43 protein-coding genes (2 of these 43 cut by a window edge) are annotated in these 57,671 nt (G+C 42.7%); 22 read left to right on the top strand and 21 right to left on the bottom strand.

The window, feature by feature from the left end; all coding sequences use genetic code 11:
- A protein-coding gene (locus tag CH373_RS15375) for a PAS domain-containing sensor histidine kinase (protein ID WP_100714037.1) crosses the window boundary here: on the bottom strand, window positions 1-692 show its start. The gene continues 1,180 nt to the left of window position 1, outside the view; the window shows 692 of its 1,872 coding nt (coding positions 1-692); it begins with the start codon at window positions 690-692; the stop codon falls past the left edge of the window.
- A gap of 970 nt (window positions 693-1,662) precedes the next feature.
- Between CH373_RS15375 and CH373_RS15365 the strand changes: the two genes are divergently transcribed.
- Entirely contained in the window at window positions 1,663-3,045 is a 1,383-nt protein-coding gene (locus CH373_RS15365) for an FG-GAP repeat protein (protein WP_100714035.1), read from the top strand.
- A gap of 116 nt (window positions 3,046-3,161) precedes the next feature.
- On the opposite strand, the gene CH373_RS15360 is transcribed toward CH373_RS15365, so the two are convergent.
- Window positions 3,162-3,812, bottom strand: coding sequence for an LA_2219 family laminin/E-cadherin/plasminogen-binding protein (locus tag CH373_RS15360; RefSeq protein WP_423789786.1), 651 nt, complete (start codon window positions 3,810-3,812; stop codon window positions 3,162-3,164).
- A gap of 83 nt (window positions 3,813-3,895) precedes the next feature.
- A complete protein-coding gene (gene mgtE / locus CH373_RS15355; protein ID WP_100714034.1) occupies window positions 3,896-5,287 on the bottom strand; it encodes a magnesium transporter in 1,392 nt (463 codons plus the stop codon).
- A gap of 203 nt (window positions 5,288-5,490) precedes the next feature.
- Here mgtE and CH373_RS15350 point away from each other — a divergent pair, with 203 nt between their 5' ends.
- Both CH373_RS15350 and CH373_RS15345 read left to right on the top strand, forming a co-directional pair.
- Entirely contained in the window at window positions 5,491-6,510 is a 1,020-nt protein-coding gene (locus tag CH373_RS15350) for an OmpA/MotB family protein (protein WP_100714033.1), read from the top strand.
- 16 nt (window positions 6,511-6,526) lie between these two features.
- The gene (locus tag CH373_RS15345) at window positions 6,527-7,630 is read left to right on the top strand and encodes a cation diffusion facilitator family transporter (RefSeq protein ID WP_100714032.1); all 1,104 of its coding nucleotides are present in this window, start codon (window positions 6,527-6,529) and stop codon (window positions 7,628-7,630) included.
- Window positions 7,631-7,659: 29 nt separating this feature from the next.
- Here CH373_RS15345 and CH373_RS15340 read toward each other — a convergent pair whose 3' ends face one another.
- Both CH373_RS15340 and uvrA read right to left on the bottom strand, forming a co-directional pair.
- Window positions 7,660-8,721, bottom strand: coding sequence for an acyl-CoA dehydrogenase family protein (locus CH373_RS15340; protein WP_243393429.1), 1,062 nt, complete (start codon window positions 8,719-8,721; stop codon window positions 7,660-7,662).
- Between the two features lie 44 nt (window positions 8,722-8,765).
- Window positions 8,766-11,594, bottom strand: coding sequence for an excinuclease ABC subunit UvrA (uvrA, locus tag CH373_RS15335; RefSeq protein WP_100714031.1), 2,829 nt, complete (start codon window positions 11,592-11,594; stop codon window positions 8,766-8,768).
- A gap of 125 nt (window positions 11,595-11,719) precedes the next feature.
- On the opposite strand from uvrA, the gene CH373_RS15330 reads away from it, so the two are divergent.
- On the top strand, window positions 11,720-13,456 hold the full coding sequence (locus CH373_RS15330) for a S49 family peptidase (protein WP_100714030.1): 1,737 nt from the start codon (window positions 11,720-11,722) through the stop codon (window positions 13,454-13,456).
- A gap of 23 nt (window positions 13,457-13,479) precedes the next feature.
- Here the strand turns inward: CH373_RS15330 and CH373_RS15325 are convergent, their stop codons facing one another.
- Both CH373_RS15325 and CH373_RS15320 read right to left on the bottom strand, forming a co-directional pair.
- Window positions 13,480-14,430 carry an L-threonylcarbamoyladenylate synthase gene (locus CH373_RS15325; protein ID WP_100714029.1) on the bottom strand — a complete coding sequence of 317 codons (951 nt, stop codon included), beginning with the start codon at window positions 14,428-14,430 and terminating at the stop codon, window positions 13,480-13,482.
- Window positions 14,417-16,018 (bottom strand): glycosyl hydrolase family 18 protein, encoded by a 1,602-nt coding sequence (locus CH373_RS15320; protein WP_243393428.1) that lies wholly within the window; start codon window positions 16,016-16,018, stop codon window positions 14,417-14,419. The genes CH373_RS15325 and CH373_RS15320 overlap by 14 nt, the downstream gene beginning before the upstream one ends.
- A gap of 150 nt (window positions 16,019-16,168) precedes the next feature.
- On the opposite strand from CH373_RS15320, the gene CH373_RS15315 reads away from it, so the two are divergent.
- Window positions 16,169-16,870, top strand: a complete 702-nt coding sequence (locus CH373_RS15315) for a queuosine precursor transporter (protein ID WP_100714027.1) — start codon at window positions 16,169-16,171, stop codon at window positions 16,868-16,870.
- A 43-nt stretch (window positions 16,871-16,913) separates the two neighbouring features.
- Here CH373_RS15315 and CH373_RS15310 read toward each other — a convergent pair whose 3' ends face one another.
- A complete protein-coding gene (locus CH373_RS15310) occupies window positions 16,914-17,261 on the bottom strand; it encodes a hypothetical protein (protein WP_100714116.1) in 348 nt (115 codons plus the stop codon).
- Window positions 17,262-17,361: 100 nt separating this feature from the next.
- Here CH373_RS15310 and CH373_RS15305 point away from each other — a divergent pair, with 100 nt between their 5' ends.
- The 9 genes from CH373_RS15305 to CH373_RS15265 all read left to right on the top strand — a co-directional run bounded on the left by CH373_RS15305 (window position 17,362) and on the right by CH373_RS15265 (window position 27,433).
- The gene (locus CH373_RS15305) at window positions 17,362-18,879 is read left to right on the top strand and encodes a 2-isopropylmalate synthase (protein WP_100714026.1); all 1,518 of its coding nucleotides are present in this window, start codon (window positions 17,362-17,364) and stop codon (window positions 18,877-18,879) included.
- A gap of 226 nt (window positions 18,880-19,105) precedes the next feature.
- The gene (locus tag CH373_RS15300; RefSeq protein WP_100714115.1) at window positions 19,106-21,130 is read left to right on the top strand and encodes an oxidoreductase; all 2,025 of its coding nucleotides are present in this window, start codon (window positions 19,106-19,108) and stop codon (window positions 21,128-21,130) included.
- A 316-nt stretch (window positions 21,131-21,446) separates the two neighbouring features.
- Window positions 21,447-21,782 carry an LIC14007 family protein gene (locus CH373_RS15295; RefSeq protein WP_100714025.1) on the top strand — a complete coding sequence of 112 codons (336 nt, stop codon included), beginning with the start codon at window positions 21,447-21,449 and terminating at the stop codon, window positions 21,780-21,782.
- A gap of 111 nt (window positions 21,783-21,893) precedes the next feature.
- Window positions 21,894-22,367, top strand: coding sequence for an FKBP-type peptidyl-prolyl cis-trans isomerase (locus tag CH373_RS15290; RefSeq protein ID WP_100714024.1), 474 nt, complete (start codon window positions 21,894-21,896; stop codon window positions 22,365-22,367).
- A gap of 8 nt (window positions 22,368-22,375) precedes the next feature.
- Window positions 22,376-24,385, top strand: a complete 2,010-nt coding sequence (locus CH373_RS15285) for an ATP-dependent helicase (protein WP_100714023.1) — start codon at window positions 22,376-22,378, stop codon at window positions 24,383-24,385.
- Between the two features lie 5 nt (window positions 24,386-24,390).
- On the top strand, window positions 24,391-25,167 hold the full coding sequence (locus CH373_RS15280; protein WP_100714022.1) for a SprT-like domain-containing protein: 777 nt from the start codon (window positions 24,391-24,393) through the stop codon (window positions 25,165-25,167).
- Window positions 25,168-25,174: 7 nt separating this feature from the next.
- On the top strand, window positions 25,175-26,086 hold the full coding sequence (locus tag CH373_RS15275) for a ketopantoate reductase family protein (protein ID WP_100714021.1): 912 nt from the start codon (window positions 25,175-25,177) through the stop codon (window positions 26,084-26,086).
- Between the two features lie 9 nt (window positions 26,087-26,095).
- Window positions 26,096-26,863 (top strand): hypothetical protein, encoded by a 768-nt coding sequence (locus tag CH373_RS15270; RefSeq protein ID WP_100714020.1) that lies wholly within the window; start codon window positions 26,096-26,098, stop codon window positions 26,861-26,863.
- A gap of 12 nt (window positions 26,864-26,875) precedes the next feature.
- Window positions 26,876-27,433: a YceI family protein gene (locus tag CH373_RS15265; protein WP_100714019.1), complete on the top strand. Its 558-nt coding sequence runs from the start codon at window positions 26,876-26,878 to the stop codon at window positions 27,431-27,433.
- A gap of 11 nt (window positions 27,434-27,444) precedes the next feature.
- On the opposite strand, the gene CH373_RS15260 is transcribed toward CH373_RS15265, so the two are convergent.
- The 8 genes from CH373_RS15260 to CH373_RS15225 form a co-directional block, all read right to left on the bottom strand.
- Window positions 27,445-28,635 carry a VWA domain-containing protein gene (locus CH373_RS15260; RefSeq protein WP_100714018.1) on the bottom strand — a complete coding sequence of 397 codons (1,191 nt, stop codon included), beginning with the start codon at window positions 28,633-28,635 and terminating at the stop codon, window positions 27,445-27,447.
- Between the two features lie 9 nt (window positions 28,636-28,644).
- Window positions 28,645-29,448, bottom strand: coding sequence for an AAA family ATPase (locus CH373_RS15255; protein ID WP_100714017.1), 804 nt, complete (start codon window positions 29,446-29,448; stop codon window positions 28,645-28,647).
- A 75-nt stretch (window positions 29,449-29,523) separates the two neighbouring features.
- Window positions 29,524-31,653: a penicillin-binding protein 1C gene (pbpC, locus tag CH373_RS15250; RefSeq protein WP_100714114.1), complete on the bottom strand. Its 2,130-nt coding sequence runs from the start codon at window positions 31,651-31,653 to the stop codon at window positions 29,524-29,526.
- Window positions 31,654-31,721: 68 nt separating this feature from the next.
- Window positions 31,722-37,424 (bottom strand): alpha-2-macroglobulin family protein, encoded by a 5,703-nt coding sequence (locus CH373_RS15245; protein WP_243393427.1) that lies wholly within the window; start codon window positions 37,422-37,424, stop codon window positions 31,722-31,724.
- A 64-nt stretch (window positions 37,425-37,488) separates the two neighbouring features.
- Complete coding sequence (locus CH373_RS15240; RefSeq protein WP_100714016.1) at window positions 37,489-38,823, bottom strand: TldD/PmbA family protein; 1,335 nt, start codon at window positions 38,821-38,823, stop codon at window positions 37,489-37,491.
- A complete protein-coding gene (locus tag CH373_RS15235; protein WP_100714015.1) occupies window positions 38,824-40,209 on the bottom strand; it encodes a TldD/PmbA family protein in 1,386 nt (461 codons plus the stop codon).
- 46 nt (window positions 40,210-40,255) lie between these two features.
- Window positions 40,256-40,642 carry an HIT family protein gene (locus CH373_RS15230; RefSeq protein ID WP_243393431.1) on the bottom strand — a complete coding sequence of 129 codons (387 nt, stop codon included), beginning with the start codon at window positions 40,640-40,642 and terminating at the stop codon, window positions 40,256-40,258.
- 34 nt (window positions 40,643-40,676) lie between these two features.
- On the bottom strand, window positions 40,677-41,147 hold the full coding sequence (locus tag CH373_RS15225; protein WP_100714013.1) for a hypothetical protein: 471 nt from the start codon (window positions 41,145-41,147) through the stop codon (window positions 40,677-40,679).
- A 65-nt stretch (window positions 41,148-41,212) separates the two neighbouring features.
- Here CH373_RS15225 and CH373_RS15220 point away from each other — a divergent pair, with 65 nt between their 5' ends.
- The 5 genes from CH373_RS15220 (at window position 41,213) to CH373_RS15200 (ending at window position 47,143) form a co-directional block, all read left to right on the top strand.
- Entirely contained in the window at window positions 41,213-42,091 is an 879-nt protein-coding gene (locus tag CH373_RS15220) for a hypothetical protein (RefSeq protein WP_100714012.1), read from the top strand.
- A 265-nt stretch (window positions 42,092-42,356) separates the two neighbouring features.
- The gene (gene recA / locus CH373_RS15215; RefSeq protein ID WP_100714112.1) at window positions 42,357-43,445 is read left to right on the top strand and encodes a recombinase RecA; all 1,089 of its coding nucleotides are present in this window, start codon (window positions 42,357-42,359) and stop codon (window positions 43,443-43,445) included.
- Window positions 43,446-43,526: 81 nt separating this feature from the next.
- Window positions 43,527-44,543 (top strand): N-acetyl-gamma-glutamyl-phosphate reductase, encoded by a 1,017-nt coding sequence (gene argC / locus CH373_RS15210; RefSeq protein WP_100714111.1) that lies wholly within the window; start codon window positions 43,527-43,529, stop codon window positions 44,541-44,543.
- A 24-nt stretch (window positions 44,544-44,567) separates the two neighbouring features.
- Window positions 44,568-46,496, top strand: coding sequence for an AMP-binding protein (locus tag CH373_RS15205; RefSeq protein WP_100714011.1), 1,929 nt, complete (start codon window positions 44,568-44,570; stop codon window positions 46,494-46,496).
- A gap of 2 nt (window positions 46,497-46,498) precedes the next feature.
- Window positions 46,499-47,143: a nucleoside phosphorylase-I family protein gene (locus tag CH373_RS15200; RefSeq protein ID WP_100714010.1), complete on the top strand. Its 645-nt coding sequence runs from the start codon at window positions 46,499-46,501 to the stop codon at window positions 47,141-47,143.
- Here CH373_RS15200 and CH373_RS15195 read toward each other — a convergent pair.
- Window positions 47,138-48,907: a patatin-like phospholipase family protein gene (locus CH373_RS15195; protein WP_100714009.1), complete on the bottom strand. Its 1,770-nt coding sequence runs from the start codon at window positions 48,905-48,907 to the stop codon at window positions 47,138-47,140. The genes CH373_RS15200 and CH373_RS15195 overlap by 6 nt on opposite strands.
- 130 nt (window positions 48,908-49,037) lie before the next feature.
- Here CH373_RS15195 and CH373_RS15190 point away from each other — a divergent pair, with 130 nt between their 5' ends.
- The gene (locus CH373_RS15190; RefSeq protein WP_100714008.1) at window positions 49,038-49,640 is read left to right on the top strand and encodes a DUF4254 domain-containing protein; all 603 of its coding nucleotides are present in this window, start codon (window positions 49,038-49,040) and stop codon (window positions 49,638-49,640) included.
- Window positions 49,637-50,695 (top strand): glycosyltransferase family 9 protein, encoded by a 1,059-nt coding sequence (locus CH373_RS15185; RefSeq protein WP_100714007.1) that lies wholly within the window; start codon window positions 49,637-49,639, stop codon window positions 50,693-50,695. The genes CH373_RS15190 and CH373_RS15185 overlap by 4 nt, the downstream gene beginning before the upstream one ends.
- Before the next feature lie 49 nt (window positions 50,696-50,744).
- On the opposite strand, the gene CH373_RS15180 is transcribed toward CH373_RS15185, so the two are convergent.
- Window positions 50,745-52,040, bottom strand: coding sequence for a glycosyltransferase (locus tag CH373_RS15180; protein ID WP_100714006.1), 1,296 nt, complete (start codon window positions 52,038-52,040; stop codon window positions 50,745-50,747).
- A gap of 131 nt (window positions 52,041-52,171) precedes the next feature.
- Between CH373_RS15180 and CH373_RS15175 the strand changes: the two genes are divergently transcribed.
- Window positions 52,172-53,515, top strand: a complete 1,344-nt coding sequence (locus tag CH373_RS15175) for an O-antigen ligase family protein (protein WP_100714005.1) — start codon at window positions 52,172-52,174, stop codon at window positions 53,513-53,515.
- Here the strand turns inward: CH373_RS15175 and CH373_RS15170 are convergent.
- The 3 genes in view from CH373_RS15170 to CH373_RS15160 are tightly spaced (each overlapping or abutting the next) and all read right to left on the bottom strand, a layout consistent with a single transcriptional unit that may run on beyond the window.
- Complete coding sequence (locus CH373_RS15170) at window positions 53,509-55,353, bottom strand: phospholipase D-like domain-containing protein (protein WP_165778849.1); 1,845 nt, start codon at window positions 55,351-55,353, stop codon at window positions 53,509-53,511. The genes CH373_RS15175 and CH373_RS15170 overlap by 7 nt on opposite strands.
- A complete protein-coding gene (locus CH373_RS15165; protein ID WP_100714003.1) occupies window positions 55,350-56,807 on the bottom strand; it encodes an LA_2168 family protein in 1,458 nt (485 codons plus the stop codon). Before CH373_RS15165 ends, CH373_RS15170 begins: the two co-directional genes overlap by 4 nt.
- Window positions 56,804-57,671, bottom strand: partial view of an LIC11755 family lipoprotein gene (locus CH373_RS15160; RefSeq protein ID WP_125169986.1) — the 3' end only. It continues 2,159 nt past the right edge of the window; the window shows 868 of its 3,027 coding nt (coding positions 2,160-3,027); the start codon falls outside the window, past its right edge; the stop codon is at window positions 56,804-56,806. Before CH373_RS15160 ends, CH373_RS15165 begins: the two co-directional genes overlap by 4 nt.

Below are 57,671 nucleotides of genomic sequence, written 5' to 3'. Positions count from 1 at the left end.
GCTAGAGGACTCAAACTGATCTCTACCGGAAACTCGCTCCCGTCGGATCTTCTTGCAAATAATTCCAGACCCACTCCCATGGATCTTTTTTTTGGGGTCGCGAAAAAGGAAGACCTATGTTGTATGTGATTGGATTTAAACCTTTCCGGGAGCAGAATCTCAACCGGCTTTCCGATCAAATCCTCCTTTTGAAACCTGAACATTTTAAGAGCTTGCTCGTTTAACAACACGATATGTCCGGTACTATTTACCATTACGATAGAATCAGGCATCGATTCGAGTACGCTTCCAAACTTTGCTTCGAACAATTTTGCGTCTCTCAATGCTCTCAGTAAAGTTACGTCCTTTTTGACCGCTGCGATATAGATCGGGTTTCCGCCGCTGTCCTTAATCAGTCTCTTTGAAACATCCACCCAAATCAACGATCCATCCTTTCTTCTGCGAATGGATTCAAAAATTGCAAAGCCTTCCTCCAAAGTGGACTTCATCATGATTTCGGTTTCCTCCCGAAATTCAGTCGGAACAATCGTATCATAAATAGATTGATTCATTACCTCAGCCTGCCGGTAACCGAAAATGGAATCTGCCCCTTTGTTCCAAAAAAGAATTTTTGCCTCGGGAGAAAGTATGATCAAAGCGTCCGGAGAATTCTCTACCAACAACTCGGCAAAGTGAATTTCTGAATTTTCCATTCTCAATCTTACCTAAAAGAGATTCAATATTCTTTAAACAATAAAGTTCTTTTGGACAAATTGTCCAATGCAATATTATTTTTAGGAAATGCAAATAACGTTTATTTTTTAATAATATTTGGAGAATTGTAATAAGAATTATTTTTCTTATATTTTAAAAGAATTTTTTACTTTTATATAATGAAGAATAATATTATTTATTAATTTTCTGCCGAAATTTCCTAGGTAGTTTTTCTTACAAAATAACCGAAAAAACTCGATTTCACCTGGTTATCTGCGATAAAGCTAAAGAGAATGACTTTTAGATTTTTATGATCCGAAAAAGACCGACTTGCACGAAAAGGTGGACACCGTCGTCTGGATTTCTAAACGGCTGTTAGGAAAAAGAAAGATGTGTTCTTTAAGTAATGCTTAATATGTCTATTCGAAACAAATACCCGAGCAGCCGTCGCACGAAGTTGTGATCGACATCCTTTTGTATCAAACAGAAATCTGGATTCATCTTTGGCAGTGATGATTACAATCGGCCCTTTCTCTTCCCGTCAATCCTCGACACTGCTCCATGCAATCCTTTTTGCCGCCCTTTCCCTGTCCTGGTTGTACTACAAGGCAAGACACAAACAAAAGCCCGAATAACATAAGAACGATTTTTTTCATCGTAATTTTATAATCTGATTTAAGACCAAAGGCAATAATTTTTTGCCGCACTATTCCATGAGACAGACTTGTAAGTATATTCGCAAAATCGGATAGATCTGATTCCAATTTGTGATTTCTGCGAAATCTACTCAAAGGCGCTCACCTTTTTCTAATTTAGCGAATACTATTGCGGAGATGAGAGTCTTCGAATTATCAGATAAAAGTTTCCATTTTCTAAAATTTCGCGCAAAATGACACCCGTGTCATTGTATGAACTTTTAAGCTAGTCTCTGATTTCTAGCCAGGAATTGAACGCTTATAAGAGGTTTTGATGAAATTCAAAAAGTGCATTTTTTTTGTGACACTCCTAATGTTTGTCGCTTGCGACGAAACCGAAAAGTATTCCCACCGAGATTACATTAAAGTTCACAATAGCGGCGAAAATGATGAACTCGGCCAAAGAGGGATTGCAATCGACGGCGATCTAATGGTATTAGGAAGTCCTTACGAAGCCAGTAGCTTAGGTGGAATTAATCCGGGAAATTCTGGATCTGACAACAGTACACCGGGTGCAGGCGCCGCTTATCTTTTCTTTAAGAATGAAGCTGGGAATTGGCAGCAAGGTCAATTTATCAAAGCACCGGCTCCCCAAGAGTATGCCTACTTTGCTAGCAGCATCGCGATTTCAGGCAACTTTATTTTAATCGGAGCTCCCAATGAAAATCTATCTTCTTCTATGATAGATAGCGGTGTAGTTCACGTGTATTCCTACGATAGACAGACAAGAGTTTTGGAATATGCAGGATTGTTGAGAGCGCCAGAGCTGCATCCATATGTTCGCTTTGGAACTTCCATCTCTATGAACGGAAATTGGGTCGCGATCGGTTCTCCTTTAGAAGATGTACTAGATTCTAGTGGCAACCCGGTTCGAAAGGTCGGCAAAACCTATTTGTTCGAACGGATAGAGAACTCGATTACGTTTAGATTCAGATCGGTTCTCCAGCCTAATTTCCTTGCGACATCTAATTTCTACGGATCCTCGGTTTCTATTAGCGGAGACTGGTTGGTCGTCGGAGCACCTGGTGGAAACAAAAATGGAATTTATATCTACCAAAAAGACTCTTCCGGAAATTGGAATTTTAAGCAGTCATTTCTTCCGGACGGATATTGGAGAGTGGGAGAAAGTGTCGCTATCGATGGATATACGTTAGCTGCCGGCGCGTCTGCGTATAACGCTCCGAGAGGAGGAGAAACCGCGCCTCGCTCTGGAGGAGTTTTTGTCCTCCGATTGATCAACGGAAATTGGGAACATGAAAAAATTCTGTATCCGGTATACCCTGATACTGATGACGCATTCGGTATCTCTGTTTCTTTGTCGGGAAATCTTCTGGTGGTAGGAGCTCCTTATGAAGACAGCGCCGTAGAAGACTACGGCTATCAGGATAATAATAATTCTCCGGACAGCGGCGCAGTATTTATCTACGAACGAACTGAGTCAAATGGAACCGTAGAATGGAAGTTGGACTACATGTTGAAAGGCAGCGTAATCGAAACTGGTGATTACTACGGGTCAGCGGTTGCGATCAGCAAAAACAGGATCGCTATCGGATCACCAAGAGAGGATGGAGACGGAACCGGAATCAATGGAGATCCGACAAACAACAATAAGTCGAATAGTGGGGCAGCATTTGTAGTGGAACGTACATCGAACTGATCGAAGTACATTAGGATTTACTCTCTACAGTTTTTGACAACCACTAGGAAAGATTTTACATTACTTTTCTAGTGGCTGATTTTTCCCGGAAACCCAGCGGAATATAAAAAGAAGTTCTACTTTCTGACTTCTTTCTTTAGTTCCTCTTTTACCTTATCACGAGTGGTTCCGCTGCGATTTTCCAATTTCACTACATAATGAATTTGGTATTTAGTAACTACAGGTTTCTCCTCGGAATGCTCCATAGACCATCTTGTTACGTCGTTCTGGATCACTTTTGCAAGATCATTGATTCTCGGAACGCGGGTATTAAAGCGGATGGTTTCCACATTTCCAGTATTTCCATTCAAGATCACTAATATGATTCCGTCGTCCGAAAAGTTGATCTTATTGTACTTTGCCAATTCTTCGCTAATCAGAGTGTCTCCACCCTTATCCGGTTTCTTTCTTATGAATTTACTGCCCCGAATTTGTCTTACCTGGTAAGTATCACTTGTGATGTACACTCGAAAATACTCGCCGGAATCCTTGGAAGCAGACTGAAAGGAGGCAGGATCCGCAGTAGTGATCCTAACTTCGTTTCCTTCCTCGTTGATCACCGGCTCGTTCTCTCCGGCTGGATTTGGTAGCATTTCTGCTGGAGGCAATTCAGGTTGATTTGAAGTCGTAGTCTTGCAGGACAAAAATGACAGATTTAAACTCGCAAAAACAAGACCTATGATTGCCGAGGTTCTTAATTTTCCAAAATTCTCTATTACTCGTACCAAGTGGTGTTCCCCTATTCTATTATATTCCTATGATATTCTATTTTACCCAATGTAAGGCGTTGTATTTATAGATGCTCTTCCGATTATAGGTATCCCAGAAACAAAGTCGCCAGACCCAAAAAACAGAAGAATCCAAAAATATCCGTGAAAGTGGTCACGAATATGGAGGAAGCAATGGCAGGGTCGATCCCAAAAGCTCTTAATACCAGCGGGATAAAAGCTCCAACCACTGCGGCCATGATCAAATTAGAAAGCATCGCGAGAAAAATTACGATGGCGAGCACGAGTTTTCCAGTATATAAGAAAACAGTAATCCCTGTAATTGCACCGATGGATAAGCCGTTGATCAATCCTATGATTCCTTCTTTTCTAAATGCGCTTCCCCAGTTCGCCGCACTCAGATCACCGGTCGCGATATTTCTTACGACTACAGTGATGGATTGCGTGCCCGCATTTCCCCCCATCCCGGCGACGATCGGCATCAATGTAGCCAGCAGAACAAAACTCTGGATCGTACTTTCAAAATAGGAGACTACGGAAGCCGCTAAGACTCCGGTTCCTAAATTGATCACAAGCCAGGTCAGCCTTCTGCGTAAAGAGTCCCAGATAGAAGTGTTCAGTCTTTCTTCCTCAGAAACTCCCCCTAAACGAAGGATATCCTCGGAGGCCTCTTCTTGGACGATATCCAAAATATCGTCCACCGTGATTCTACCTATGATTCGGTCTAGATCATCCACCACCGCGCAAGAGACCAAGTCGTATTTCCGGAATGTCTTTGCGACTTCTTCCTGATCTGTATCGTAGTGGATATGAAAGGCTTCTTCCTTTACTAAACGACCAATTTTGGAATTAAGAGGAGCCAAAAAAAGGTCCTTCAGTTTCACATAACCCTTTAGATGGTTCTGTTCGTCCGTGACATATAGAAGATAAATATCTTCGGTTTCCTTTGCGACCCTTCTTAACTTAATAATTGCCTTTCGAACCGTATCCGTTTCATAAGCGGAAGCAAAGTCCGTGGTCATCAAACGACCCGCGGTATATTCTCTAAAATTCAACTGCTTTCGGATTTGGCTCGAATCTTCCTTGTCGATCGAGTTTAAGATTTCCTCGGCCTTCTCTTTCGAAATTTCCGAGATCAGATTTGTGACCTCGTCGGTTTCCAATTTTTCTACAATCGGAGAAATCTCGTCCAAACGAAGTCTGGAGATAAGTTCGGCTTGGTACTCTTCATCAAATTCGACTAGAACCGCCGACTGCATTTCGGAGTCACAAAGTTTAAAAACATAAATTGCGCTATCCGTGCTGATTTTCTCTAGTACTTCCGCAATATCAGCAGGGTGATTGTTGTCCAAAAAGGACCGCAAAAATTTGGAATCCTGAGCCTCTACTTTTTCAGAAAAGAACTCCAGCCATTCCGAGGAGGAAGGATTTGCCTTTATCGACCATATTTCCTTTGCGACTATTTTTTCATCCACGGCAACGAACCTCCTCTTTCCGACAGGATCAGGAAAGTTTTTCTCGGTTCAATGACTTTCTGCTTTCTTTCGATAGAGTTTTTCATTTGACGGTGAGTTGTACGACATAGAATAGAACTTTAATCGACCATTTTGAGGATCGCATTTCCGAGATCTCGCATCCAACATACCACTGCTGGAAATTCGGAGACCTAAGTACTAACATGATCAGACAGAACTTAACCCGCCTAATTACGATTCTAGTTTTCCTGCAATTTTCGCCTGTTTCCGGGGATGCGTTCTATTACCCCTGGGAATATAACAAACTCTACAATGAGAAAGTAACTTTAGAGCTGGAGCTAGATTCGCTAAAGAACAGATACAGAAATGAAACGGATAATTTTTCCAAGGAAAAGGTAAATTTAGAAGGCAAAATTAGATCCCTAGAAGAACTTCTCGCTAGTGAAAAATCCTTTAGACAAAAGGACAAGGATTTGTACGAGGATCAGCTCAAAGGTTTGGAAAACCAAATTGCAGTTCTGAAAGCAAAGAGCTCCAATAAGGAAAAAGAGCTCTTGGAAGAGAGCGAAAAGCAATCCAGAAAATTCCAAGATATCATCGCAGACTTAAAATCGGAACTCGAAAAAGAAAAGTTATCCTGCATCAAAAAGAACGATGATTTGAAAAAAGAATACGAGGCGAAGATTGCAGGATTAGAATCAAGGATCAATTCGCTTAACGACGAGATCGCAAAACTAGAAAGGTTAAGCGAAAGTCAAAAGCAAGAGTTGAACAGACTTGCAGATCAGGCAAACGAGCTCGAATCTAAACTTACCGATGAAATAAAAAAAGGACAGATCCGGGTCAAAAGATTCCACAACCGATTGGTCATCAATATCGATGATCAGATTTCATTCGATTCAGGTTCTGCAGAATTGAAAAAGCAAATCATGCCAGCTCTAGATAAAATCAAAGAGATACTTGCTAGCTATCCTGGAAATTTGATCATCATCGAAGGTCACACAGACAATGTCCCGATCCGCACAAAGAAATTTCAGGACAACTGGCAACTTTCTTCCGAGAGAGGTCTTTCTGTACTTCGTTACCTTCTGGAAAACAAAAGCCTAGATTCAAGGAATTTCTCGGTAGCGGGTTATGGGGAACACCAACCTATCGTCTCGAATGACACTCCCGAAAATCGGTCTCTGAATCGAAGGGTCGATATCGTAGTGGTGCCTAGATAGTTTAGACAGACGGTTTATGGTGAATCGCGCTAGTAAGAAAAAATCAGAATCGAAAGGGGTTCCGGACAAGAAGCAGTTCTTGGAATCCAATCCATTCTTAAACCAAACTATAATTCGTCCTAAACAGAAAGGTGCTCTTCGCTCTCTTGTTTTCGCATTCTTTTTATCCTTTTTGATTTTTGCCTGGGAAATTTGGGGTTCCGCTCAAAGCAAAAGTCTGGCCCTACTTGCGGATGCAGGTCATGTTGTTACCGACTCATTTGCATTCTTACTTAGCATAACTGCTGTTATACTATCCGAAAGAAGACCGAACTTAAAAATGAATTTCGGATACTTTCGAGTGGAGGTATTCACCGCATTTTTGAACTCAGTTCTAATTTTCGGAATTTCAGGTTTTATACTTTGGGAGGCAGTGGAAAGACTTCAGACCGGAGAAAAGATCATCCCTGATTTGATGCTCTTTTACAGTTTCGGAACGATTCTGTTGAATCTAGTTTCTGTCTGGGTACTGAGCAGAATCGCAGGCGACAATATTAATTTAAAATCTGCTTATATACACGTGCTCAGCGATCTTTTCGCGACTATCGCGGTATTCCTAGGTTCCATAGTCATTCGGTTTACCGGTTGGAACTGGGTGGATCCTATTTTGAGCGTTCTTTTGTCCTTTATCATTCTAAAGTCCGCATGGTCCATTTTAAAAGAAAGTCTATCTATTCTTTTAGAAGCATCTCCAACTCACAGCGAGTGGGAGCACTTGAAAAAAGATATTCTGGAAACACAAGGTGTAGAAGGAATCCTGAGCGCACATACTTGGAGTTTAACCAAAGGAATTCATGCCTGCGCTTTTAGGCTAAAAATCTCTAGTAAATCATCTTCTCAGAATATATTAACTTCTTTATATTCTCTTTTACGCAAAGAATGGGAATTCGAACAGATTTACCTTCAATTGGAAGACGAAAAGACGACGGAAGCGCTAAATACGATCCTTGCCAAGACGATTCATGAACTGGAGCCGGAAGAATGGGGACATTCCCACTACCATCCGCATGTGCACCAAGGGAATGACGGACACGACCACTCTCACCATCAACACGGTCGAAACCATAAGCACACTCATTAAAAAGACTGTAAATCGGCTTAGTTCTGCGTTCAGGCGATCTTTCCTTTTTTCCAGGACCGCGCCTGTTTCAATCTATTTTTAAAATAAACCGGACTCTTTGTTGGATGAATCGATAGGAATAATTCAAAATCGGGAAATTCCTTTTTGCGATCATAGTCGGGAATAGAATCCAAGATTTCAGTGCAGAGATCCAAGGTAGTCTCATAGCCATAGGGATGATCTTCTTCGATTCTATAATTTTTACTTTGATCCTTTTTTTCAGAAATTTCCAAGCATTTGGATAACAATAACCCCGAAAGGTCCCAAAGCCTCTCAATATTCTGCATAATCTCTCTTGAATCAGATCTCGAAGCCAAATCATATACGATTTTCCGAATAGACCCGCAGAACAGAACGGCTGCACTTAACATTTCCGATAAATGTACATCAGGGCCGATTGCGGAGTAATCCGGTAGGAAAAGGTAGGAAGAAGGAACTATAAGATTCGAAGCGGATAGTTTGCAATGAGTCGCTTCTTTCGCGAATTCCAGATGGAACTCCTCGATTTTCAATCCTGGAATATTTCGTGGAATATAAAAAATTCCGTAAGGAAAATCTGCTTCGCCCTTCAAAACGATAAAAAAGTTCTCCGCATCCGCACCGTTTGTCAAAAATCCTTTCTCGAAAGAAAGTTCGTATTCCCCGCTTGGGAGTCTCTTGGCGACCGATTGTATATTCTGGATTCTCCCCATCCAGCCAGACTCGCTTACGCCGAAGGAGGCGATTTCCAGTCCGTCTGTTAAACGATTTAAGATTTTGTTTGCGATCTCTCTTGTCTCTTGTTTTGCAAAAGAATTCTCAGAGTCTCTTGTTAACCTGAGAATCTTTCCGGCGATATTTGTCTGGGCCATTAGCCCGACTCCTACGCCGATCCCGTGCGGTAGAAGTGGAATTTGCGAAAGCTTAGTATGAAACTCTTTAAAGCTTCCTCCACTAAGAGCATCCAAGAGTCCTGCATTCTGTAATACAGGAAGAGAAAGTTTGTATACGGAACGAAATTCTTCGGAAGGAATCGAAGAAAGTTTTTGAGCTAATTCATCCAGTGAATTCACTCCCAACTGTTTTCCAAATCGAGACCCTCTGGTCTACTAATATCTCAATTTTTGCCGTTATTCCCGAGAATCTTTTTCAAATATTGTCCGGTGAAGGAGTTCTTTACTTTAGATACTTCTGTAGGAGTTCCTTCCGCAATCAATTGTCCTCCCCCTTCCCCTCCTTCCGGGCCCATGTCCAAGATCCAATCCGCTTGCTTGATCACGTCCAGATTGTGTTCGATCACGATCATAGAATTTCCCCTGTCGACCAAGGTGTGCAATACAGTGAGCAAATGCTTGACATCTTCAAAATGAAGACCTGTGGTTGGCTCGTCCAAAATGTAAAGAGTCTTACCGGTAGCTCTCTTTGACAATTCGGTCGCAAGTTTGATCCTCTGTGCTTCTCCACCGGAAAAGGTAGTCGCGGGCTGACCTAATTTGATATAACCAAGACCTACTTCCATGAGTGTTTCCAACTTCCTCTTGAGCGTAGGAATATTTTCGAAAAATTGGACAGCCTCCTCTATGGTCATCTCAAGAACTTCGAAGACATTCTTTCCTTTGTATTTTACTTCTAATGTTTCTTGGTTGTATCTCTTTCCTTTGCAAGAATCGCAGACCACATACACGTCCGGCAAAAAGTGCATTTCGATTTTTAAGATTCCATCCCCTTCGCAGGTCTCGCACCTTCCTCCGCTCACGTTAAAACTGAATCTTCCCGGGGCATATCCTCTCAATTTGGAATCTTCTACACCGGAAAACAGTTCTCGAACCGGAGTAAATATCCCGGTATAAGTAGCCGGGTTAGAGCGAGGAGTTCGCCCGATCGGAGACTGGTCTATATTGATCACCTTATCGATTTCTTCCAGTCCTTGTATCTTGTCGTGCTTTCCCGGAAGGGTGCGCATTTTCATAACCTTTTGTGCGGCCGCATTGTACAAAATATCGTTGATCAAGGTGGATTTTCCAGATCCGGATACTCCTGTCACTACTACAAGCCTTCCTAAAGGAAGCGTAATATTAATATTTTTTAAATTGTTTTCCTTTGCACCTAGGATTTTGATTAGCTTTCCATTTCCGTTTCTGAGCTGGGCAGGCACAGGAATATTCAAGCGCCCCGAAAGATACTTTCCAGTGAGAGAATTCTTGCTCTTAGATACATCTGTGGGAGTTCCTTCGCAAACTATCTCACCACCGTGAACTCCCGCACCTGGGCCCATATCTATGAGCCAGTCTGCTTCTTCCATCGTCTCGTGGTCGTGCTCTACTACCAAAACGGTATTTCCCAGGTCCCGCAAATCCTTGAGAGTGTGGATCAATTTAGAATTATCTCTTTGGTGCAATCCGATGGAAGGTTCATCTAAAATATATAATACACCTTGGAGTCTGGACCCGATTTGAGTAGCGAGTCTAATTCTTTGCGCTTCTCCGCCGGACAGTGAACCTGCACTCCGATCTAAGGTCAGATATCCTACTCCAACATCGTTCAAAAAGGTCAGCCTTTGTTGGATCTCCTTCAAGATCGGTTTTGCGATGATCTCCTCAGAACCTTTCGGTTTCATAGTTCGAACAAAACCCAAAGCCCTTTCCACGCTGTATCCGGTAAATTTGTCGATTGTAACGGATTCTACCTGCACAGCCAAGCTAACGGGCTTTAGGCGCCTTCCTTTGCAAGCCGGGCAAGGATGATTTGTCATAAACCCTTCTAAGATTTGCCTCCTGCCTTCCGAGGCTTCCTTAAACCTGCGTTGCAAATTCGGAATCACACCTTCAAATTCTCTAGTAAATTCGAATCTGGAATTCTCTTTCTTGAAATCGTATTCTATTTTTAAGTTCTTATCTCCGTAAAGTACTGTCTTCTTTACTTTTTCGGGGAGGTCCTTCCACGGAGTATTATAATTAAATTTTAAAGTCTTTGCCATCGAATGAACCGTGGTCAAAAACCAGTAGCTATTGCTCTTAGAGCCAGACCAAGCTTCGATACAACCTTCCACCAAAGAAAGCTCCGGATCAGTAACAAGCAGATCCTCGTCAAATTCTAGCAGGCTACCGAGACCATCGCAGGTTTCGCAGGCACCATAGGGAGAATTAAAAGAAAATAATCTAGGAGATAATTCCGGTAATGATTCGTCCGGGTGATTCGGGCACGCGAGCTTTTGGGAAAAAAGATGGTCCTTCTTTCCATCATCTACGATCAGACTGCCTTCGGATTGCTTGAGAGCAGTTTCCACAGAATCAGCGAGACGGGACCGAATCCCGTCCTTCATTACGATTCTATCAACTACGATATCAATAGTGGCTTTAAAACTTTTTTTGAAAGTGATCTCTTCGTCTAAAGTCTTCGTCTCTCCGTTGATTCTTACTCTATGAAAACCGTCTTTTCTGATTTTATCGATCACATCCTTGTGCTCCCCCTTTTTGCCGGAAACAATAGGAGATAGAATTTGGATCTTAGTGCCTTCCGGATACGAAAGGATTTTCTCGGTGATTTGATCCACGGAAGACGACTGAATCGGAGTCCCACATACGGGACAGTGCGGCTTTCCGATTCTAGCGTATAACAAGCGTAAGTAGTCGTAAATCTCAGTAACAGTTCCTACTGTAGATCGAGGGTTTCTGTGAGTCGTTTTTTGTTCGATGGAAATCGCCGGGGACAAACCTTCGATCAAATCCAAGTCAGGCTTTTCCATTTGTCCTAGGAATTGCCGTGCATAAGAAGAAAGGCTCTCTACGTATCTTCTCTGTCCTTCTGCATAAATCGTATCGAAAGCCAAGGAGGATTTCCCGGAGCCGGAAAGCCCTGTGATCACCACCAACTTGTCCCTAGGAATATCCAGATTGATATTTTTGAGATTGTGCTCTCTTGCACCGCGTATCCGGATATGATCCAAGTTTTTAACCCTACCTTGGTTCAGAGAATTCTGATCGCAGTGGCCTGGAAAGTCGTTTTCAAAAACGAATTTTACGTTTTCCGTCTCTTATATTCAAAATACTTTGGTCGGTTTAAGGATCTAAAATGCTCGCGAAACTCCTCTATCTTCTTTTATTACCGGTTCGGACTCTGTTCTACTTTTGGCGTTTGGTGAGTTTTCGAATTCGAAAGGGCGACCATTTTTTCTTGGATGTCCCCTCCTCCTTTTCTTATGATAAAAAATCCTTTTTTATTAAGTTCTTTTTAGCAAAAGAAGAGAATCCATTCTTCGTAGATTTCCTGATCGGACTTAGAACCCTCTCTAGAGTGAAAGGACTCAGGAAAATATCTCTTCATTTTGAATTACCTGAATATGGTTATGGAGAGGTCTGGAACCTATGCCAGTCCATACTTTCCTTGAAGAAAAAAGGAATTAAAGTCGCCGGTTATTCCTTAGGAGGAGGAGTGAAATCTCTTTTACTACTCTCACATTGCGATGAACGTTATTCCTCTTCAGCTTCAGAATTCTTTCCGGTCTTACCTTCTGCGGAGCCTTACTTTTTTGGAGGAACTGCAAAAAAATTCGGAGTGAATGTAGAGGCGTATGCAAGCGGAGCTTTTAAAGCTTTTGGAGAAACTTTTCAAAGAACCTCCTTTTCCCCACCTGCCAAAAAGAATTTGGAGTCGTTGCTTTCGGACCAAAAACAATTTTTGGAAGAGTCCTTTCGCGCCACCTCAGGACTGAAACTTTCCTTGCTCGAAGAACCAATTTTGACAGCGGAACAGCTCTATCAAAACAAATTTCTTACGGATCTTATCGAAGAAGATAGCTTCAGAGACAATTATACATTCAAAGATTATAATAGTCCAAACCCCGACCTGAAAGTGAAGCCGGACTATAAATCACTCAGCGTCAAGGCTCTAATATTACACTCAAAGCTGGAACAGTTCAAGTTACTCCCGAAATTCAGTCCGATTGTAGTTGTCCTTCCCATCCAAGGAAATATACTCCCTGATTTAGGTAGAGAAGAGGATTTTAGGTCTAGACAAGTATCTTACAGATATTATAAAAACATACTAAAGGATCTGAAAGAGGATCCAAAAGTCTCTGCGGTAGTCTTAGAGATGAATTCCCCGGGAGGTTCCGCTCTGGTTTCGGAACTACTTTACAGAGAAATAAAGAAAGTCTCCGAAGTAAAACCGGTATATACCTACGTTCTGAATGTAGCAGCTTCGGGCGGATATTATCTGGCTTGCGGCAGCCATGAGATACATTCTTCACCATATTCGATCGTAGGATCCATCGGAGCCGTAATGCTACGCTTGGACATGAAAGGTCTGTACGAGAAAGTCGGGGTGAAAAAAGAACGGATAGGATTTTATCCATACAGAGAGATATTATCCGAATACGGCAAGCTAGGCAAAAACTCCGAACAGTTTCTAAAAAAGGAAGTACTTCGTTCCAGAGACCAGTTTTATCAAAGAGTGATTGAATCTCGCAAAACTAGCCACAAAGAGCTCGAATCAAAATGGGGAGAAGGCAGAGTTTTTATAGGCAAAACCTTTCAAAAGGCAGGTTTTATAGATTCTTGTTCTTCTTTATTAGAAATTCTAGATAAAGCGAAGGCAAAAATCGGAGCTAAAAATATCAGAATCAAATATTGGCCGGGAACCTATTCCTGGAAGGATCTGATTCATGATCTGCGGCCTGGACTCGCACAAAAGACTATCCTATCCAGATTTTCCTTTTTGGAAGAGGCGGTAAAAACTTTCGCAAATTCTAGGGGAAATCTTTACTATTCGGATCTAGCAGTCTCGATTCTGGAAAAGGAAATCAATTAAACTGAAAATCACAGGAGGAAGTATTAATTTTCTCCGCTACCTTCGCTGGCTTTTCGAATCCGATTCAGAAGTGCCTCTTCACCTGGAGCTTTGGAAGGATGCATGCAAACCGCGAGCTCTAATTTCTTCTTATCGCAGTCTCTGAAAAAAGAATAGAGCTCCTTCATGTATTCGTGATTGTCCTTTACATTTACAGAATATTCCCAAAGGGCACCGATCCCTATACCGATCACACCTATCATTGGTTTTGATTCAGGGAATGTATCGCTCAAAATCACCTTGCAATCAGGTGCATAATGTCTGTATTTCATCCCTGGACTAGAAGGCTTTTCAGAAAAAGCCTGAGGGTCAGCAGATTCCAAATTCGGATAGATCGCTTTTAGATCTTCTAAATCATAAAATCCTGGTCGTAAAATTCTAGGCGGGTTTGCGGTTCCATCTAGCACCGTGGATTCTATTCCGATTTTAGGCTCCTCTCCCTTCAGGATCAAATCCACTTTGCCGGAAAATTCTTCAACTGCGTCGTTAAATCTAGTGATGGAGGGTCTGCCTGATAAATTCGCGGAAGGAGCAGAAACAGGTCCCCCAAAGCTCTGGAGCATTTCTCTCGCACTGGAATTCTCCGGGACTCGGATCGCTATGGTCGCTAAGCCTGAAGAAAAGGTGGTTTGATCCTTCTTTTTACCGACCAAAGTAAGGGGACCTGGCATAAACAAGTCCAATAGTTTTTCAAAAGATTCAGGTAATTCTACAATTTCATGAATTTCTAATACTTGAGCCACATGAACGATCAACGGATTGTCCGAAGGACGGTTCTTGATCTTGTAAATTCTATGGCAAGCTTCGTGGTTTCTGGAGTCTGCGCCGATTCCGTAGACTGTTTCCGTGGGAAAGACCACGATCCCACCTTGGCGGAGCGTCGAAGCTGCTTCGATAGGATCTTCCGAAATCTTGGTCTTTTTATTTTCGAACAAGGTCCTCTGTGTTCTTAGCCTCTTCACCTTGCTCTTCTTCAGGAGGAGATTGTTTTACGTCTTCTATCTTTGTCTTAGGCTGAGCTTTTTGCACAGGAGGAAGTTTGTTGGTAACAAGAAGCTCTAGATAGGTGTTGATTCCAGGGTCATTGTCCGAGAGCAATTGCCAAAAAGAAAATCCACCTATGTCGTAGGATCTGAGAAGGGTCATCTTTTCTTCAAATGCTTTGCGATTCATAAAGAACGCAACTCGGTCACAACCTTCTGAGTGATACCAAATGCTCGGATCTTCATAGGTTTTTCCGGTGTGAACCCAGCTAAACTTGGAAAGATTGCTCCAGGTCGCGGAACTCTTGTTAGCCGCTAGCACCTGATCGATATTCGTAGGTTGCCTAGTCACACCAATTTGCTGTTTTCTTAATGCATCCGACCAATATACCGATTTGATCTTTGCGTTACAGTTTAAAGCCCAATCGTATCCGTACGTCGGAATCGCCATAAACAATTTTTTGGAAGGAACTCTTTCCTTCGCATATTCTATAATATTGCGGATCCAGACATTCGGCGCCTGAGGTCCAGGTCCGGGATTTCTGTATTTTCTAGGGTGCAACTCATACGCCATGACTTTGATACGATCCGCGTGCTGAGCTAAAAACTCGTAGTCGTGAGTCATCGGCCCTCTCCAGTTTTCTGCAAAGTCTACGCTGATTTTAGACTTTAGACCAGAGCAGTTCTTTTGAACCGTTTTTTTGGCGTTCGTTTTTGGATGCACAGCTACTGAGAGTAATTTACCGCGCTTGTGTACTTCCTTAGAGAGTAGAACGATAAACTCTTCGAACTTATCTTTCTTTTCGCAGCTCATACCTTCATAATCGATATCTATCCCGTCGTATCCGTAGGTATCGATTTCATATAAAATATTCTGAATATGCTTATCTCGAATATCGGATCTTCCGTTCATTCCGATATTTTCGGAGATCTTCTCGAATTTATTCTCCCAGCGAAAAATAGTCGGAATGATCTTCACATTCGGATTCAAGGATCTCAATTCTGCGACTCTTGCGTGCTTTTGGGTAGGCCCCCAAAGTGAATACAGGTCTCCAGAATTAGTAGACCTTCCCTTGAAACCATAGATAAACGGATGGATTTCATTGTACAAATGAACTGTACGTTTCATCGCTTCGTAGTCCGAAAACCAGGTAGAAGCCTTGAATTGTACATCCTCTTCACTCTGAGGCTCAGAGGAAGAAGACCCGGAACCGCCGCTTTCTCCTTGAGAAAGCAATTCGGAGCTGTTCCACCATTTTCGGACGTTATCATATAACAGCGAAAGGCTGCTCGGACCAGATTCCGATTTTACGCTCGAATTCGCAAATTGCACAGTTTGAACCTGTTGCGCTTGAGAATGTGGAGCTCCTGCATTCGATTTGAGGGCTTGTAATCCGAAATAAAACGAAACTCCGGAAAGTAAAATCCAGGAAACAGATACAAAGACTGTCTGCCAAACATTGGTTTTCTTTTTCTGGAACGGAATGGGGCGGATTAGTTCCGCTAGCGGTTGTTGGTCTTCTTGTTGTATTTTTTTCATTGGAGCTCTATTTATATATCGAATCGCGGAGAGAAAAAATAAAGCTCCGACTTGCTTCCAGGGATTCGTATCCGTCCCCGATGTCAAACCTTTGTTGAAAACCTGCTTTCTTTGATTGACACCCATATCTTTAAGACATATTCTTCCGCGATGGAATTCCATCGCCCTTTCAAACTATATTTTGTACTGAGCGCACTCTTCCTTACTTTCTTGATCCTGGCCGAGCTGACCGGCTCAAAATGGATACAATCCTTCGGATTTACGATGACCATAGGTGTGATTCCCTTTCCGGTCACATTTATCGTCACAGACTTGCTCAATGAGTATTATGGACGAAGAGGAGTGCGTTATCTCACCATTGTAGGCATGGGAATGATCGTATTTGCCTACTTTCTCATCCAACTGGACCTAGGAATCCCGGCTGTATCGAATTCTCCGGTAGATGACCATTCATTTCAGACAGTTTTTGCCAATTCGGGGCGAGTCATCGCAGGATCTGTGGTTGCCTACTTGCTCGGACAACTTTTGGATATTCAGGTATTTCACTTTCTCCGAATGAGAACGAAAAACAGATTCATTTGGCTCAGGGCAACTGGATCCACGATTATCTCTCAACTTTTGGATTCTTATGTCGTGATCTTTATCGCCTACTTCGGGCAGTATGAATTCGAGACTCTGAATAAGATTTCGTCCACGAACTTTCTCTATAAACTCGGAATCGCAATCGCGATCACTCCGGTCATCTACCTTGCACATTCATTGATAGAAAGATACCTGGGAGAAGACGCAAAAAAGCTTTCCGAAAGGGCTCTCAAGGAAGGAAAAGAGTACCAGCAACCCTTCCCCGGTTAGAGACTCCGTATTCCTCCACGAATGAGAAATTTGACTTTCGCAACTAACCTTCCCCGGAATCGAAGAGCCAAATTCTGTTCTTCCAGGGATCAAGAAAGGAAATATACCTTTCTAGCGTGGCCTCTAACACAAATCCGTTGGAAACTAGAAGTTCGGTCCATTTGGGCCAACGGGTAGAATCTAGTCTGAAAACCAGGGTTCCGGGTTGCACCGGGCAATTCTCACTTTCCTTACTGAATATGATTCTAATCTGATTTTGTAACAGTAGTTCTGAGTGCGGAACTGACGATTGGATGATGGTGCCATCAAAGATTTGGGAATATAGTTGGGAGGCTATATTGCAATCGTTTGCTCGAAACGAAAATGCGTAGAATTCGGGTGCATCTAGCATATAATTTTCCAAGGAACTGATTCTGGATGAATCAGGAATATTATTCAGTTTACTTTGCAATTTGTGCAAGAAATTTGGAAAGAAAAGATTAGGTAGCAAAATGAAGTCTGCATTGGATTACGTTCGAATTTTTGATACTACCCTGAGAGACGGAGAGCAATGTCCTGGGGCGGCCATGAGCGAAAACGAAAAGATAGAAATCGCGCTTCACTTGGCCCAGATGAATGTAGATGTGATTGAAGCAGGCTTTCCGGTGTCTTCTCCAGTGCAATTCAAGGCTGTCCAAAGAATCGCTACGGAAGTAGAAGGTCCCATCATTACTGCTCTGGCCCGTGCTACCAGAGGAGACATCGAATCTGCAGCAAACGCGATCCGACCCGCCAAACACAAAAGAATTCATACATTTATAGCTTCTTCTCCGATCCATATGAAATTCAAATTAGGAAAGGAGCCTGCAGAAGTACTAAAAATGGCTGTAGAAGCAGTAAAGATCTGCAGAGATTTTGTAGAAGATGTGGAATTTTCTCCGGAAGATGCGACTCGCTCCGAGCAATCCTTTCTACGTGAGCTTTGTGAAGCCGTGATCGAAGCAGGCGCGACCACGATTAATATTCCGGATACTGTAGGATACACAACTCCTTACGAGTACGGGGAACTTTTCAAATTTCTGATCCAAAATGTTCGAAGTTCCGACAGGGCTATCTTCTCCGCGCATTGTCACAACGACCTCGGACTCGCCACTGCGAACAGTCTTGCCGCCATCCGAAACGGAGCGAGACAAGTAGAATGCACCGTAAACGGAATCGGCGAGAGAGCCGGAAACACCGCCATGGAAGAAGTAGTCATGGCTCTGAAAACCAGAAAGGACACTTTCGGAATCCAAACCAAAATTAAAACGGAAGAAATCGCAAAAGCTTCCTACTTAGTAAAAACGATTACCGGAATGGTGGTCCAACCGAACAAGGCGATTGTAGGAGCGAACGCTTTTGCTCACGAGTCCGGAATCCACCAGGATGGGGTCATCAAAAACAGGGAAACCTACGAAATCATGAAGCCTGAAACAGTCGGAGTACTTTCCAATCGAATGGTACTCGGAAGACATAGCGGAAGGGCCGGATTCAAAGACAGGATCGTGAGGCTCGGATTCGATCCGCAACCAGAAGAATTAGAATCTGCCTACCAGAGATTCTTAGAAATCGCGGATAGAAAAAAAGAAGTCTTCGACGAGGACATACGCGCACTATTTGCGGATGAATCTAGAAAATCCTTGGATGATCGATACTTATTAGAAAGTTTTCATGTAACTACCGGAACCAAAAGCACTCCAACTGCGAGCATTCGAATTTCTGTGCTCGGACAATCCAAGGAAGAATCTGCGACAGGAGACGGACCGGTGGATGCTATCTTCAAGTCCATCCAAAAGGCAATCGGCTCCGACGCGCAACTTTCTAGACTAGTCATTTCTCCAGTCACCGAAGGCCAAGATGCTTTGGCCGAAGCTTCCGTTACTTTGGAAAGAAATGGAGAAAGAGTCGTAGGAAAAGGAAGCTCTACCGACATCATAGAAGCCTGCTCCCGCGCTTATATTTCCGCCCTTAACCGATTTTCTTTGAGCTAGGATGTATCAGCGTGGGGCGAGGGTTGCGATTTCCGAATCCCACTTTAAAAAGTTTACGATACGCGAGAATGGACGCAATTTAGAGCCTTAATTTTCCGAAAACCGAATGCCGTTAGGCAAAATTAAAGCTAGGATTTTTGATTACGGAAAAAGCCCGCTTTTGAAAATGGGAAAATGTCTAAAAAGTAGTACACTCGTTCTACTTGCACCTCGGAGAAATCCACTTATGTCTACCCTAAACAACTCTAGTATTTTTCAGCCTATTCAGATCGGTAACGAAACTCTGCCGCATAGAATTATCATGGGTTCCATGCACCTCGGTTTGGAAGGACTCCCCGAAACTGCGGATAGAATGATCGCTTTCTATGGAAAAAGATTCGATGGAGGAGCTTGTTTAATCACCACCGGAGGGATCGCGGTCAACTCTGCCGCAAAAGGATCCAATATTTTCTTTGATTTCCAAAAGGAAGAAGACTGTAAAGAGTTAGAGTTAGTCGCGCAAGCACTCAAACCGAAAGGAATCCTCTGTGCACAACTATTTCATGCAGGAAGATACGCATACTTGAGAGAGTTGGTTGCACCTTCTGCGATCCGCGCACCTATCAATCGATTTATTCCTAAAGAACTTTCCAACGAAGAAGCTTGGCAGACAATCCGAGACTTCGGTACCTCTGCCGCAAAAGCAAAGCAAATCGGATTCAGAGCTGTAGAAGTAATGGCCTCGGAAGGATATCTGGTGAACCAATTCTTTTCCGCAGTCACAAATAAGCGGACAGATGAATTTGGAGGAACTCCAGAGAATCGACGCAGATTTGCGATCGAAACGATGAAGGAGATCCGCAAACAAGTAGGTCCAGGTTACCCGGTGATCGTTCGTATGTCTGGAATCGACTTAATTCCGGGAAATCCCACCTTCGAAGAAGTTGTTTCTCTGGCGAAAGAATTAAAGGAAGCAGGAGCAGACGCACTCAATATCGGAATCGGTTGGCATGAATCTAGGATTCCAACCATTTCACAACTAGTCCCTAGGGGAGCTTGGGCAAAAATTGCAAGTAAGGTAAAAGCGGCAGTGCCTGGAATTCCTATCATCGCTTCCAATCGTATCAACATGCCAGAAACGATCGTAGAAGTACTTTCCTCTGGGGAAGCGGATATCGTGAGTATGGCAAGACCTTTCCTCGCAGACTCGGATATCGTGAACAAAATCCGTGTGAACGAAACTGAAAGAATCAATACATGTGTTGCCTGCAACCAAGCCTGCCTCGACCACACATTCAAAGAAGAAATGGTTTCTTGTCTCGTAAACCCTTCCGCAAATCGAGAACTCGAATGGAACCACCTTCCTTTAGCTCAGAAAAAGAGAGTCGTTGTCATAGGCTCCGGTCCGGGAGGATTGGAGTCCGCCAGAGTCTCTGCATTAAGAGGGCACGAAGTGATTCTGTTAGAGGCCACGGATACTTTAGGAGGCCAACTGAATCTTGCCGCAAAGATTCCGGGCAAGTTCGAATTCTATGAGACTGTCCGTTACTTCAAAAACGAATTACCAAAATTGAATGTAGATATTCGATTGAATACAAAAGCGAATTTGGAATTACTCGATTCTCTAAAACCGGATGCTGTGATTTTTGCCACCGGAGTCAAACCAAGAGAGTTAAACCTGCCTGGACTAGAAAATATTCCGCATGCAAACTATGTAGACTTCTTGAACGGCAAGTTCCAAGCAGGAAAATCAGTTGCGATCATCGGAGGTGGCGGAATCGGAGTCGACGTAGCTCACAAACTTACCGAAGAACAGGATCCGGATATACAGTCCTACTTTCATAGGTACAACGTAGATTCTTATACAAATGTAGGAATTCATCCAGAAGCAGGAAACAGGAAAGTATCCATTTTACGTAGAAATGGAAAAGTGGGAGCCGGACTCGGACAGACTACTTCTTGGGCGTTATTACAAGAGCTGCAATCCAAAGGAGTAGAATTTCTTTCTTCTCTAAATTATAAAGAAGTAAACAAGCAAGGACTCGTGATCGAATCCAAAAAGGAAGGCGAAAAAACAATTCCGTGCGACAGCGTGATTTTATGCGCCGGCCAATTGAGCGATGCAAGCTTATTCGAATCGTTTAAAAAGGAAAAACCGGAAATTCTCTCCTTTTTGATAGGCGGCGCGAAAGATTCAAGCGGCATAGATGCCAAAAGAGCAATGCTAGAAGGATATTTAGCCGCAATTCAAATCGGAACCGAAGGAAACTAGAACTCTCGAAGCGAGACTTTGCGAACTTTAGAGCGTATGTCTTTAAAGTACTCTAAAGTATACAGTCTAACGAACGTTACATTTTTCATTTGACCGTTATGCAATCGACGTAAAAAACGATCGGATCAATACTTCTATCCTGCCGATAAAGATTTGCTTCGAACGAAAATCCGTTCCGGGAAACTGTGTCTTTACTATGACAAATTCAGTCTTTCCCATTGACTTTTGGGAAGGATGGAGCTAGATGGAAGGAGGCCCCTCTTCCTGTCTGGGGTCGATTGATCCAATTGGAGCGATGGAGAACAGAGGATAAACGATGAAAGTTTACTCAGCAGAGAGAGTCCCAAATTCTGTGGATTTCAATCTTTATGTAACGGAGGGAAGTTCCAAGGACAGACTTGTAATTGAAGAACCGAACCTTCCCCAAATGACCGAAATGCCTGCTCAAGAAAGAGCAATTCGATGCGTCTGCTATTCTATTTTACTCAATTATACCGGTGATCCGAATTTCTCTGCGCGTCATACAAATCGTTTCCTTCACTTTCTGAGCGATATTATTCACAAGGATTCGTGGTTCTTTCTCGCGAATCGAATCGAGCTATTCATTAAGGAAGTAGAAAATTTCGGAGTGGAAATTTCGTATGACTTTTAGCAGGCTTCTAAAAATCTGATTGTCCCCTTACCCTAAAAATATATAGTAACTCTTACGGCGGTCCTGAAGCCTTCCACCACCGGAAATCCCAAACTTGGAGCCAAATCTTTCATGAAACCTAGAGTCGTCACTTTTCATTATACGCTTAAAGACAAAGATGGAAATCTTATCGATTCATCGGAAGGAAGCCACCCGCTTTCCTATTTGGAAGGTGGCGGACAAATTATTTCAGGACTTGAGGACGAAATCAAGAATCTGAAAGACGGAGACAAGAAAATCATTCCTGTATCTGCAGATAAGGCTTACGGAGTACGAAATCCAGATTTAGTCTTCGATGTACCTAAAAGCCAGTTCCCTCAAGATGAAGAATTGCAAGTAGGAATGATGTTCCAGACGGACGAACCTGAGACCATCTATACGATTACGGAAATCAAAGCAGAAACTATCATGGTCGACGGAAATCATCCTTTAGCCGGAGTAGATCTAGTGTTTGATGTTCAGATTATTACTACAAGGGAAGCAACGGACGAGGAAGTTTCGCACGGACATGTGCACGGTGAAGGAGGCCACCACCATCACCATTAATCCTTTCTATGCGAGAACTCGCAAAAGAACTAAACTCTAAGCAAATAGAAGCCGTAACAAGTATCCACGGCCCTGTGCTTGTAATCGCTGGGGCTGGCACTGGAAAAACAAATACCCTGGTCCACAGATTGGCACATCTAGTGGACTCTGAAATTCCCGCCGAACAAATCTTATTACTTACCTTTACCAGAAAAGCTTCTAGGGAAATGCTTTCAAGGGCGACAAGGCTCTTGGACCAAAGATGTTCGCAAGTACATGGCGGAACATTTCATTCTTTTTGCAGCCATATACTCAGAAAATACGGGCCTCTACTAGGAATTCACTCCCAGTTTTCTATTCTGGATGAGTCGGATTCTGTGGATATTCTTCAGCTGATTCGTACCGAAGGAGAATACGCGAGCCTCAAATCCAGATTCCCTTCGAATGAGATGCTCGTCTCAATGCAGTCTACTCTGATCAACACTTCCTCCTCCCTAGAAGATCTACTGAAACTGGAATATCCTAGATTTCTTTCGGTGGGCGAGCAAGTCCGAAAAATTTTGGAAGAATACAAGACTTATAAGAAATCCAGGTCCTTACTTGATTACGATGACCTATTAGTCTATGTTAGAGATCTACTCGTACAACACGAAGGTGTGCGCAAAAAACTTTCAGAATATTATCGATATATAATGATCGATGAATTTCAAGATACGAACAAACTTCAAGCCCATATAGCCTGCCTACTTGCATCTGAACACGAAAACATTTTCGTCGTGGGAGATGATGCCCAAAGTATCTATTCGTTCAGAGGAGCCAGTGTGAAGGGAATTTTTGATTTTCCGAAGATTTTCCCCAGCACAAAACTCATTTACTTGGAACAAAACTACCGTAGTACTCCTTCGATATTAAATTTCGCGAATGCGGTATTAGAAAACTTCTCCGAAAAATACGAAAAATATCTGTACACCAAAAATTCTGATTTGGGAAAGCCTACACTACTCGCCTTTTCCGACGAGTTGGAGGAAGCGGAAGGAATCGCAGATCTTATTTTGGAAAAGAGAGAAAACGGGATTTCTTTGAAGGATATCGCAGTTCTGTTTCGCTCCGGCTGGAATTCCACGCAATTAGAGTTGGTACTCACTAGAAGAAATATTCCCTACCAAAAATTCGGTGGCCGGAAGTTCGTAGAAAGCGCGCATGCTAAAGACCTTATCTCATTTTTGCGTATCCATGAGAATCCTTTTGATTCGGTATCATGGTTAAGAGTGTTGCTTTTGCTCCCTGGCATTGGAATTGCGAAGGCAAAGAATCTATTACAATTATTAGAACATGCTCAGGGAAGACTAGGTAAAGTTTTGGAATCTAGTAACTTTTCTTCCCAAAAACAACTGGCGGATTTATCTATTTTACAAAACTATAATAATTTGGCAGCAACCAAACTCATCGAAGGCTATATCGAGTTTTACAGACCGATATTAGAAAAGAAGTTCGACGATGCAAAGCAAAGATTAGAGGATTTGAATTCTTTTCTTTCTTTGTCGAAAAGATTCGACACCTTACACGAGTTTTTAGTGGAATTAAGCCTAGATGGTCCTGCCAAAAACTTAGACAAGTTAGAAGCAAGCAGCGAGACGGAGGAGCCTTTAACTTTATCCACGATTCATTCTGCAAAAGGTTTAGAGTTCGACTCAGTTTTTTTACTCAATGTAACCGAAGGTTCATTTCCCTCTAGCAAATCCCAAAAAAACATTGAAGAAGAACGAAGACTTTTTTATGTCGGAATCACTAGAGCCAAAAAAGATCTGAACTTGACTTATCCTCAGACTTCTACTTCCAGATTGGGAGTGCAGTTTAACCGGCTTTCTCGCTTTATTGAAGAGATCTCCAATCCGGAAAACGTATTCATTCGACAGTTTGCAAATCCTAGCTCAAAGTCCACTCAGAGTGTTCCAAATTCGCTTGAGACCAATCAAACGAATTTCGGTTCCGAAGAATCTGGGACCAGAAAAAGGATCCGAGATTTTTTTGGGTCCTAACAAAAATGGACGAGAAAGATGTTAGATTCCAGTGGGAAAATCGACTGATCGAAATTTGGAAGGAACTCTCTCCACGTTCCAGGAAAAACTTTCGTTTATCCTTACATAGAATTCAGATTAAATTCTTTCCTTATAAAAATGGAAATAGCTCGATCAGATTTGCAAAGGGAACCCTAGAAGTAAAGTTTCATACTGCCTTCCAAAATTGCGATGATTCTGTTTCGGATTCCTTGGTGAGACTTTTATTTTCCCGCCTTCTTGGGCTCAAAGTGCAGGAACAATGGAGAGAAAATATTCACTCTTTCCTAGACCAAAACCTGGCGCGACAAAGGACCAGGAAGGTAAAGCTCCACCAAGCGGGAGCCTATTTTGACTTGCAGGAAATATTTTCAAAAATTGCGACTGAGTATTTCAGAGAATTCGACTTGAGCAAGTTGCAAATCGGTTGGTCCAATCGAAATGGATTTCGTAGATTAGGATCCTTTGAGAGAGAGTCTAACTCGATTCGGATCAGTCCAGTTCTGGACAACCAATCCGTTCCGCTTTTCGTTATGGAACATTTAGTACATCATGAAATTCTACACTATTTAATTCCGGTTAAGAGGAGCAAAGGAAAACATATTATTCACGGGTTTGATTTTAAAAGAAGAGAAAGAGAATACGCTGATTTTTCCCGAGCAGACCTTTGGATCAAGCGTGAATACCAGCAGTATCTTAGAGATTGGCATTCTAAAAACGGAATTCGGACTTCTTCTCTAAGAAAGAGATACCTTTATACCTGAATCGAATATGGAAAAGATACTAGTCGTAGGATCCGGAGCTATTGCTGGCTTGTACGGAGGAAAACTCTCTCAAGCAGGTTGCAAAGTTGACTTTTTAGTAAGATCCGAAGTGGAGCTTCTCAGAAAGTGCGGCTTTCAGATCAACAGTGTTTGGGGGGATTTTCATTTTCATCCCGAGAACGTTTTCGGGCCTTCTGAAGACATAGATCTAGATAAATATGATTTTATTTTCTGCTGTTTGAAGGTTCTACCTGAAATTCGGATCAAAAAGATCTTGGGTAGGGAACCATCCAAGAATACTGCTTTGGTTCTTTTGCAAAACGGGATCGGTATAGAGGCACCTGTTTCCGAAGATTTTCCGAATTCTGAGATCATCAGTGGATTGGCATTCGTTTGTGCCAATCGATTGAGCCCTGGAGTGATTTCTCACATAGATTATGGGGCGCTGAATTTCGGATCTTGGAATCGCAATGACTCGCCTAAATCAAAACGAATCTCAGAATTATTTTCGAACGTAGGAGTTCCTACAGAATACTCGGATGACATTCGGTCGGCTCGATGGAAAAAGCTTATGTGGAATGCACCCTTTAACCCTCTTTCTGTCATTACAGGAGGATGCGATACAACTAGACTGCTTTCTGATCCAGTTTGCAAAAGGATGATTTTTGAGATCATGCAAGAAGTGCAGATGTTAGGCGAAAGTTTCGGTGCGGTCTTTCCAGAAAATTTCATTGAAAATCTAATGGATATGAGCGATAAAATGAAGCCTTACAAGACCAGCATGCTACTGGACTTTGAGGCAGGAAGAAAAATGGAGACAGAAGCCATCCTTGGGAATGCGGTACGAATGGCAAAAGAAAAGAATCTAGAGATCCCTCGAATCAATACTTTGTACGCGATTCTTAGATTTTTCCCATAAACCAAATCAATGAAATTAGAAAAGACCAAGATACTTTGCTTTGCGGCCTTCGTATTGAGCTGTTGTATTTTTCCGTTTCCATTATTCGCAGTCGATGCATTTGGTTCAGGAACAGACGCCGGATTTCAGGAAGCTTTCTTTCTTACGTCCAATCCTCTTTTTGGAAACTACCTGAATTATTCTAGTTACGATTCCTTTCGCAAAATCAAATACACGACTGATTTTTTAGAAGAACAGCAGGATCCCAAGGCTATTCAAATGGAAAGGGAAAGAATCCAAACGAGAAGATCGATGCTTACCTGGCACCAAGGCTTGGGGATGCTGACTTGGACTTTTTGGTTGGCAGCAAATCTCTCTGGGGAAAACGCATTGAGACACCTCAAAAGAGAGTACGAACCTTTTGCAAATTATCTTTTGCTTTCGAATCCGAATCAAAATGCATTAGCATATTCCTTACTGATACATGCATCTCCCTGGGATTCGGAAACACCGGGGAGCATTCACAAAAGTCTAGCTTATACTGCTTTTGGACTTTATCTGACTACGGCAACCATGGCAATTTTTGCACCGACTCGACCACTGGAAAGAGAGCCCGGACTGACAACGATTTTTACGCACAGAGCCATGATACTGATTCACCTGCCTGCGATGCTTTCCTTACCATTTATTGGAATGGATATAGCCAAAGAAGGACCGAGCGCGGCTCATAGAATGCAAGCCGTTGGCTGGGCAGGATGGGGAGCGTTATCGGTTGCGATTGCAGTATTTTATTTTTAGGAGAAGTTTTACGTGAGATTTTTTTTTCGTGCTAGCTTGACTTTCGGATTCCTTTTACTTCTGTTTTCCTTGAATAGCATTTCAGCTCAGGAGTTAAAGGTTTCGGAGAAAATCATAACGTTTGTAGTAGATCATCCTTTTGAAACGGTGAACGCAGAATGTGGAAAAGTAGTCTTAGAACCGAGTTCTTTTCCTTCGAAAGATTCCTATCCAAAAGTAAGTTCTATTAAGATCGAAATCCCGTTCAAGTATATCAGCTCCGGAGACCAAAACAGGGATTCTACAATTATTGAAAGTCTTGGTTATCCAACCTACAAGTCCGTAAGCTTTCAGTCTTCTAAAATAGTGGAAGCAGAAGGAGGTTGGGATGTCACCGGAAACCTGACGATCAACGGTGTGACGAAGCAAATCCAAGTATTCGCGAGCGGAACCAAGGATGCAGGAAAGGTTGTAGTCAAAGGAACTTTTAACGTAATGATGAGTGACTATAATGTGGTGCCGCCGAGTTTGCTATTCGTCAAGACCAGAGAGAAAGTAGTGATAAACTTCCAATTTACTCTACAACCCTAATCTAAGGGAGCTTACATTTGATTTAGTAATTTACGAATTCCTAATTCAAGGCCGTCGACGCTTAGAAAATACATAGGGAACACCTTTTTGATTTCATAAATCGTAGGAGCGTCCCAGTATCTTTTAGGTTCCGGATTCATCCAGATGCTGTCTTTAAAATGGTCCTTAATTCTCTTGAAGCTGTCCAAACCAGACTCTGGATCTTCAGGCAAACGGTGATCCGATCGGAACCTAGAATGATAAAATCCGTATGCCGGATCTAGAAGTTCATAAGGTGCCATATAAGCATCTCCGATCAGAATCACCTTGGTATCGTCCTTATGCGTTCTAAAAACCGTTTTTAGCGGGATCGGATTTCTCATATCTCCTTTGGGATACACGGAATCGTAAACAGCATTATGAAAATAGTAATATTTAAATTCCTTAAAATGGTTCATCTGGTGACCAGCGGAAAACAACTTGCTCACTCTTTCCGCGTAAGGAGTCATGCTGCCTCCGGTATCCATCAGAAGTAGAACCTTTATACCGTTCTTTCTAGTTCTATCAAATACCAGTTCGGTATCTCCCGCATTCCTGCAAGTGGCATCGATTGTTTTAGGTAAATCGAATTCTGGAATTCCTTCCTTTCTGAGATTTCGCAGTTTTTTTAGCGCAAGTTTGATTTGGCGAACATCGAGCTGTGAGTCCGTTCTGTAGTCTTTGTACCTTCTTTCCATCGCTTGGAAGACCGCAGACTTGCCTCCGCCCTCACCTCCGATTCTTACGCCGCTCGGATTGACGCCACCGTTACCGAAAGGTGAAGATCCTCCAGTTCCGATCCAATAGTTTCCTCCGTGGTGCTCTCCCTTTTGCTTGCGCATTCGATTCAGAAATTCTTCCCATAGCTCGTCTGGTGGCACCATTCCGGGAGGTAGCTTATTCGGATTTTCGTATACTGTGGAAAGCCAGTCCATCAGCTCCTTTCTAAGTTGTTCGGTTAATATTCCTTTTTCACCAAAAAGTTCGGTAAATACCAAGTCGAATGCATCGTAATACCTTACGTCTTTTACCAAACATAGCCTAGCAACAGTATAAAATTCTTTTAATGAAAGAAACGGTTTCCCTTGGGTTAGGACATCTACAGCTTTCAAGAAATCCAGTAATTCCACAGTAGAAAGTGGAATTCCTTCGGACTTTAGCCTGTAAAACAATGGGAAAAACATGATTTCTCTCTATCGGAAGAGTCTCAGATCTTCCTCGTTCTTCACAAGAGCTCCCAAAAATGGAATATTGGTATCATCCGAAAGTTTGGCACCCATGTGAGACAAAATTTGAATCCAATCCAATAGCTCGCTTGTTCCAGGCTTTTTCTTTAGATCATCCATTCCGCGGATCACGTAAAAAGTTTCGAGAGACCTCTTCATTAGATTTTTATCAATGTCTGGAAAGTGAGAAGTTATGATCGCACCCATAAAAGCAGGATCCGGAAAATCTATATAATGAAAAATGCACCTACGTAAAAATGCCGCCGGTAATTCCTTTTCGTTGTTCGAAGTAATGATCGTGAGCGGACGAATCTTAGCTACAATCCTTCTACCTGTCTCAGAAATCAAAAACTCCATTCTATCCAATTCCAAGAGTAGATCGTTTGGAAATTCGATATCCGCTTTGTCTATCTCATCGATCAGAACCACAGAAGGATTCGGATCCGAAAATGCCTCACCTAACGCGCCCAACCGAATATAATTTTCTATATTTCTTACCTTTTCCTTATCCTCTACAAATCTAGAGTCGTTCAACCTGGAAACTGCATCATAAAAATATAAACCTTCCTTCGCGAGAGAGGTGGATTTTACGTGCCATGTATAGAGTTTTCTTTTAAATTTTAAGGAAAGATATTCTGCCAGTAATGATTTTCCGGTTCCAGGCTCGCCCTTTATCAAAAGAGGTCTTGCTGTTATTTCAGAGACCGACACTGCTTCTTCCAATTCTTTGGATAGCAGATAGGTCTCAGGGCGGTTATGGGAATCAGGCATGAAAGGAATCTCCTTCTACCTATGTTTGACTGAGCTAAGTTGGATTAAAGGACTTTTCTCCATCGTTATTTGGGATTAGCGCACTTGAAACGCTACAGTATCTAAGATTTTTCCATCCTTTGGATCTCTAACGGAAAGCATAAATCCGCCTCTTTTAGGTTTCCAGTCCACAAAGCCTTCCTCGTTCTTCGCGATCCTTACGCCGTTTAATATCCATTCCAGCTCACGGTTCACAGAATTTGATCGGAATCTGATTCTTTCGCTTTCCGCCGGGATCTCCGGATCTAGAGCAAATATGTTTCCGGTTGCAGGATATACAATTTGAACTGACATCCCGTTTTGGTACTTGTTTTGGTTCGCATAGAAAATTCTTTCGATCGACTCCTTTGATACAAAAGTATCAGCAACTAAGTTTTGCTTTGGTCGCAAGTCCTCTACGATATGAATGACCTCCTTCCAAAGCGGAGCCGCTCCACTGACTCCGGAAACATCGTGCATCGGCTCCCCGTTCATGTTTCCAATCCAAACTCCAACTGTATAGTTTTTGGAAAATCCTACGCACCAGTTATCTCTCATATCCTGGGAAGTGCCCGTCTTTGCTGCGGTAAAAAATCGAGTGGCTAAATGATTCTCCCACTGAAAAGTAGGAGCCCTGTTTTCTCTTGAGGATAATATCTCGGAAACTAATCCTGCGGCCCTCGGCTCTAAAACTTTTCGAAAAGCAGTTTCTTTTTCTGTTTCCCAAGCAAACAGATTCGCTGCGGCTTCATCAGGATCAAAAGTAGGTTCGTTCCAATAACCTTCATTTGCGATGGTCCGGAACGCATTGGTCAGCTCCCAAAGAGAAACATCAGCTGTTCCCAAAGCCAAAGAAAGCCCGTAAAAATCGGGTCTTTGTAATTGAGAAAATCCTAATTCATTTAACAAAGAAACAAATTCAGGAACCCCAACCATATCCAAAACTTTGACAGCTGGAATATTTAAAGAAGAAGCGAGAGCCACCTTCGCTGGAATCGGTCCAAGATATCTACCTTCGTAATTTGTAGGTTTGTAGACTCCACCCAGCAATTCCCATTGAGTCGGCTGATCCAAAAGAATCGAATCGGGGAGTAATACATTCTTTTGAAACGCAAATCCATAAAGGAAAGGCTTTAGAGTGGAACCTGCTTGCCTCTTGGATTGTATTGCATCCATCAGATAGTGTTCGCTAGAAATTTTAGAATTTCCTATGTATGCGACGACCGCTCCGGTCTTATTTTCCAGAACCAAAACCCCGCCTTCTTTAGCATTCTTATCTTTTAATTCTAAAAGGACTCTTTCCATTGACTCCAAGGACTTGGTTTGCACACGTACATCCAAGGTGGATCGAAAGATTCCTGTTCGTAGTTTTGAAACCGGAGCCTCTTTGGATTTAAAAATACGATAGGTAGCATGATATGCGATCGTTCTAGAGTCAAACGTACCCTGTCTGATTTTCACTTTAGAATTTTGGATAATACTCGCATATCTATCGCAGAATTCAGGTTGGGCAATTTTTTTTGAAAGTGAGCAAGCTCTTTCCGCCCACTTTTGCTCTTTTATATTCGGATTCCGTAGTAGACTCACCAAAAGAACAGATTCCTCGGAACTCAAAGAACTAGGATCCACTCCAAAAATTTCTCTAGATGCTGCTCTCAAACCAACGGATTGACCTCTAAAAGGGATCAAATTCCAGTATGCCTCTGCGATCTGGGCTTTGGTCCAAGAATCTTCTAAAGCCCAGGCGAGCTCCATCTGTTTCCATTTGTCAAAAAGAGTTCTTCCCCCAGGTTTGGAACCGAGTAATATCCCGGCGAGTTGCATGGTGATTGTACTCGCGCCTCTTTTTCTTCCGGAAAAAATCCAGTCTTTCATTGCCGCGAACAGAGCGATTTTATCCACACCGGAATGTTCTAAGAATCTCTTATCTTCTTGCGCGAGCAAAGCAAATAGAAATGTCTCATTGATTTCTCTTTCTTCGACCCATTCAAGCATTCTAGTCTTGTGATTGAGACGAATGGAATGTAAATTGAATCCATTTCTATCTAAAAGAATCCCTTCACTCGGTCTGACCCAGTTTTTGAACTCTCGAAAACTAGGAACCTTTCCTTCTTCCCCATAAGAATCCAATAGCTCGGAAACCAAGACCTCCGCCTTCAATGCTCCCGATTTAAAAGGCAAAAGCATACATAACAAAAGTGTTATGGATGCTGCTCTTTTATCCCATTTTTTAGAATGCGTATTCATCTAAGCTTCTATTCCTTTGAGTCTATCCGCATTACCTCGTTCGGAACCATGGAATAAATATCTGGCTGATACAGAGCTTCCACTCGAGTAGGAGGAAGCTTGAAAGCACCTGGAGAATTGATTCTATAAAGATATTCTAATGTGGCTTCCCCTGGATAAAAAAGCTCATAGTATGCAGTGATGCCATCAAACTTTCTCTCCATAAAGCTAGGAGAATCCCATCTGTATTGTAGAGTTTCCGTAAGTAGAGAAGAGTCCCTTCCCAATCCTGAACCTAGAGCAGTCGCACCGGAAGGAATCGGATCTTTCAGCGCAAGCCAGGAAATCGAAAACTCGGAGCGAATCTTCAGCCTGACTTTTACGATATCGCCTTCCTTAAAAGTGGATTTTGGTTTTCCGCTTTCATCTAGAATTTCCTTGGAAACTCGAATCCCGCTATGGATAGGCGCTTTGAGGGGTAACGCAGAAATTGTACGAACCGTTGCATAAGGTTCCCCACTACCTGAGTGAGCAATTTCTAATTCGCTTCTTCCTGGTGGATAAACGAATTCCAATTTGGTTTCTTTCTTCTCCCAGTCGAAGGATTTCTGGCTGTTTGCAAGCTGGACGGTGGATTTTCCGCTGACTTTGGAAGTCTCGTAAATGCCAGCGTATTTTCTGAGTGCCAAAGCTCCGATTGCATTCGCCGGAGTAATATCCCAGTGACCTTTTCGCATTCCATTCAAAGCACCCCTTAATAACTTAGGCATGTCTTCCTTCCAAGTGCCATCCTTCAAAATCGAAGCGAGCAGTCTTACATGAACCGTATCGCGAGAAGAGAGCAGCCACCACAAATAAGTTTCTCCCTCCACAAGCTGAAGAGAAGTCCCTTGTATCCTTAGTCTGGCTCTCAAAACATCGTCTACTTTTTCTCTGCTTGTAGAATCCCAGTTCGAATTTCTGTAAAGATTTCTTAAAGAGATCAAGCTTTCGATCGGAAGTCGATTCGGATCTGTTTCTACCGAGCGGATTCTAGAAGATTCCACTTTTGTAAAATAAGAGATCGTCTCAAGCGCGGTAATTTTCCGAAGCAGAGTATCCGTGGTTGCTAAGGGAGAACTTCTATATAAAGTACCGTCAGCGAACCGATTCAATGCTGAAATCATTACGTCTCTAGATCTCTGTGGAATTTCCCAGTTAGATTCCGCGGATAGCAACAATGCGTAAGCGGTCAAAGGAACGCTTCCAAAAAAAGAATCTGGAAAGAACTTCAAAAGACCATCCGAATCGATGTATTTATTTAAGTTCGCCATAATCGCTTTCCAGGTTCTTTCATCGTACGTAGCAATCGTTCTAGAAAGCTGTTGTTCCAAGCAATCATACGGGTACTGGTTCATGTAAGTAGAAATACTTTCTAGTGGACCTCCTACAAGAGTTGAATTCAGTAAGATGTCCACCTTACCGCGATTTGGTTCTGCCTCGCTCGGTTGTTCTACCGATAGTTTTACGCTCGGCGAAAGTTGGTAAAAGTTTGCCTGCAACACTTGTTCCGGAACAGGGCTTTCGACTTTTTGTTTGTATCTAAGAGTATCTTGAAACGAAATCTCTTGTGCTTCCGTACTGAATTCATAGGACATCTCTTTGATTCCACTCGGAATGTTCAAATCCCAGTGAATTGTCTTGGATTCGTAGGCATTTAGGCGAATCGACTTAGGTTCCAGCTGAATAGAAGGATTTGTCTTTAAGCGCAGTTGAAGGTCCAATCCTTTGTTAGAAGTGTTTTTTAGAGCCAATCCTGCTCTAGAAAGATCCCCTTCTCTTGCAGTGGGAGAAACACTAGGGTACGCCAAAATTTCTTGGTTGGTCCGAATTGTAGTATGAGCACTTCCAAATCTATCTCTTCCTGAATATGCGACCGCAACCACTCGGAAAGAAGTGAGCGAATCGTTTAAGGGAATTTCCACTTCCAGTTCACCGGCTTCGTTCGGAATCAGATCTGCTTTCCAAAAAAGTAATGTATCAAATAGCTCTCTAGTATTTGATCTACCTCCTCCACCTCCGGGAGCAACACTCTTCAAACCGAAATGTCTTCTACCGATCACGTACATTTGTGCAGTCGAAGTATTCACCTGTATCCCTCTAGGAGACATCATCGTTTTCAACAGATCCCAGCTTAGATTCGGCTTTAACTCCAAAAGACCCTCATCTACAGCAGCCAGGGTCACTCTGGTTTCCTTTCCTCGAGACGAATTCAGCCCGACTACCTGTACTTTTACTTTTGCCTTTTGCCTAGGCCTGTATTCTGATTTTTCGGACTGAACTTTCAAACCTAGTTCGAAAGGTTTCCATCCGACCTGAATCTCTGCGAGTCCGAGACGGAAAGAAGGCTTCGCTAAATCTACCAAAGCAGTTGCTGCAGGAGATTCAACCCTTCCCCGAACTGCGAGTACTGACACAAATATATTCGGGCCGTAGTTTGCTTCGATTGGAATCTCGATCATAGGAGATTTAGAATCCAAAACTTTCGTAAATGATTTCAGAACTCCTTCTCTTTCAACCGTAACAAGAGCTGTCGCATTCTTAAACGGCATTCTAACTTGGAATCTTGCAGTTTCCCCGGGCTCGTACTTTCTTTTTTCCGGGATCAAATCCATTCTATCGTGATCAGTGGATCCGAACCAAATCTCCTTTTCACCGACGACCCAAACGGATGTATGAGAATAAGAATTTCCACCGTCCGCATTTGACTCTAGATAGATTTCTCCGGTTTTATCCACCGATCCTTCACAAAGAAAGGTCCCTTTGCCGTCCGACTTTCCGGAACAGATTTCTCCCAAATCCTTCTTGTCCAATCTATGTTCGTATGAGTAAAAACCACCCACCAATCTTTTCCGGTGAGAAATGTATTTTACGGAAATTGCATGTACACTGACTTTCTTATCCTTCACAGGATTTCCGGAAAGGTCCGAAACATATACTTTCGATTTAATTTTGGATTTTACTGCGACCCAAGATTCGCTTTGGATTGCAGTTAGGATTTTTTCTGGATAGATCTGAAAGCTTCTCCCGATGGTTTGTATCTCACCGTTCGGATCCTTGAATTCCATCTCCATTTCCAAAGATTGCACGCTGTCGCTGATCGATGGAATCTGTATCTTTTCGGATACGAATCCGTTCGCATCCGTTTTGGAAGTAAGTTGCTGGTACGAAGGCTTTTGATTTTCTTCTTCCGATTCCTCTCCATAGTAATAGTTGGATTGTAAGGATCTTTCCGCCTTTCCCCTGGCAAATATTATATCCGGAAATTGTGCAAAGTTCGTGCCGTAACCGCCTTTCACCACGGACCGAAGTGTCACAGGCAATAGTCCTGCGGTTCCACCAGAAAGATACTGCACCTTGCCGGAAACAGAAACCTGTTTTGGAGCAATTAAGGTGGAAGAGTCCGCCTGCAGTTCTGCCTTCAGCAGAGGTACCCGAAACTGAGCGCAAGTAAAAGAAGTGGAATATACTCTGTTTCCGTTGGGCAGCACGAAGAAAATAGAGTATTCTCCTAGAATGGATTCCTTCGGAATCTTATATTTTGTTTCTGCGGAATAAGTGGAAGACCACTTCACAGGTAGCTTTATCTCTTGGCCTGTTTGAGCGTGGATCAGTAAAACTTGGACAGGAATCTCTTCATTTTTCGGATAACGAAATCCGGAAGAGTTAGGAACCCTGAGTACATGATTCATACTCACCGTTTCTCCTTCTCGGAACAAAGCCCTGTCCAAGACAGTAGTATATCTGAAGTCTGCGCCTTCTCTATAGCCCGTATGAACATTGAATCTCCAGGGTTGGATTCCATTGTCCCACTGCGTATGAGTGAAAGAAAAATCGTCTCCTTTCTTTGCTAAAACAAGAAGTCCGCTCTCATAATTCCTCCAGCTGCACCTGGTCACAGCGCTAGGAAAATTTCGAATCATTGCCTGCCCGCTCTGATCCGACTTTCCTTGCCAAACTACATTCGCCTTACAATCGTAAATCGAGATTTCGGCTCCTTCCACAAGGCTTCCCTTGTCCAAGGAGGTAATCCAAACGAGAGATCCTTCTTTTCCCCATTTAAAGTGTACCGATAAATTCGTAACCAAGGCCCCTGTTTTCACAAACATAGGCTGGTCGCTACCGTACAATGAATTTCCCAAAATCCTGCTTTCGATTTCTACGATATGAAAACCTGGTTCTTTGAGCGGAATCCCGAGCACTTCAAATTTTTTTCCAGAGCTGGGAGAAGGTAAAGAAAAGGACTTTACACTTTTTTGATCTTTATATCCGTTAAACACAGATTTGTCGTCGTCCATACGATCTAAATTCTTCAACCAATAGTAGATATCCTGGACCTGGTCTGGTTTCAGTACGAATGACTTTGCTTGCAATTCACCGGATTTGTTTGAGTTTCGATTCTCCTCTTTTTTCCCACCTGTAATAGATTCTAGGAACTCCTTCCCTTTTTGCTTTAGAGAATCCCACTGTTCCTGCACTCCGCTTTCATTTCCTAAACCGGGGGGAGATTTTAAGGATTTCGCCGGAACGAGAGCTTCTATATTTCGAATCGTGACAGGTAAAAGAGTGTCCTGAGTTCTTTCTAAAATTCCGAAGACTGAAGAAAATTTTGCGAGTGGAGGAAAATCATCCGTCTTGAATTGCAGAGGAAAAGAAGCAAAATTTGCGAGCGGTCTACCGGATTCGTCTTGGATTCCTTTGGGTAAAATTACCTGAAATTTGCTTTTGGGAGGAAAGGGAGGACGAAAGACTACAGATTGATTTCCGTATCCATAGTAATCTTCACTTTCTTCACTCGCAGAAGAAGGCTGGATCAATTTGCCATCTTCTGTCTTGAGTCTGATTTGATTTTTCCAAGAAGAATCAATCGGAGCAGAAAAGGTAACATAGACCGATGAGATCGGCATGCAATCCGCTTTTGCATTTACTCTTTCACAGGAAAATCCAGCAGTGAAAGAATCTCTCACCACAAATGTAGTTGTCCAATCTGAGGAGGCTGGAATGCCGCTGAGAGTTTTGATCCCCTTCTCTACCAGAAGCCTTACCTTTTTTCCGGAAGGAAAAGTTTGTTTGGCGGAAATTACCCAGGTAGTTTTTCTTTCGTTCTCTTGGGTAAATACTTTTAATAGTTCTTCTCTTTCCTTACCTTGAATAACCCGAACCGGAATTTTATTTTCCTGGTTCTCGATAAAGAAAAACAACTTATCTTCGATCTGGTCCTTAGAAGTTTCTGAGTCGAATCTTAGAATAAAATATTGATCTTCCCGGATCCAAGATCCCTCGTAAGGTTGTACCCTGGAAATTGTAGGACCTCCTGTGTGAAATCTAAATACCTGACCGGCTTGCAGTACATTTCCGGAAACGGACTTTGCTTCTAAAGTAGTAAAAGTGCATTCGATTCCTCCGGGAAGTACGGAAGAGAATTCGTAGGCCCAGTCAGTATCCGTAATCCATCTTTCTTCTCCCTTGATTGGGCACTCCACTTGAAATGGTTTGACTCCTCTTTTCGGATCTCCCAAGGGCACCATTGGTTCTTTAAATCGAACCTGTACCTGGCCTACCTTTTTGATCTCTCCTTGTGGAGAAAAAGAAAACTGTACACTATCCCCGAACAGGTTGAGAAAGGGAAGAAATAAGAAGAGAAATGCAATGTTTCGGAAAGGAAAGGTTGATTTGGAGCAGATTCGGTTCACACAGGTCCTCGGAAAGAAGGTGAGGCTTCTGTCTTCCGCCGAATCACAAACCAAAGCAAGCGATTTATCCTGCGATATTCACATCCGAAATTAGAACATCTGGTACTTTGATCGAAGAATAAGTGTCTGAATATTCGTTCGAGATCCCTTCTATGTTCTTCAGTAAATCAAAGAAATTTGTATTCATAGTGATTCGATCTACGGGATATTGAGGGACTCCGTTCTTGTAATAAATCCCTTGGATTCCGATGGAGATCTCTCCGGAAACATGACTACAACCTGCACCGCCCTCTAACTTTGTAATATAGATACAATGATTGTGCGCGGACAATAGTTCCTCTTTTGTACTAGAGCCGAATGGAACGATCAAATTGGAAAATGCTGTGCCCGCCCTTCCCGAATAAGATCTGACCCCGTTTCCGGTGGGAGGAACTCCTTCCTTTTTCGCGGATTCCAAATTGTGCAAGTAACTGGACAATTCACCGTTTTTCACGACCGTTCTAGGGTGAGTCAATACTCCCTCGGAATCAATCAGCCTAGAACCGGGAAAATCAGGAAGATGGGGTTCGCAAAGAATCGAAAGTCCGTTCCAAGCGATTTGTTGTCCTAATTTTCCGAGCAGTCTAGATTGCCCTTTTTGCACCGAATCCGCAAAGAAAGGAGAGCTGAACATACCGAAAATCTGAGGACTGATTCTGTTGGAAAGTACAACAGGATAAACCCCACTACTCAAAGATTTGGAACCAAGTAATTCTGTGGCACGGTTCTTTGCCTCGTTCACAATTTCGGAAACTGAAAGTCGATTCAGATTTCTACCAGACCGAAAGAAGCTTCCGGTTTTCTTAATATTCCCATCCGTTGCGACCATCCCGGTTCCGGCATAAACCATATTCGTTTTTCTGAATACGAATACTCCCTTCGAATTCGCGATCACGCTTTCGGTCTTGCTCTTTCCTACGCCCACTTGCGGAACATTTTCTATTCTAGGATCCGATTTCCAAGCGGCTTCATCTAAATTCTTTCCGAGCTCCCTCATCCAGGCAAACCCTAAAGTTTCCAAAGAAGGATCGTACTGCTTTAGATCCAGATCCGGAAGCTCTTCCGGTTCCGGAAGATCCAGATCGAGTGGATCTGTAATGCTAGTTTGGTCTAGAGCATCCTGGAGCATTCTAGTCAAAGCTTCCGCGCTGAATCTTTCACTATAAGAATATCCTGGTCTAGAACCGACGAGTACTCGAATTCCGAGTCCTCTCGATCTAGAAGTTTCTGTCTGGGAAATCCTTCCTTTAAAAACCTCTATGCCGGTGTCTTCGGAATCGGTTGCGATCAAATCGAATTGGTCTATGTTTCTCTTTTTTCCTTCGTCTAAAACGAATCTAGCGGCTGACTCTAAATTCATTCAGCGCCCGCCTACTAATATTTCATCTACCTTAATCGAAGGCTGGCCCACAGTCACCGGAATCGATCCAGAGCCTGCTCCACACACTCCAGCCGCCAATTCCAAATCTGAGCCGACCATCGAAATCAAAGGAAGTATTTCGTGCCCTTTCCCGATCAAAGTTGCTCCTCTTACGGGCTCAGCTAGTTTACCGTTTCGAATTACATAGCCTTCTTCTACCGCAAAGTTAAATTCGCCAGTGGCAGGATTCACGGAACCGCCGCTCATCCTTTTTGCATAAAGTCCGTTCCCTGCCGAAGCAAACATGTCTTCTAAAGAATCCTTTCCGGCTGCGATAAACGTATTTCTCATCCTAGCCACCGGTGCATACTGATAAGATTCTCTTCGAGCGCTTCCTGTTTTTGGAGCGCCAGTTTCGATCGAACCGACTCGATCGCTCAAATAAGACTTTAAGATTCCATTCTCGATCAATAGTGTTCTTTGTGTCGGAGATCCCTCATCGTCAATTGCCAAAGTACCATACTGAGACTCAATGGTTCCGTCGTCATAGGCGGTAAGATTAGAGTGTGCGATCTTTTCTCCCAACTTACCTACAAACGGAGAGGAATTCCTGCGAATTGCTTCGGTCTCTAAAGGATGGCCGCATGCCTCATGGAAAATCACTCCGCCGAATCCATTCCCCATTACGACCGGCATTTTTTTTCCTTCGATATACCCTGCATCGAGCATGAATAACGCACGATCAGCTGCTCTGCTCGCTAGTTCCGCGGAACCCAGCTGATGAAAAAACTCATAGCCTTTTGCAGCACCAGGAGATTCGCTCGCAACAAATCTTTCTCCATTTTTCTCCGCGGTAACAGAAAGATAAAATCTGCTTCGTACTCTCAAATCCTCGGCCCAGACACCATCTGAATTCGCGATCATGATATTTGTTACAATGTCAGAAGCGCTCGCTCCAACCTGAGCGATCTTAGAAGAAACTTTCCGAGCGATAGAATCACAAGATTGCAGAAGATCTAATTTTACATTCGGTGCAATTGTCCTGGGATCTACGATCTGCGGAGAAAATCTGGTTTCTCCCACGAAATTCGTAAGTAGGAATTTAGAATTAGGAACACTCTTAGATTCCCCTCTGGAATCCGCGAGGAGATCAATCAAAGATAGAAGGTGATCTGTATCGTCGTTACTCGTATAAGCATAGAGCACATCAGTTCCATAGATTAAACGAATTCCAATTCCGTAATCCGTCGCGGCCACTGCCTGCTCTATTTTTCTATCTCTTAAAGAAATGGAGGAATTTCTAGATTCTTCCTCATAGATTTCTACAAAATCTGCTCGCCTGCTTTTGCCTGCCTCGATCAGTTTTTCTGCCTTTCTTTGATCCATACTTTCCCGTACACCGGAAATTCCCGGTCAGATATTTCCCTAATTCTTATTCCGTTTCTAAATTTGGAAATGGAATGCCCGCAGGAGGTTCCAAAAGTCCGTCTAGGGCAAGTCGGATATACTCCGGTCCTTTTAGTTCTTCGTATCTTGGAACCAAGTGAAAGTGCATGTGAGGAACTTTTTCCGCGATCGACACGGTGTACACTTTTTTGGGCGAATACTTAGAGTAAATCCAGGCGCTGGCTTTCTGCAATGCTTTTCCAAAATCCAGAAACTCTTGTGTCGTCCATTCCGTATAGTTTTCCAAATGCCGAAATGGCTCAATGTAGAGATACCCGGGCAATTTTTTCTCAGGTTCAGAATGCCGAATCAGAAAGTATTCAGTCCTAGCAATTTCTCCAAAGATCTTTCCGGACTTCAGAATCCTGCAGATTGCGCAGGCTTGGTTTTCATTTGCAGAATCCAGGTTAAACCCCGGAAAATGATGTGTTATACGTTTTAAATCGATCGTAAACTCGGTGAATATATTCCAGATTGGAACAGAATCTAACGATGCAGCGATAAAAATGATACCTTTCCAGATCGATTACGTTTCCTTCAGAATCCATATATTCCTTGAGTAAACTTTTGACCATTCCTAGAAACAAAGATCTGTCGCTCTTATTATAGCCTGATTTTGCGTAACGAGTATTTTCCAGGATATCCACAAATGCCTGGGCAGATCGCAAAAACTCGGTTTCATCGGAAAGATACCTTCTTCTCTCCTCTTCCGAAAAAGTGGATAGATAGTCATGAAACAGAGCGAGTTGTATGGATTCTACAAGGGATCCTGTGTTTTCCTTAGCTTGTATATAAAAAGGAGTTCCTATACTGTATTCTACGAAATCTTTCCAAGAAGATTTCGTAGTTTCAATTCTATGTAGATCTTTTAGGTTCATGCCTTTTTCCGCTTTATCTATCCACTTGACTATTCACTATGGGATATACAGGAAAATTCGTTCGAATGTCAAAGGTTTTCCGCATCTTCCGATTTGTTTTCACTCATTGTATCGTTTTCTTTTCGATTCCGGTGTTCGCATCCGAAACAAAACTAGAGTGGAGCTTAGATCGTATCTTAGAAATTTTGCAGCACCCGATTCTATTAGAAGAAAGAAAAGTAAAAGAAATCTCTCAACAATATTACCAAAATCTAAGAAATGAGACGGAAGATTCTATTTTAGCTGCTCTAGAATCCGAATTCGACAAAATTACACCGAAGACCAAAGAGTTATCTCCTTCGGCGAAACTCAATTTGGCCTATGTTCCCGCTTTAGGCGGCCTGTCCGTGGAAAAATTTCTCGGAATTCCGTTTACCTACCAATCTGAAACTACTGATTTTCCCGCCTCCGACGGGCTGTTAGAATTTCAAACCAAGAAAGCACTCATTCGCTACTATTTTAAATCTGTGACAAATCCTTACCTAAACAATTGGAAGGATCTAGGAATCAACGGAGACTTTTTTCTATTCTCCAATCGCGGGGCCTTGCTTCTCTGCAAGACTACCCAAGAAGGGATAGATTCCGAAACATTAGATATCCGGGAAATAAGATCCAGGTACCAGACCCTCAGTAAAAAAAATTCGGATGTGGATTTGATCGAAACCGATGAAACGATTCTATTCTATTTTCCGAACCAATCCTTAAAAGCATTTTACGTTTTACTAACGATTAAGATCTTATTGGTACTACTTTCCATATTTATAATTTTCCAGTACGGACAACGCTTCTGGAATTTTCTTGAAGATCAAAGAAAGCGTAGCTTAAAGGCCCAAGCAAGATTCTTGAAAGACCGAAAAATCCTGGAATCTGAATCCGAGTCAAGTTCGGATCGCTTACTTCCTTAGACGCAAAATACTGCAAGCATATTTACTATACAAAATTTAAGATTTTTTTCACAATTGGGCCCATTTTTTTGGTGACATAAGAGTGATTTCCGGAGAATCTTTTCCCAGGAAATCTGAGTGTTTTTTGAATAGAGCCTGGAATTTGTCCGGCACGGATGCTATGCTGAATTCTATTGAGAACAGCATTCTCCTAGAAAAATGCAAAGAAATTCTATAAAGGGGGAACCGTTTCTTGGCAAAGGCAAAAGAAGGAGCTAAAGAATCGATGAAAAAGCAAAAGGAAGAAGCCCAAGGATTGGACGAATCTAAAAAGATGGCAATCGATCAGGCAATGACCCAGATCGAGAAGCAATTTGGAAAAGGTTCTATCATGCGCTTAGGTGCAGAATCCGCAAAGGCAGCGATCCCTGTCATTCCATCTGGTTCCCTGGACTTGGATATCGCACTCGGAATCGGTGGTTATCCGATCGGTCGAATCGTAGAAATCTATGGTCCGGAATCTTCCGGAAAAACTACGCTGACTCTATCAGCGATCGCTGAAGCGCAAAAGAGAGGCGGTGTGGCCGCATTCATAGACGCAGAACATGCTCTGGATCCTTCGTATGCAAAAAAGCTCGGAGTAAATCTAGAAGAACTTCTCGTTTCCCAACCGGATAATGGAGAAGAAGCATTAGAAATTTGTGAATCTCTAGTTAGAAGTAACGCAATCGACATTATCGTTTTGGATTCGGTGGCGGCTCTAGTTCCCAAAGCAGAGATAGAAGGCGATATGGGAGACGCACATATGGGATTGCAAGCAAGATTGATGTCCCAAGCATTGCGGAAACTTACCGGAACAATTTCCAAATCCAGAACCGTCGTAGTTTTCATTAACCAAATTCGTATGAAAATCGGAGTCATGTTCGGCTCCCCGGAAACTACTACCGGTGGGAACGCACTCAAATTTTACAGCTCTGTTCGTCTGGACATCCGGAAAATAGAAACCTTAAAGGAAAAGGAAGAGGCTACAGGTAACCGGGTCAGAGTCAAAGTAGTGAAGAATAAAATGGCTCCTCCGTTCCGGCAGGCGGAATTCGACATAATTTACAATTCTGGAATTAGCCGAGAAAGTTCTCTCGTTGACCTGGGAGTAAAACACGACATTATTAGCAAATCGGGCGCTTGGTACTCATATAATAGCGAAAAGATTGGACAAGGAAAGGAATCCGCAAAAGAATTCCTGAAATCCAATCCTGACATAGCGCTTCAGGTTGAGAATATGATCCGGGATTTGAACGGATTGCCTCCAATTAGTGGGCAGGAAGTCAAATCTACATCTGCGGAGGAGGATGACATCCAAAAGGCCGCAGGTTAGCAACAGTTACTGGCTTTCTTTTTAGAAACCATTGATCGCCGGATGGAGTCCCCATCCGGCGTTTTTTTATTAGGATACAAAATGACCGAAATTAGCGTAATTGGGGCCGGAGGATTTACCGGTCAGGAACTACTTAGAATCCTTGCACAGCATCCAAAATGGAAAGTTTCTCATATCACAAGCGACAAGCTTGCAGGCAAAAAACTCTCCGAAGTATTTCCCAGTCTCCCATTTCCTACAGACCTAACCTTTCACAAACACGAGGATAAGATTCCGAAAGATTCACTGGTAGTGCTGGCTGTTCCAAACGAAGCGTCTTTACAGTTAACGCCGAATCTTTTAGATGCTGGTCACAAAGTAATCGATTTATCAGGAGTCTATCGACTTCACAACCTTTCTGAATTCGAAAAGACTTATAAACTAAAACATACTAGTTTTCATCTAGTCGAAAAAGCAGTCTTCGGAATTCCGGAAATCTTTCGGGAAGAATTAAAAGGAGCAGACTTTGTCTCCAACCCAGGGTGCTATTCCACTTCGGTGATTCTTTCCGTGTATTTATTAGGCGACCTGAGAAAAAAACTTAGGCCCCGTATTGTAGCAGACTGCAAGTCCGGTGTGAGTGGAGCCGGTGGTCGCGTAGAAGATGGAGGATATCCTTTTACAAGCGTTCACGAAAACTTTCGGGCTTACAAGGTTTTGGCCCACCAACACGAGCCCGAAATTACGGAATACTGTTATTCCAAATTAGGAAGCCCTTTCCCGGAAGTTTTATTCGTACCACATTTGCTCCCGGTGTATAAAGGAATTTTATCAACGGTATATTTAGAGCTGGACGAAGAACAGGATCAGGATGTACTCCAGGTCTTGAAAAAGAATGCGAAGGGAGAACCGTTCCTGCGCATCTTAAATACTCCTGAGGAAGTGGAACTTTCCAAAGTGCAAGGGACCAATTTTCTAGATATTGCGGTACGGCAGAGAGGGAAAAATATCACACTACTCGCGGCTCTGGACAATCTACAGAAAGGTGCCGCTGGACAGGCTGTTCAAAATATCAATCTTATGTTAGGCGAAAAGGAAACCTTGGGACTGCTACCTTAGAACGAATACGGGGCATTCAATCGCATGGAAAAACAGAGCATCTACCATCTGGTTCGTGATTCTTGCATTGCATTTCAAGAAAGACCATTGCATTGGTGCTGGGACGAAAAGCAGCGCACATTTACTGGAATTTCCTACGGCGACTGGAAAGAGTCCTTGGCGCAGCTCTCCGCATTTCTGCTCCAAAAAGGAATGAAAAAAGGAGATAAGATAGGACTGGTTTGCGACAATCGAACCGAATGGTCTCTGTGTTCTTTTTCTATCGTCTGCGCCGGAGGTGTCGATGTTCCGCGAGGCTGCGACGCTAGCTCCGAAGACTTGGAATATATTTTAGAACATACCGAATCCAGAATTCTGTTCGTAGAAAAAGACGGAGTTCTATCCAAACTTTTAAAGCATTCCAAGGCTCTGTCTCGCTTGGAAACGATGGTACTGATCGAAAGCGAGGATTCTTATCCGAAACTTGCCGAAGTTAAATCAAAGTTTCCTAAATTAGAAATTCTGACTTTATCTGAAGCGATCTCGGTCGGGCTAGCCTACTTCCAGAAAAAAGGAAAGGAAGCGGTCAAGAGCATCGGAGAATCTCTGACCGGAAATGATATCGCGACGATCATCTATACTTCAGGAACCACAGGATCGCCTAAAGGTGTGGTTCTAAATCATAGAGCGTTCACCTGGACAATCGAGCAATTGCACCAATTTGTTCCGATTTCGTACGAAGACAGAACCGTAGTTTTTCTTCCGCCTTGGCATATTGCGGAAAGAATATTAGAAACTGCATTGTTATCCTGGGGAGCTTCCATGGCCTGTTCCGGCGTTACTCAGCTCGCGAGAGACTTCGGAATTATAAAACCCACAGTCTTAGTTTCGGTACCTAGAGTTTGGGAATCATTGTACAGACGGATTTGGGATACTGCAGAAAAAGGACCTTCTTGGAAGTTTCGAATTTTCCAAACGGCTGTGCGACTGGCTGAATTTTATAGCTCCGTATACGATACATTGTCCGGAAATTATGCTCTAACCGAAGATGAGTCCTCGGATGAAAAATTTCGAGACAAGCTGGTTGCTTTTGCAATTTATCCGCTCGTATTTTTAGCCAATAAACTTTCACTGAAAATTTTAGCTCCCGTACGCGCTTCGTTAGGTGGCAAAATTCGATTCGCTTTTTGCGGAGCCGGTGCCATGCCGCCTAAAATCCAGTTTTTCTTTCGTTCGATCGGAATTCCGATTATAGAAACCTACGGAATGACCGAAACCACCGGAATGGGCGCAATGGGAAGTTTTCCGATTCCAAAAACCGGAGCAATAGGTCCGGTTTTTCCCGGAGCTCATATCAAACTCGTGGACGAATCCGGAAAGGTGATCAGTCAGCCAGGAGAGAAAGGAATTTTATGGCACAAAGGACCCCACGTCACAGTCGGTTACTATAAAGATCCGGATCGGAATAAAGTGTCATTGCAAGAAGGATGGTTTGATTCTGGAGATCTATTTGTATGGACCAAGTCTTCGGAATTGAAATTTGCAGGAAGGGTAAAAGATACAATCGTCCTTTCTTCCGGAGAAAACGTAGAGCCTGAACCGATCGAATCCAAGATTACTGAAACAGGATGGGTACAATACGCAATTGTCGTGGGTCAGGACCAGAAATTTCTGAGCGTACTCATCGTCCCCCAATTTCAGAAACTCAGAGACCATTTTGCCTCAGAAGGAATAAAACTTGAGGAAGAAGATGATAAACTAGCCCAAAATCCGAAAGTACTTCAGTTTTATAAAGACTTGGTCAAATCCACAATTTCCTCCAAAAATGGCTTTAAGAATTTTGAAAGAATCTCTGGCGTTTCACTAATCGAGAAAGAGTTTGAAAAAGGTCGGGAATTGACAGAAACTATGAAGCTTAAAAGAAACGTGGTATCCGAACTCTACGCTTCTAAAATCCGGGAGATGTATTCTTAGGTATGAGTTCCTTCCAAGACAACGATCAAATTCTTTTTTGCGGAGCCTTTTCCGGAGAAATCGACAAGATTCTGCAGCAGAAGGAATTTATCGTCTTAGAAACCGGTGTTGGATTATTGCCTTCTGCCTTAAGGCTACAATCTTACCTGCTGGAACAATCTCCAGAAAAACTGCCTAAATCGGTTTTGTTCATCGGATCCGCCGGAGTTTATCCTTGGTTACCCAGAAAGGATTGGGAGGGAAAATTCGGCCTCTCTCATAGTTTCGTAAATTATGAAATTGCGTATTTGGACAAGAAAGTTCGAATCCCGGATTTTCTGACTTTAAAAACCGAATTTCCTCCACCAGCACTTCCTTCGTTTTCTATAGAACTCTACAAAACAGGAACCAACGGAACTGGATCCGTTACTTTGGAAGACCTTTCACCAAGGGCAGCGGACAGACTCAAAGGAGAAGGAATCGGATTCGAAAGTATGGAAGCATACGGCATCGCTAAAGTTTGCGAGTCCTTTAAAATTCCGATGGCGAGTCTATTTTCACTCACAAACAGGGTCGGGCCAAAAGGCAGCGAAGAATGGAAGAATTCCTGGAGAAAGCTTTCCGACAAATTGCAAGAAGCAATCATCTCTGCTTACGTGAAATCATGAGGTTCTTGTCTTAAGTTCCGAGGGAAAGAAGAGCGATCTTATTTCTTTCAAAGCCGCTTCCGCTTCTAGCTCTCCCTTTTTGATGATTTCCTTATACCTTCCGAAATCAGTAAATGCAAACTCCTCGATATGCATATTTACGAATAAATCCATCTTCTCTTTTCTGAGCTTGGTGATTTCTCTACCTTCTAAAGTAATCGCTCTCGCCATAATTTTTAGGATGGGAGGATAAGTGATATCTTCCCATAGGTTCTTGAAGAAGGATTTTCCAGTTACCTTTCTGTCTTCCAACAAACGTACAATTGCATCATCTCTCAATGGGGAAACATTCACGGAAAGAATCACGTCCGCTCCTTTCCTGCGGATCAAGTTCTCGGGTACGTTATTGATCACCCCGCCATCTACAAGCAAATGATCTCCTCTGAAAATTGGAGGAAACATTCCGGGGAGACTCATCGCCGCAGCTAACGCTTCCCAAACAGGTCCTTGGTCCATTACATATTCCTGACCGCTATGCAGATCTACCGCGGAGGTGGAAAAAGGAATTTTTAGGTCTTCGATGAGTTGAGAACCGAAAGCGGTTTTGAGCATCTTAAGCATTTTCTTTCCTTTGAAAAACGAGATCAAAGGAATGGTCGGGTCAAAAGGTTTATCTATCCCGCCGAAGAATTTATGGACCGTCTTATGGATAGAATCCGCGTTTTCTCCTTTTGCATAAAGAGCAGCGATCACAGCACCAAAGGAAGAGCCGGAAACATAATCGAATCGAATCCCTTCCCTTTCTAATACTTTAAGCAAACCCACATGCGCGAGCGCCCTGGCACCACCGCCGCCCAAGGCTAAACCTCTTGTTTTGGAAACTAAGTAGCGTGCAAAAGTTTCTCCCCTATGAAAGACTTTTTGGTTTCGAATCGTGTCTTCCGGCAATAAACCCTTGTCTGATACGATAATTCTGGAAGTCCTACCTGCAAAATTTCTAATTCTAGGCTTCCAATATTCTATGGTCTCTGCTTTCTTTTTGGCATTCCTTTCTGGATTCTCTTCCCAAAATACGATCTGGTCACATTGCTGTACTACCTTATCGAATTCAGGGAGCAAACCAGGACTCTTAAAAAATAAATGCAGTACTGGTGATTTTCTTCTAAGTTGAGATATCCCCCGGATCATCTCCGGGACGGCCTGGTCCTTGAAAGTCTCGATTTTATACAGGGAAACATGACCTTCATGACTTTTCCTACCGATTTCAACGATCTGGTCCAAGTGCACCTTAAAATCATCAATATCCTCTAATGGGATATGGCAGATCAGACGCCTAGGAGCCATGAGAGCCTTGGAATCCATATCGATGACTTCTTTCATCCGGATTCCCATGAGCCTCATTAAATTTTGAGAAAGTATTTTTTCCTTTGCGGCGAGTTTTAAAAAGTACTCACCATCCAGTACATAGAGCAAGGTGTCCAAAACCGCAGTTGCGTATCCGGAATGGACAGATCTGGTAAGAACGCTGCTCTCTGCAAAAATATCCCCTTCTCCTAAGTAGCGAATCGTTTTCCCGGCCTCACCGAGTGTGACCATAACTTCGCCGTGACGAATGATGTAGAGCTCTTTGGATATTTCGCCTTTGTAATAGATTACGTCGTGGTTATAAACGTTCCTTTCTTCGATATGTCTGTAAATTTGGACAAGCAACTTCCGAGGAAGATTTTTGAACAGCGGAATGGATACTAAGAACTGTAGCGCTTCCGGAGGAACGAGTCTTTTCATTCGCGTGTATCCTACTGGAATCTGACTTCTTTGTAAAGTATGATCTTACAACCTTTCTTGGTGTTCCGGCAGAACTTAAAGCGAGAGTAAATCTCTTGATTTTTGTCTTTGAAATAAAAACCTAGCTCCGATGAACTTAGATTCCGCCTCAGTCGTATCCGTTTTTCAGAAATCGGTTCAAGACTGGCATAGAAAGGAGGCGCTTTCGGAAAATCCGTTTTCCAAATCGTCTCTCGAAGGTCTATTTTACCAGAAAAATCAAATCGACACCATCCAATGGCATGTCGAGGACGAAATCCGACGTCCTGATCTACCCGATAGCGAACTCGTAAAGCTCAAACGGAAAATCGACTCCCTGAACCAGGAGAGAACTGACCTTGTAGAGCAAATTGACGATATGATTTCGTCAAAATATAAAGACGTTCCTAAAAAAAACAGTGCTAGGATGAACTCTGAGACTCCAGCTTGGCTCATTGACCGGATGAGTATCCTGGAGCTTAAGATCTATCATATGGAAGAACAGACCCATCGTAAGGATGTGTCCGAGACCCATCTCAAGAATTGCAAAGCAAAGCTCGAGATTCTTTTGGAACAGAGAAAGGACTTATCAGTTTGCCTGGATGAGCTTTTGGATGATCTTTCCAAGGGTGACAAGTTTTACAAGGTTTACAGGCAAATGAAAATGTATAACGATAAGAACCTGAACCCTTCCCTCTACACGAAGAAAGCATGAATATATTAGTGCTTCGATTTTCAGCAATGGGAGACGTCGCTTTAATGGCCCCCGCGCTGATTGCGATTGCAGCTAAATATCCGAATCTGCAGTTAACGGTGGTTACACGCGGTAACTACGCGCCTTTCTTTTATAATATTCCGAACGTTCATGTGATCGGCATCAACCTAAAGAAATACCGCGGGATCGCTGGTCTGTATAGATTATTTCGTGAACTAAATAAACTAGGCCCTTACGAAAGCGTAGTGGACCTGCATTCTAGCGTTCGTTCCAGATTCATCAGTTTATTCTTTAGATTCAAGGGGATTCCGATTTTCCAAATCGTGAAAGGCCGAAGAGAAAAACTCAGACAGATTCGGAAAAAGAAAAAGGTTCTAAAAAAACTTCCTCACACCGTAGAAAGATATTTGAGAGTCTTCGAAAAGGCTGGTTACCCTGCTTCAGTCAGAAAAGGACCTTGGATCAATCTGGACTTAGATTCAAAGATGTACGCGAAAGACTTTTTGACCTCGAGAAAAATAGACAAAAAGGACGGACTTTGGATCGGGTACGCTCCTTTTGCAGGCCACAAACTGAAAGAATGGCCGCACGCAAAAAGCTTGGCTTTATTAAGTTTATTGAAAGAAGAATTTCCGAATGTAAGAATCTTCCTCTTTGGATCCAATCAAGAAGCACCTGCCATGGAAGAATGGAGACAAGGAGATCCTTCTATCACGATTGTTTCGGGCGGTAAATTAGGGATTCGTGGAGAGCTCGGGATCATGGAGAGAATGGACATTATGATCGGAATGGATTCCTCCAACATTCATATTGCCGCACTTTTAAAAAGACCGGTGATTGCGTTGTTCGGAACGACTCACCCATACTCCGGCTTTGCTCCATTCGGTCAGGAGGATACTGGTGTGCTACAAATCGAAGATCTGCCCTGCAGACCTTGCAGTATCTACGGAAACACTACTTGCTATCGTAAGGATTTTGCATGCATGGAGTGGATATCGCCAGAAGATGTGATTAAGCGAATTCGTGTAATCACAAATATTAATACTCTATTCTAAAAAGCCAACAATCGTAGAACCAAGTTTTAACTCAGATTAAACTCAAAGATTAACCGAAAATTCCGAAAGGATCCAAAGAAAGTATCATATTCATAAGCGAAGGCTTCTTTCCTTTTCCTTTTTGTTCCGCAGTCACTTTGTACACTTCTTCCATACGGTCCACACATGCTTTCATTTCATGGCCTTGCGCGATCCGAATCGACTCTTCTGAAAATTTTGCATACAAATCCGGATCCTTTAGAATCTGTACCGATTTCTCGGCGATCTCCTTTACATCAAACGGTTTCGCAATGAATCCGTTCTGGCCGTCATGAACCAGTTCCGGAATCGCAAAAGAATCCACTCCGACTGCGGGCAAACCGCACGCGATCGATTCGAGGATCACCAAACCTTGCGTTTCCATCGTAGAAGCTGTTAAGAAAAGATCATAGTTCGGATATTCCTCCGGTAATTTGGAGCGATCTATGAATCCTTTGAAATCCACAACATCTCCGATTCCAAGTTTTTCCGCCTGGAGTTTTAAGGAAGGCAGTGCAGGACCATCTCCGATAATCGTAAGACTTGAATTCGGAAGTATATCGTGGATCATCTTGAAAGAATTGATAATTACATCGCAGTTCTTCTCATACGAAATTCTGCCTACATGCAGCAACTTAGGATTCTTGGAAAGCTGCTTTGGCTCTCCTTTAAATTGAGAAAGATCCAACCCGTTTGAAATGACTGCAACGGGCTTGTGCAGACCGAATTCTTCTAATTGCTTTTTGATAAGATGAGAAGGAGAAATTATCAGATCGCATCTGTCATAAAGGTTATTCGTAATTTTTAGGATGATCTTTTTACGAATATTGAATTTATCGAATTTCTCGAATTTGATCAGATCCTTGATACGGAGCTTTTTATTCAGCTTTCCTATCCTCATAAATAGCTTGTCGAGCTTTAACAAGCGATAGAAGGAAAGATACATATCTTGTTCGGACATTAAGGTGTGATAAGTACCTATACTCGGAATTCCATACCTTTCCGTCGCGTTGATCCCATAGAGTCCCATTAAACCGGGAGTGTGTACATGGACTAGATCCGGTTCAAACTCTTTGATTAAGCGTTTGATCTTTGCAGGAGAAGGAAGTACTACTTTGATATCCGGATAACTAGGTAAATAACCGCTTCGAAATCTTTCGATCCGAATATTTTCCCCCATCCGATCGAAATCACCTTCTCCGTATTTCGGACAACAAATCATAAACTTATGACCGCGCAAGGCCAGAGCTTCGGCGAAGTTCCTCATCGAAATTGCTACGCCGTCAACCTTAGGAAGAAAAGTATCTGAAAAATAAAGTATCTTCATTTTATAAGTTCGAATGCGAACCAATCTCCTCCGGTGTTTCGGATTTTTCCAGTCGAATCTCCAATTCCTATCCGAAAAATAACGAATTTACAACGGAGCTCGCATGAGAATTCTGTATATTGATCTTTACCATGAATTTACAAGAGAAACTTCGAAAAGCTCATGTCTATTCACTTTGCGTCACCTTCGTTACGGTCGGCATTTCGGTGAGTATAAGCCAGGGATTCCTGGTGCTTTCCTTTTTATTCGGGATCTTTTCCTGGAAATTGTCCAAGGACAACAGGCCTTTTTTTCCTAGGAGCTGGCTTTTCTATTTAGCGATCTCTCTATTCATTTGGTACTTTTTGGATTTTATCCTTCACTCTTTTCTTCCGGGCGACTCTTCCGAACTAAAAAGGGCCTGGAACGGGGAATTGAAAGACTCCTTTTTATTTCTGGGATTCTTGTCCGTCTGGATGGTTCGATCAGAGGATATTCCAAAGTTATTTCAGTCTCTCTTTGTTCTTTTTCTGGTCTTGGTTTTCACCGGAATCCTGGGTGGATTCACTTCGGTTCGTTTGTCTAGATGGATCAGCGAATTGTACACTTCGAGCAGCACGTATCGATTCACTCACCCACTCGGAAGTTTCGGTGGGATCCCTCTTTACATTTCGATCGGATTGATGAACACACACCTCACTTTCGGAGGATTACTGCAGTTCTTTTCAGGTTTTATTGTTTTTAAATTTTTGAAAAGTCTGTATCGCGCAGAAAAGAAAGAGATCTTTGCCTACGCGACTTTGCTAGTTCTATATATGTTTGTGTTTTTGTTGAACCAGGCTCGCTCTGCTATGATCGGTGCCTTGGTTACTCTGACTCTCGCCGGTATTCATTTATTTTTTGTGAAGAAAGAACTTCCTAAGAACTATTTAATCAAGGGAGGTCTGATCTTTACAATTTCTGCTCTGGTTTTAGGCTTAGGATTGGCGTTCAGCCCAGCCGGAAAAAAAGTACTCGGACCTATCTTCGGAAAAGAAAAACACACGGACTCAGGCAGAACTTTTATCTGGGATTCTACTTTTCCTTTGATCGGTGAACATCCTTGGATCGGAGTAGGACCTGGGAACTACAACAAGGAAATCCAAAAAACAAGAACACAGCACTCGGAAGATTATCCTGAACTCGCGTACTTCTATGAGGTGACACAGAGAGGTCATGCACATAACGATTATTTCCATTTTTTCGCAGTCTTCGGATTTCCGGCAATCCTGCTCTATTTGTTACTTTCTGGGAACATCATAAGTCGCCTGTTCGAGTCCCGTTTGATTTTTGACAGACTGATTTATTTTTATGGACTCCTCGGATTTTTTGCGAGCGGACTTTTTCAGTGCTACTTCCAAGATGATGAAGTTGTAATTCTGTTCTGGCTGCTTCTCGGGTTATTCGTTCGTTCTGAAAACGACTCAGCGCAACAAAGCGAAGTGACTTCTCACTGATACGATCTGCAAAAATTGGCAGCTCTAGTCGGCCACTTTCCTGATTCAGAAAAGAAAGTCTGATCTGCTGCTTCGAGCATTCCTTTTGCAAGAAATCCGTTTTCCTCTAAACTAGAAACTTCTGAAATAATATTCCGATCTGTCCTGGACCAATCGTTTGCTGCTAAAAGCATGCGATTCGCCCATTCTGGTGAATTTCCCAACTGACCCGCACAAAACACGATTGTCACTCGGCTGGTTTCGAAGAATAGAATTGCACCGTTATCCGGAAACGCCGCGTCTATTTCCCAGACATTCCCGATTCTATTTGCGTTTACCGAAAGTGGATTTTTTCCCCGGGCCAATAACCAAGCCTTACGTATTCCCTGGTCTCCCAGGAATTTCTGCACTTTTGCCGCCGAGGTGGAACTCCAAACCAAAGTAGAATCGTTTTGTATCACATGATCAGGTCGCAAAAATACAAAGGGTTTTGACAGTGTTTCTTCAAATTGAGATTCCAACAAGGTTTTAGAGTTTTGGAACAGTAGCTCACCCTTTCTATTCAATAGAGTGAAGGAGAACGCGGAAAGATGTTGTTTCGAAAATTCTAATTTTCCACCGTAGGGACTAGAACTGATGGTTTCGAATTGATTTCCATATTTGCAAAGTTCCTCATCCGAAAAGCGAAAGAAAAGAACCCACTGAAACCAATAGATTCCGGTCCGAACAAACACTTCTTCTATCCCGGTTTGATTTCTGCAGAGATAATCACCGAAGGCATCCGTTCCGAAGGTCCAACTTTTTTCGGAAGGAAGTAGCACTGAAGTTCCAGAGATTCCATTCGATGAAGCATAGATTCTTTGCCATTCTTGCAAAAATGGAATGGTTAGAACCGGCGATTCTGTCTTGATAAAAATTTCGCGGTTAGAGTCTCGAGCACTTGCTGAATAGTTATAAGATCCAGTGAGCAGTACTGATCTATCGATGATCATAGTTTTATGATGGAGCAAACCTCCTTTCGAGAATTCTTCGCTGTCTAATTTATCTTCGTTTCCATCTTCCCTAATTTCTATATTTCCAGAATTTGCAATAAGTAATCCTTCCGGATCGACGGGCCTGTCATAAATTCCAAAAATGAGAGTTTTCTTTTTTGAGGCTTCGTAAAAAGCCGAAGTAAGAACAGGATCGTAGTGATCGAAAATAAGGAACCGGATTTCGGAAGAACTTTTCTGGACTTCGTTTAATAACTGAAATTGGATCATCCTTCCTTCTGAGGGAGAATTACGAAAAATGAATTCTCCTTTTTTCCAAAACCCCAAAGCGTATCTCTCTTCGAGAAATTGCAGAAACGAATCCACTTCCGTTGCATCAAGGTCAAAGACTATATAACCATTGTGGTCCCTTTCTAATCCGTAGCTCGTAAAATTTCCTGTACCCAAAAAAACTGTTTTGGAATCGATAATCAACACCTTAGTATGCTGTAAGCCGGAGCCACCCCAATACGAAAGATGCGTATGAAAAGACTTCGGATAGATCTTTTCCCGGTCTCCGATCATTCGGAAATGAACTCCCCTTTTTATTGCCTCCAGAATTCTAAGTTCCAATTCTGGGTGATCAAAGGAATATGCATAAAGCAGAATAGAATGCTTGGAACTTTCTACCAAAGAGAGTAGCTTTTCGGTCACATTTCTTTTCTGTGCGATCGGAACGTATCTGCCTGGGTAGGAGAAATACGCAGCCACAGGAGCCTGCGTAAATTGGGAAACCCAGGAATTAGAACCCTCTCCTTCTTGCTGGCAAGAAAATACAAAGGAATAAGCGAAGACAAGAACAAACAAGAATCGAAAGAGATTTCTCATAGCACCTGCCAACTCCAATACAGATAGAGATAAGATTGTCTGACGAAAGGATGCGGACCGGCCTCCATCCCTCCTACTTCTATGCATAGAAGTGTGTTTTGAGCCGGAAGCAATCTATGGCCGATTTGAACAGAAGCTTCACGAATGAAGTCGCTAGAAATTCCTCGCTTGGAAAGCGACCAGGAACCGCTCGAGCCTTCCGAATCTTTTAAGAAAGACAATAGATTTGCTTGCAGAGTCACTTCCCAGTACTGTTCTCGAAATTGAAGATAGGCACCGATCACTCCTGCAGGACGAGGTCCTAATCCTGAGCCGGTAACCTTTTCCAAGCCATGCTCACCAATCCATGCGCTAGGAGCGACTCTCCAGATCTGCTGCAACAATGGATTGGAAAACGGCCTGTTGCCCATTCCTACAAATCCTAATTCTAAAATCTCTCCATTAGAAGCTCTCTTATCCGGATCACTTAAGAAGCCGTGGATTCTAAAAGAACCCCAGTCACCATAAGTCCCTGCAGAAATCCGAACCGCCTCCCCGCTTATTGCCAGACTTTTCTCGGAACGCTGAGGATGCGCAGCTGTCTTGTCTAAACCTCTGCTGAACATCGTATCTAAACCAAAGAAAACAATTCTACCAGTCCAACCAGACCCAAACTGCCAATGAGTAAGATAGTCATTGTCTCCGCTTTTTTCTCCTCCTCTTGCCTCCAAAGTATCTCTACTAAATCTTCCCCAGTTACCGAGCGAAATGTATCGAACCTGAAACAGGTAGTACAAACTTCCGATACTATTCAGTACATTTCTTCCTTCCAGATGGAAGCCAGCTCTATACCGAAACGAAAGATCTCGTTCAACTGTTCGCAGGTTATTCTCCCCAGTTTCAAAATCAGGAAAACTCAACTTAGTCCGGGCTGCATCCGGAAGAAAGCTCGCAGCTGATTGTAACCATTTTGTTTCTCGAAGTGGAAAACCACGGTACAAATCCAAGAGGTCCAGCCTTAGTTTTACCCCGGCAAAGTTTCTGGATTCGATAAACAATCCTTCCACTCCATCAGACCAAGACTTGAAAGAAGGAAAAGCCTCCGGATCCGACTTTCTACCGATTCCCAAACTTACATCCTTCGTCAAAAGCGAAATATAGGAATTCTTACCTGGAAAGATTCTCACAGAACCATCGGGATCACCGAGCAAAGAAAGAGAAAGTTCCACTTGATACTCTCTTTCCGTTGATTGAAGAAATCCTTCTAGAAAGATCGGCAGTGCTACTCCGGCTTTTTGCTGTTCCAAAGTTTCTCCAAACAATCCATTTTCCTTATACACAGAATGCGCGCGGAAACCCATAAATCCGAGTTGCATTTTATAGAGAGTTTTTTCCTCTTTCTTGGTTTCCGCAAAAATCTCTAAATTACAGAAAAGATATAAACTCCACCCGAGAAATAGCCCCAGGGTTCTCATTTCGGTTCCATCAAGATTTCGTAATCTGATGCGTTGTCTCCGTCCTTCTCCGATTTTAGAACTGGTATCTCTCCTTTACTTACAGAAATAGAAAATGGGGAGGTAGAATATCGATTTCCATAAGAATGTAGTAGTATTTTTGAACTCTCTGTCTTTCGAAATAGGTCGACCGGTTCATCGGAAGCCAATCCATTTCCAATCGAACTAGTGCTCGCGATCGAAAATATATTTCTATGGCGAGAATCAGTCCAAGGTAAGGTAGCGTTTACAAATCCCGGACTCAAAACGTACCCGCATTCTTGACCTGCTAACCAGGAGGAGCTTAGTTCCCATCCGTTTTCCGGCGAAGCGCCCGTAATCGAAGGAACTTGCGAAGGAAATCTAGTACGGAAAGGAACAATCTTATCCTCAGAGCTTGTATCAAAAAGATAGAGTGAATCGATAGACTCAGGGATTACTCCTTCGTTGCAGATCAGTACCCATTCATTACTAGAAATAATTGGATTAGGTTGCAATGCTTTGATTTTCAGACTGGATCTGCGGATCTGCACGCTTTCAGATCCTGAGTCCAAATATAGAAGGGAAGATCCTTCGAACGGAATTTCTAGAATGGAAAATAATTCTCTCGGATGATAAGAACCGAAAGGCAATTCCAACCAATCGCTAGAAACACCTCCGGTTTCGGACCAAGGAAAATAACCTCTGATCCGAGAGAATTCTACCGAATTCGAAAACGCAGAGGAAACCCAATAAATCATTCCATCTTGTTTATGTAAGTAAGTGGAAAAATGATTCGAATCGTTTGGACTTGCATGAGTATTTGCGCATTCTTCCGACCGATTGAAGGAGAGATTCCAGTATTCG

Source organism: Leptospira perolatii (assembly GCF_002811875.1).
GTDB classification, from domain to species: domain Bacteria; phylum Spirochaetota; class Leptospiria; order Leptospirales; family Leptospiraceae; genus Leptospira_B; species Leptospira_B perolatii.
This window is presented reverse-complemented; position numbering and strand designations above follow the sequence as displayed.

What these genes read in the sequence shown, in the direction of transcription:
- CH373_RS15180 (WP_100714006.1), bottom strand. Translation starts at nt 52,040, where the DNA reads ATGAAGATACTTTATTTTTCAGATACTTTTCTTCCTAAGGTTGACGGC.
- CH373_RS15330 (WP_100714030.1), top strand. Translation starts at nt 11,720, where the DNA reads ATGCTCGCGAAACTCCTCTATCTTCTTTTATTACCGGTTCGGACTCTG.
- CH373_RS15220 (WP_100714012.1), top strand. Translation starts at nt 41,213, where the DNA reads ATGTCAAAGGTTTTCCGCATCTTCCGATTTGTTTTCACTCATTGTATC.
- CH373_RS15205 (WP_100714011.1), top strand. Translation starts at nt 44,568, where the DNA reads ATGGAAAAACAGAGCATCTACCATCTGGTTCGTGATTCTTGCATTGCA.
- CH373_RS15235 (WP_100714015.1), bottom strand. Translation starts at nt 40,209, where the DNA reads ATGGATCAAAGAAAGGCAGAAAAACTGATCGAGGCAGGCAAAAGCAGG.
- CH373_RS15285 (WP_100714023.1), top strand. Translation starts at nt 22,376, where the DNA reads ATGCGAGAACTCGCAAAAGAACTAAACTCTAAGCAAATAGAAGCCGTA.
- CH373_RS15165 (WP_100714003.1), bottom strand. Translation starts at nt 56,807, where the DNA reads ATGAGAACCCTGGGGCTATTTCTCGGGTGGAGTTTATATCTTTTCTGT.
- pbpC (WP_100714114.1), bottom strand. Translation starts at nt 31,653, where the DNA reads ATGCTTTTGCCTTTTAAATCGGGAGCATTGAAGGCGGAGGTCTTGGTT.
- CH373_RS15270 (WP_100714020.1), top strand. Translation starts at nt 26,096, where the DNA reads ATGAAATTAGAAAAGACCAAGATACTTTGCTTTGCGGCCTTCGTATTG.
- CH373_RS15240 (WP_100714016.1), bottom strand. Translation starts at nt 38,823, where the DNA reads ATGAATTTAGAGTCAGCCGCTAGATTCGTTTTAGACGAAGGAAAAAAG.
- CH373_RS15255 (WP_100714017.1), bottom strand. Translation starts at nt 29,448, where the DNA reads ATGCCTGATTCCCATAACCGCCCTGAGACCTATCTGCTATCCAAAGAA.
- CH373_RS15310 (WP_100714116.1), bottom strand. Translation starts at nt 17,261, where the DNA reads ATGCTAGATGCACCCGAATTCTACGCATTTTCGTTTCGAGCAAACGAT.
- CH373_RS15170 (WP_165778849.1), bottom strand. Translation starts at nt 55,353, where the DNA reads ATGAGAAATCTCTTTCGATTCTTGTTTGTTCTTGTCTTCGCTTATTCC.
- CH373_RS15290 (WP_100714024.1), top strand. Translation starts at nt 21,894, where the DNA reads ATGAAACCTAGAGTCGTCACTTTTCATTATACGCTTAAAGACAAAGAT.
- CH373_RS15315 (WP_100714027.1), top strand. Translation starts at nt 16,169, where the DNA reads ATGGAATTCCATCGCCCTTTCAAACTATATTTTGTACTGAGCGCACTC.
- CH373_RS15300 (WP_100714115.1), top strand. Translation starts at nt 19,106, where the DNA reads ATGTCTACCCTAAACAACTCTAGTATTTTTCAGCCTATTCAGATCGGT.
- CH373_RS15365 (WP_100714035.1), top strand. Translation starts at nt 1,663, where the DNA reads ATGAAATTCAAAAAGTGCATTTTTTTTGTGACACTCCTAATGTTTGTC.
- CH373_RS15280 (WP_100714022.1), top strand. Translation starts at nt 24,391, where the DNA reads ATGGACGAGAAAGATGTTAGATTCCAGTGGGAAAATCGACTGATCGAA.
- CH373_RS15195 (WP_100714009.1), bottom strand. Translation starts at nt 48,907, where the DNA reads ATGAAAAGACTCGTTCCTCCGGAAGCGCTACAGTTCTTAGTATCCATT.
- CH373_RS15200 (WP_100714010.1), top strand. Translation starts at nt 46,499, where the DNA reads ATGAGTTCCTTCCAAGACAACGATCAAATTCTTTTTTGCGGAGCCTTT.
- CH373_RS15275 (WP_100714021.1), top strand. Translation starts at nt 25,175, where the DNA reads ATGGAAAAGATACTAGTCGTAGGATCCGGAGCTATTGCTGGCTTGTAC.
- CH373_RS15295 (WP_100714025.1), top strand. Translation starts at nt 21,447, where the DNA reads ATGAAAGTTTACTCAGCAGAGAGAGTCCCAAATTCTGTGGATTTCAAT.
- argC (WP_100714111.1), top strand. Translation starts at nt 43,527, where the DNA reads ATGACCGAAATTAGCGTAATTGGGGCCGGAGGATTTACCGGTCAGGAA.
- recA (WP_100714112.1), top strand. Translation starts at nt 42,357, where the DNA reads ATGAAAAAGCAAAAGGAAGAAGCCCAAGGATTGGACGAATCTAAAAAG.
- CH373_RS15305 (WP_100714026.1), top strand. Translation starts at nt 17,362, where the DNA reads ATGAAGTCTGCATTGGATTACGTTCGAATTTTTGATACTACCCTGAGA.
- CH373_RS15350 (WP_100714033.1), top strand. Translation starts at nt 5,491, where the DNA reads ATGATCAGACAGAACTTAACCCGCCTAATTACGATTCTAGTTTTCCTG.
- CH373_RS15185 (WP_100714007.1), top strand. Translation starts at nt 49,637, where the DNA reads ATGAATATATTAGTGCTTCGATTTTCAGCAATGGGAGACGTCGCTTTA.
- CH373_RS15190 (WP_100714008.1), top strand. Translation starts at nt 49,038, where the DNA reads ATGAACTTAGATTCCGCCTCAGTCGTATCCGTTTTTCAGAAATCGGTT.
- CH373_RS15345 (WP_100714032.1), top strand. Translation starts at nt 6,527, where the DNA reads ATGGTGAATCGCGCTAGTAAGAAAAAATCAGAATCGAAAGGGGTTCCG.
- CH373_RS15320 (WP_243393428.1), bottom strand. Translation starts at nt 16,018, where the DNA reads ATGAAAAAAATACAACAAGAAGACCAACAACCGCTAGCGGAACTAATC.
- CH373_RS15225 (WP_100714013.1), bottom strand. Translation starts at nt 41,147, where the DNA reads ATGAACCTAAAAGATCTACATAGAATTGAAACTACGAAATCTTCTTGG.
- CH373_RS15175 (WP_100714005.1), top strand. Translation starts at nt 52,172, where the DNA reads ATGAATTTACAAGAGAAACTTCGAAAAGCTCATGTCTATTCACTTTGC.
- CH373_RS15260 (WP_100714018.1), bottom strand. Translation starts at nt 28,635, where the DNA reads ATGTTTTTCCCATTGTTTTACAGGCTAAAGTCCGAAGGAATTCCACTT.